The sequence below is a fragment of the Lawsonibacter hominis genome, from assembly GCF_014287895.1.
GTDB classification, from domain to species: domain Bacteria; phylum Bacillota; class Clostridia; order Oscillospirales; family Oscillospiraceae; genus Lawsonibacter_A; species Lawsonibacter_A hominis.
This window is the reverse complement of record NZ_JACOPP010000011.1, coordinates 1-55,462: the sequence shown is the minus strand read 5'-3', so window position 1 is coordinate 55,462 and position 55,462 is coordinate 1. Positions and strand designations below refer to the sequence as shown.

The 55,462-nt window shown below is 62.8% G+C and carries 58 protein-coding genes, 1 tRNA gene and 1 riboswitch (1 of these 60 cut by a window edge); of the genes, 35 read left to right on the top strand and 24 right to left on the bottom strand.

Annotated elements, in window-relative coordinates; genetic code table 11:
- From H8S57_RS09470 to H8S57_RS09360, 24 genes are all read left to right on the top strand, one after another.
- Positions 1-1,163: the 3' portion of a phage major capsid protein gene (locus tag H8S57_RS09470; protein WP_186907837.1), read on the top strand. 130 nt of this gene lie to the left of the window's left edge; the window shows 1,163 of its 1,293 coding nt (coding positions 131-1,293); its start codon lies beyond the left edge, outside the window; the stop codon is at positions 1,161-1,163.
- Between the two features lie 14 nt (positions 1,164-1,177).
- Positions 1,178-1,588: a hypothetical protein gene (locus H8S57_RS09465; protein ID WP_186907836.1), complete on the top strand. Its 411-nt coding sequence runs from the start codon at positions 1,178-1,180 to the stop codon at positions 1,586-1,588.
- A 1-nt stretch (position 1,589) separates the two neighbouring features.
- Positions 1,590-1,922, top strand: coding sequence for a phage gp6-like head-tail connector protein (locus tag H8S57_RS09460; protein WP_186907835.1), 333 nt, complete (start codon positions 1,590-1,592; stop codon positions 1,920-1,922).
- 3 nt (positions 1,923-1,925) lie between these two features.
- Complete coding sequence (locus H8S57_RS09455) at positions 1,926-2,489, top strand: hypothetical protein (RefSeq protein ID WP_186907834.1); 564 nt, start codon at positions 1,926-1,928, stop codon at positions 2,487-2,489.
- On the top strand, positions 2,489-3,010 hold the full coding sequence (locus tag H8S57_RS09450; protein ID WP_369807607.1) for a hypothetical protein: 522 nt from the start codon (positions 2,489-2,491) through the stop codon (positions 3,008-3,010). Before H8S57_RS09455 ends, H8S57_RS09450 begins: the two co-directional genes overlap by 1 nt.
- 9 nt (positions 3,011-3,019) lie before the next feature.
- Entirely contained in the window at positions 3,020-3,484 is a 465-nt protein-coding gene (locus H8S57_RS09445) for a phage tail terminator family protein (RefSeq protein ID WP_186907833.1), read from the top strand.
- The gene (locus H8S57_RS09440) at positions 3,471-4,538 is read left to right on the top strand and encodes a phage tail sheath subtilisin-like domain-containing protein (RefSeq protein WP_186907832.1); all 1,068 of its coding nucleotides are present in this window, start codon (positions 3,471-3,473) and stop codon (positions 4,536-4,538) included. Before H8S57_RS09445 ends, H8S57_RS09440 begins: the two co-directional genes overlap by 14 nt.
- Before the next feature lie 12 nt (positions 4,539-4,550).
- Positions 4,551-4,979: a phage tail tube protein gene (locus H8S57_RS09435; RefSeq protein ID WP_186907831.1), complete on the top strand. Its 429-nt coding sequence runs from the start codon at positions 4,551-4,553 to the stop codon at positions 4,977-4,979.
- 355 nt (positions 4,980-5,334) lie between these two features.
- Complete coding sequence (locus H8S57_RS09430; protein ID WP_186907830.1) at positions 5,335-5,715, top strand: phage tail assembly chaperone; 381 nt, start codon at positions 5,335-5,337, stop codon at positions 5,713-5,715.
- A 29-nt stretch (positions 5,716-5,744) separates the two neighbouring features.
- Complete coding sequence (locus H8S57_RS17690; protein WP_256413576.1) at positions 5,745-5,870, top strand: hypothetical protein; 126 nt, start codon at positions 5,745-5,747, stop codon at positions 5,868-5,870.
- A gap of 548 nt (positions 5,871-6,418) precedes the next feature.
- Positions 6,419-8,401, top strand: a complete 1,983-nt coding sequence (locus H8S57_RS09425) for a tape measure protein (RefSeq protein ID WP_186907829.1) — start codon at positions 6,419-6,421, stop codon at positions 8,399-8,401.
- A 31-nt stretch (positions 8,402-8,432) separates the two neighbouring features.
- Complete coding sequence (locus tag H8S57_RS17880; protein ID WP_305798144.1) at positions 8,433-9,227, top strand: LysM peptidoglycan-binding domain-containing protein; 795 nt, start codon at positions 8,433-8,435, stop codon at positions 9,225-9,227.
- Positions 9,217-10,215, top strand: coding sequence for an XkdQ/YqbQ family protein (locus tag H8S57_RS09415; protein ID WP_243204757.1), 999 nt, complete (start codon positions 9,217-9,219; stop codon positions 10,213-10,215). Before H8S57_RS17880 ends, H8S57_RS09415 begins: the two co-directional genes overlap by 11 nt.
- Positions 10,216-10,227: 12 nt before the next feature.
- A complete protein-coding gene (locus H8S57_RS09410) occupies positions 10,228-10,617 on the top strand; it encodes a DUF2577 family protein (protein WP_186907828.1) in 390 nt (129 codons plus the stop codon).
- A complete protein-coding gene (locus H8S57_RS09405; RefSeq protein WP_186907827.1) occupies positions 10,614-11,042 on the top strand; it encodes a DUF2634 domain-containing protein in 429 nt (142 codons plus the stop codon). Before H8S57_RS09410 ends, H8S57_RS09405 begins: the two co-directional genes overlap by 4 nt.
- Entirely contained in the window at positions 11,035-12,078 is a 1,044-nt protein-coding gene (locus H8S57_RS09400; RefSeq protein WP_186907826.1) for a baseplate J/gp47 family protein, read from the top strand. Before H8S57_RS09405 ends, H8S57_RS09400 begins: the two co-directional genes overlap by 8 nt.
- Before the next feature lie 5 nt (positions 12,079-12,083).
- A complete protein-coding gene (locus tag H8S57_RS09395) occupies positions 12,084-12,611 on the top strand; it encodes a putative phage tail protein (RefSeq protein ID WP_186907887.1) in 528 nt (175 codons plus the stop codon).
- The gene (locus H8S57_RS09390) at positions 12,608-13,066 is read left to right on the top strand and encodes a hypothetical protein (RefSeq protein WP_186907825.1); all 459 of its coding nucleotides are present in this window, start codon (positions 12,608-12,610) and stop codon (positions 13,064-13,066) included. The genes H8S57_RS09395 and H8S57_RS09390 overlap by 4 nt, the downstream gene beginning before the upstream one ends.
- Complete coding sequence (locus tag H8S57_RS09385) at positions 13,063-14,064, top strand: hypothetical protein (RefSeq protein WP_186907824.1); 1,002 nt, start codon at positions 13,063-13,065, stop codon at positions 14,062-14,064. Before H8S57_RS09390 ends, H8S57_RS09385 begins: the two co-directional genes overlap by 4 nt.
- 12 nt (positions 14,065-14,076) lie before the next feature.
- On the top strand, positions 14,077-14,457 hold the full coding sequence (locus tag H8S57_RS09380; RefSeq protein WP_243204756.1) for a hypothetical protein: 381 nt from the start codon (positions 14,077-14,079) through the stop codon (positions 14,455-14,457).
- Positions 14,458-14,462: 5 nt separating this feature from the next.
- Entirely contained in the window at positions 14,463-14,660 is a 198-nt protein-coding gene (locus H8S57_RS09375) for a hypothetical protein (RefSeq protein WP_186907823.1), read from the top strand.
- Positions 14,661-14,675: 15 nt separating this feature from the next.
- Complete coding sequence (locus tag H8S57_RS09370) at positions 14,676-15,059, top strand: hypothetical protein (RefSeq protein WP_186907822.1); 384 nt, start codon at positions 14,676-14,678, stop codon at positions 15,057-15,059.
- A complete protein-coding gene (locus H8S57_RS09365) occupies positions 15,052-15,708 on the top strand; it encodes a M15 family metallopeptidase (RefSeq protein WP_186907821.1) in 657 nt (218 codons plus the stop codon). Before H8S57_RS09370 ends, H8S57_RS09365 begins: the two co-directional genes overlap by 8 nt.
- Before the next feature lie 99 nt (positions 15,709-15,807).
- Positions 15,808-16,260 carry a phage holin family protein gene (locus H8S57_RS09360; RefSeq protein ID WP_186907820.1) on the top strand — a complete coding sequence of 151 codons (453 nt, stop codon included), beginning with the start codon at positions 15,808-15,810 and terminating at the stop codon, positions 16,258-16,260.
- 59 nt (positions 16,261-16,319) lie between these two features.
- Here H8S57_RS09360 and H8S57_RS09355 read toward each other — a convergent pair whose 3' ends face one another.
- From H8S57_RS09355 to H8S57_RS09335, 5 genes are all read right to left on the bottom strand, one after another.
- Positions 16,320-16,526, bottom strand: coding sequence for a helix-turn-helix domain-containing protein (locus H8S57_RS09355; protein ID WP_186907819.1), 207 nt, complete (start codon positions 16,524-16,526; stop codon positions 16,320-16,322).
- Positions 16,516-16,884: a DUF2442 domain-containing protein gene (locus tag H8S57_RS09350; protein WP_186907818.1), complete on the bottom strand. Its 369-nt coding sequence runs from the start codon at positions 16,882-16,884 to the stop codon at positions 16,516-16,518. The genes H8S57_RS09355 and H8S57_RS09350 overlap by 11 nt, the downstream gene beginning before the upstream one ends.
- Before the next feature lie 38 nt (positions 16,885-16,922).
- Positions 16,923-17,183 carry a DUF4160 domain-containing protein gene (locus H8S57_RS09345; RefSeq protein WP_186907817.1) on the bottom strand — a complete coding sequence of 87 codons (261 nt, stop codon included), beginning with the start codon at positions 17,181-17,183 and terminating at the stop codon, positions 16,923-16,925.
- A 438-nt stretch (positions 17,184-17,621) separates the two neighbouring features.
- On the bottom strand, positions 17,622-18,296 hold the full coding sequence (locus H8S57_RS09340) for a TIGR01906 family membrane protein (protein ID WP_186907816.1): 675 nt from the start codon (positions 18,294-18,296) through the stop codon (positions 17,622-17,624).
- Positions 18,297-18,300: 4 nt separating this feature from the next.
- Complete coding sequence (locus H8S57_RS09335; RefSeq protein ID WP_186907815.1) at positions 18,301-18,957, bottom strand: lysoplasmalogenase family protein; 657 nt, start codon at positions 18,955-18,957, stop codon at positions 18,301-18,303.
- A 237-nt stretch (positions 18,958-19,194) separates the two neighbouring features.
- Here H8S57_RS09335 and tnpA point away from each other — a divergent pair, with 237 nt between their 5' ends.
- The gene (gene tnpA / locus H8S57_RS09330) at positions 19,195-19,650 is read left to right on the top strand and encodes an IS200/IS605 family transposase (RefSeq protein WP_186907814.1); all 456 of its coding nucleotides are present in this window, start codon (positions 19,195-19,197) and stop codon (positions 19,648-19,650) included.
- A gap of 363 nt (positions 19,651-20,013) precedes the next feature.
- Here the strand turns inward: tnpA and H8S57_RS09325 are convergent, their stop codons facing one another.
- Positions 20,014-20,691, bottom strand: a complete 678-nt coding sequence (locus tag H8S57_RS09325) for a TVP38/TMEM64 family protein (protein ID WP_186907813.1) — start codon at positions 20,689-20,691, stop codon at positions 20,014-20,016.
- A gap of 419 nt (positions 20,692-21,110) precedes the next feature.
- Here H8S57_RS09325 and H8S57_RS09320 point away from each other — a divergent pair.
- Together H8S57_RS09320 and H8S57_RS09315 are read left to right on the top strand one after the other, a co-directional pair.
- Positions 21,111-21,184 (top strand) — tRNA-Gly (locus tag H8S57_RS09320).
- A 445-nt stretch (positions 21,185-21,629) separates the two neighbouring features.
- Complete coding sequence (locus H8S57_RS09315) at positions 21,630-22,265, top strand: TetR/AcrR family transcriptional regulator (protein ID WP_186907812.1); 636 nt, start codon at positions 21,630-21,632, stop codon at positions 22,263-22,265.
- Between the two features lie 63 nt (positions 22,266-22,328).
- On the opposite strand, the gene H8S57_RS09310 is transcribed toward H8S57_RS09315, so the two are convergent.
- The 12 genes from H8S57_RS09310 to ylxM form a co-directional block, all read right to left on the bottom strand.
- Positions 22,329-24,098: a phosphoenolpyruvate carboxykinase (GTP) gene (locus H8S57_RS09310; RefSeq protein ID WP_186907811.1), complete on the bottom strand. Its 1,770-nt coding sequence runs from the start codon at positions 24,096-24,098 to the stop codon at positions 22,329-22,331.
- A 174-nt stretch (positions 24,099-24,272) separates the two neighbouring features.
- Positions 24,273-25,130 carry a 16S rRNA (adenine(1518)-N(6)/adenine(1519)-N(6))-dimethyltransferase RsmA gene (rsmA, locus tag H8S57_RS09305; protein WP_186907810.1) on the bottom strand — a complete coding sequence of 286 codons (858 nt, stop codon included), beginning with the start codon at positions 25,128-25,130 and terminating at the stop codon, positions 24,273-24,275.
- 251 nt (positions 25,131-25,381) lie between these two features.
- Positions 25,382-25,819: a DUF3788 domain-containing protein gene (locus tag H8S57_RS09300; RefSeq protein WP_186907809.1), complete on the bottom strand. Its 438-nt coding sequence runs from the start codon at positions 25,817-25,819 to the stop codon at positions 25,382-25,384.
- 17 nt (positions 25,820-25,836) lie between these two features.
- Positions 25,837-27,063: a zinc ribbon domain-containing protein gene (locus H8S57_RS09295; RefSeq protein ID WP_186907808.1), complete on the bottom strand. Its 1,227-nt coding sequence runs from the start codon at positions 27,061-27,063 to the stop codon at positions 25,837-25,839.
- On the bottom strand, positions 27,041-27,565 hold the full coding sequence (locus H8S57_RS09290) for a GNAT family N-acetyltransferase (RefSeq protein ID WP_186907807.1): 525 nt from the start codon (positions 27,563-27,565) through the stop codon (positions 27,041-27,043). The genes H8S57_RS09295 and H8S57_RS09290 overlap by 23 nt, the downstream gene beginning before the upstream one ends.
- A gap of 234 nt (positions 27,566-27,799) precedes the next feature.
- A complete protein-coding gene (locus tag H8S57_RS09285) occupies positions 27,800-28,636 on the bottom strand; it encodes a DegV family protein (protein WP_186907806.1) in 837 nt (278 codons plus the stop codon).
- A gap of 126 nt (positions 28,637-28,762) precedes the next feature.
- Entirely contained in the window at positions 28,763-29,515 is a 753-nt protein-coding gene (gene trmD, locus H8S57_RS09280; RefSeq protein WP_186907805.1) for a tRNA (guanosine(37)-N1)-methyltransferase TrmD, read from the bottom strand.
- On the bottom strand, positions 29,508-30,008 hold the full coding sequence (rimM, locus tag H8S57_RS09275) for a ribosome maturation factor RimM (protein WP_186907804.1): 501 nt from the start codon (positions 30,006-30,008) through the stop codon (positions 29,508-29,510). Before rimM ends, trmD begins: the two co-directional genes overlap by 8 nt.
- Positions 30,009-30,193: 185 nt before the next feature.
- The gene (locus H8S57_RS09270; RefSeq protein ID WP_186907803.1) at positions 30,194-30,424 is read right to left on the bottom strand and encodes a KH domain-containing protein; all 231 of its coding nucleotides are present in this window, start codon (positions 30,422-30,424) and stop codon (positions 30,194-30,196) included.
- Positions 30,425-30,441: 17 nt separating this feature from the next.
- Entirely contained in the window at positions 30,442-30,681 is a 240-nt protein-coding gene (gene rpsP / locus H8S57_RS09265) for a 30S ribosomal protein S16 (RefSeq protein WP_186907802.1), read from the bottom strand.
- A gap of 66 nt (positions 30,682-30,747) precedes the next feature.
- Entirely contained in the window at positions 30,748-32,100 is a 1,353-nt protein-coding gene (ffh, locus tag H8S57_RS09260; protein ID WP_186907801.1) for a signal recognition particle protein, read from the bottom strand.
- A gap of 3 nt (positions 32,101-32,103) precedes the next feature.
- Entirely contained in the window at positions 32,104-32,472 is a 369-nt protein-coding gene (gene ylxM / locus H8S57_RS09255) for a YlxM family DNA-binding protein (protein ID WP_186907800.1), read from the bottom strand.
- Between the two features lie 189 nt (positions 32,473-32,661).
- Between ylxM and H8S57_RS17875 the strand changes: the two genes are divergently transcribed.
- Entirely contained in the window at positions 32,662-39,735 is a 7,074-nt protein-coding gene (locus tag H8S57_RS17875; protein WP_186907799.1) for a GH36-type glycosyl hydrolase domain-containing protein, read from the top strand.
- 34 nt (positions 39,736-39,769) lie between these two features.
- On the opposite strand, the gene H8S57_RS09245 is transcribed toward H8S57_RS17875, so the two are convergent.
- Complete coding sequence (locus H8S57_RS09245; protein WP_186907798.1) at positions 39,770-40,546, bottom strand: formate/nitrite transporter family protein; 777 nt, start codon at positions 40,544-40,546, stop codon at positions 39,770-39,772.
- A 161-nt stretch (positions 40,547-40,707) separates the two neighbouring features.
- Here H8S57_RS09245 and yfmF point away from each other — a divergent pair, with 161 nt between their 5' ends.
- Genes yfmF through lgt form a run of 3 tightly spaced genes read left to right on the top strand, consistent with a single transcriptional unit; the run spans position 40,708 to position 44,319 of the window.
- Complete coding sequence (gene yfmF, locus H8S57_RS09240) at positions 40,708-41,985, top strand: EF-P 5-aminopentanol modification-associated protein YfmF (RefSeq protein ID WP_186907797.1); 1,278 nt, start codon at positions 40,708-40,710, stop codon at positions 41,983-41,985.
- A gap of 4 nt (positions 41,986-41,989) precedes the next feature.
- Positions 41,990-43,267 (top strand): EF-P 5-aminopentanol modification-associated protein YfmH, encoded by a 1,278-nt coding sequence (yfmH, locus tag H8S57_RS09235; protein ID WP_186907796.1) that lies wholly within the window; start codon positions 41,990-41,992, stop codon positions 43,265-43,267.
- A complete protein-coding gene (lgt, locus tag H8S57_RS09230; protein WP_186907795.1) occupies positions 43,264-44,319 on the top strand; it encodes a prolipoprotein diacylglyceryl transferase in 1,056 nt (351 codons plus the stop codon). Before yfmH ends, lgt begins: the two co-directional genes overlap by 4 nt.
- Positions 44,320-44,629: 310 nt before the next feature.
- Here lgt and dinB read toward each other — a convergent pair whose 3' ends face one another.
- The 5 genes from dinB to H8S57_RS09205 form a co-directional block, all read right to left on the bottom strand.
- On the bottom strand, positions 44,630-45,868 hold the full coding sequence (gene dinB, locus H8S57_RS09225) for a DNA polymerase IV (protein WP_186907794.1): 1,239 nt from the start codon (positions 45,866-45,868) through the stop codon (positions 44,630-44,632).
- Positions 45,869-45,895: 27 nt separating this feature from the next.
- Complete coding sequence (locus tag H8S57_RS09220) at positions 45,896-47,086, bottom strand: DUF2812 domain-containing protein (protein ID WP_186907793.1); 1,191 nt, start codon at positions 47,084-47,086, stop codon at positions 45,896-45,898.
- Positions 47,083-47,397 carry a PadR family transcriptional regulator gene (locus H8S57_RS09215; RefSeq protein ID WP_186907792.1) on the bottom strand — a complete coding sequence of 105 codons (315 nt, stop codon included), beginning with the start codon at positions 47,395-47,397 and terminating at the stop codon, positions 47,083-47,085. Before H8S57_RS09215 ends, H8S57_RS09220 begins: the two co-directional genes overlap by 4 nt.
- Before the next feature lie 228 nt (positions 47,398-47,625).
- Positions 47,626-48,249 carry an ECF transporter S component gene (locus H8S57_RS09210; RefSeq protein ID WP_186907791.1) on the bottom strand — a complete coding sequence of 208 codons (624 nt, stop codon included), beginning with the start codon at positions 48,247-48,249 and terminating at the stop codon, positions 47,626-47,628.
- 19 nt (positions 48,250-48,268) lie between these two features.
- Positions 48,269-48,895 (bottom strand): ECF transporter S component, encoded by a 627-nt coding sequence (locus H8S57_RS09205; RefSeq protein ID WP_186907790.1) that lies wholly within the window; start codon positions 48,893-48,895, stop codon positions 48,269-48,271.
- An 87-nt stretch (positions 48,896-48,982) separates the two neighbouring features.
- Positions 48,983-49,117, bottom strand: a riboswitch (FMN riboswitch).
- A gap of 145 nt (positions 49,118-49,262) precedes the next feature.
- Between H8S57_RS09205 and H8S57_RS09200 the strand changes: the two genes are divergently transcribed.
- From H8S57_RS09200 to H8S57_RS09185, 4 genes are all read left to right on the top strand, one after another.
- On the top strand, positions 49,263-49,766 hold the full coding sequence (locus H8S57_RS09200) for an SLOG family protein (protein ID WP_186907789.1): 504 nt from the start codon (positions 49,263-49,265) through the stop codon (positions 49,764-49,766).
- A 122-nt stretch (positions 49,767-49,888) separates the two neighbouring features.
- On the top strand, positions 49,889-50,263 hold the full coding sequence (locus tag H8S57_RS09195; RefSeq protein ID WP_186907788.1) for a BlaI/MecI/CopY family transcriptional regulator: 375 nt from the start codon (positions 49,889-49,891) through the stop codon (positions 50,261-50,263).
- Positions 50,264-50,265: 2 nt separating this feature from the next.
- Positions 50,266-53,463: a M56 family metallopeptidase gene (locus H8S57_RS09190; protein ID WP_186907787.1), complete on the top strand. Its 3,198-nt coding sequence runs from the start codon at positions 50,266-50,268 to the stop codon at positions 53,461-53,463.
- Positions 53,464-53,659: 196 nt separating this feature from the next.
- The gene (locus tag H8S57_RS09185; protein ID WP_186907786.1) at positions 53,660-55,039 is read left to right on the top strand and encodes a radical SAM protein; all 1,380 of its coding nucleotides are present in this window, start codon (positions 53,660-53,662) and stop codon (positions 55,037-55,039) included.
- The last annotated feature ends 423 nt before the right edge of the window (positions 55,040-55,462 follow it).

Sequence of the window (55,462 nt, the reverse complement as noted above, 5' to 3'; positions counted from 1 at the left end):
ACGGTCAGATCTCCACCCTGGAGAAACTGGCCAAGGCCAGCCGTGAGGCGGCCGAGCCCGTCTATGACGGTGAGCTGCACACGGATCCCAAGGCCCACAAGGCGGGCAATGGTGGGGCGGACAAGCCCTTTGCCTCCATCGGCGAGCAGCTGGCGGCCATCTACAACTTCCGCAAGAACCACGTCGAGGACAAGCGTCTCCAGCAGGTCAACAACGCGGTGCTGGGCGCCAACGAGGGCGTCGGCGCCGACGGCGGATTCGCTATCCAGACCGACTTCGCCTCCGCGATCATGGAGAGCGCCGTGCAGATGAGTCCTCTGCTGAACCGGCTGGACCGCTACACCTGCTCCAGCGCGGCCAACTCCATGCGCTGGATCAGCGCCGACGAGACCGACGTGAGCAAGTCCGTATTCGGCGGTGTGCAGATGTACTGGGCCGCCGAGGGCGCCGCTGTGGCCGCCAGCAAGCCCCAGTTCAAGGAGATGAAACTGGACCTGGAGAAGATGATGGGCTTCCTTTATTGCACCGACGAGATGCTTCAGGATGCCGCGTTCATGTCCGGCTTTGCCTCCACCGGCTTCACCCTGGCCGCCGACCGCCTGCTGACTGAGGCCGTGATCGCTGGAGACGGCGTGGGTAAGCCCCTGGGCCTGCTCCACTCCAAAGCGCTGATTGAGGTGGCTAAGGAGACCGGCCAGGAGGCGGGAACCTTCGTGGGCGCCAACGCCATCAAGATACAGGCCCGGGCCATGCCCCGCAACCGCAACCGCCTGGTGTGGCTGATGCACCCCGACCTGGAGGAGCAGCTCCCCTACCTGTCCATCCAGAGCGGCGAGGCGGCCAAGTTCCTGTGGAACCCCGAGGGCGGCCTGGGCAACTTCGACACCCAGCGGGTGCTCAACAAGCCGGTGCTGTTTGAGGATAGCTGTTCCGCCCTGGGCACCAAGGGCGACATCATGCTGGTGGACCCCTTCATGTACATTCTGCTGGCCAAGGGCGCCGCCAAGCAGGACTGGTCCATTCACGTGGAGTTCCTCACCGATCAGAACTGCTTCCGCATGGTGTACCGCTGTAACGGCATGCCCAAGGTGAGCAAGCCGCTGACCATCAAGAACAGCAGCAAGGCCCGCAGCCCATTCGTGGCGCTGGCGGACCGCAAGTAAGGAAGGAGCAGAGTATGAAGCGTATTTCGGAAGCACTGGCGTTTCAGAACGTCCTGGCCCCCCAGAGCGTGGCGGCCTCCACCGACAAGACGACCGCCTATGTGGATGTGTCCGGGGTGGAGGAGATTGTGTTCCTGGTGTCTGCCGCTGCCCTGGGCAAGGGTAAGGGACTGACGGTCTCCCTGCTGGCCTCCGGCGACAGCGGCGGGGCTGGAGCGGAGGAGATCGGCAAGGCTACCTTCACCGACGGCGTGGGCACCGCCCCCCAGCTTGCGGTGGTGACGTACAAGGTGAGCGCCCTCAATGGGCGGTATGTAGCTGTTAAGTTCCGTCATGACGCGGCGGACGGGGTGGTCTGCGGCGTGGCGGCGGTCGCCTCCGGGCTCTATCTGCCTGCGGCCAACGGCTGGAGCCTAGTGGTTTAATATGGCCCTGACGGATGAGCGGCTGGACAGGCTGCTGCGGTATTGCGAGGTGGATCCGGCCGATGAGCACCGGGTGACGAAGATCCGGGACCTCTATCCGGGCGCGGTGGCGTACCTGGAGGGGGCCGGGATCTCCGAGCCCGAGGAGGGCAGTCTGCGCCGGGAGTCCTACGACCTGTGTGTCAACGCCCTGGTGCTGGATTCGCTGGATCTGCCGGAGCTGTCCGTCGGCGGGACGCTCCTGACCGAGAACCCCATGTTCCGGCGACGGCTGAATCAGCTGAAATTCTCTGAGCCGGCGTCCCGATCGGACGCCGGCTCCGCGGGAGGGTAGGAGATGGCGATGCACCAGCGCGCGGCGGAGCTGCGGGAGCGGGTCGAGGTGCTCCGGATTGTCCAAACGGACCACGTATGGAGCTGGGAGGTGCAGCGTACCACCAGCGCGGGCGTGGAACTGGGGGAGAGGACCAACCTGTTTTCGCAGGTGGGCATTGGGGCCAGAGACGCCAGCCTGGTGCTGCGCAGGCAGCCCATCACGCTCCACAATGCCCTGCGGTGGCGGGGGCGGCACCTGTTCCTGACCAGTCTGACCGACGGAAAACGGGGCTGGATGAGCGGGAAGGCTGCGTTGGTCGAACTGGTTGAGTGCCAGGGAAACGTCCACCGGGGCACGGATGGACCGGTCTTTCCGGGCGTGCTGACGGAAAAGTATCTGCGGCATGAGCGAGACGAACCCATGTCCGTCAATACGCTTTGCTACGTGCTGGTGACGCCGAAAGCCATCGAACTGACGCCGGGCGGGTTGGTGGATGTGGCGGCAGAGCCCTATGAAGTGCTGACCGCCCATACGCTGGACCCGTTCAAAAACGAATATGAGATCGTGCGGAAGAGGGACCTGTAGTGAAGACGTGGGTGGATACCAAAGAGCTGGATCAGTTCCGGCGGCACTGGGATGCTCTGTTCGACGTGTTTCCTGCGGCCCGTCAGGCCGCAGTTGCCGAGATGGGCGCGGCGGTCCGGCGGGATCTGGACGCCAATATCCTCTCCCAGGGCGTGGACGACCTATTCTGCCATGTACGGAACAGCCAGCGCCTGGCGCTGGGCAGCAAAGGCGGATATGCGGCGATCCGGGCGGAGGCCATGCCGTTTCATGACCGGTTCGGGAAACGCAAGACCTGGAAGGGGAAAACCGTTTCCGGGCGCATGGTGACCCGATGGCTGGAACGGGGCCATGGCGCACGCAGGCCTTCGGGGAAGGACAAGCGGTATCGGGCCCGGATCGTAGGGGCCGGGGTCAGCGGGCGCGGGGCCTATGTAAAGGGCCATCTATTCTACAGCTGGACCAAGCTGAAGGCATGGGAACACGCACGGCGGGCAGCGGACAAGGTGCTGAGCCGCCTCGCGGATGAAATCGACTACTAGGAGGCGCGTATGCTTAACCCCAACACGATATTGGCCGCACTGGAGGAGCGGCTGGGCGAGCGTTTCCCGGGACGCAGGGTGTACCGGGATCTGGTTCCGGAGGGCTTTGAACGGCCGTCCTTCCTGGTCAGCCTGGGGAGTGTGGAGATGGCGGACGCAAGCTGCGATACGCTGGACGTGAAAACGCAGCTGGTGGTGACCGCGTTTGAGACGGTGGACCGCTACCATAACACCCATGTCGCGGCATTGGCCGGTACGATGATGCTGGTACAGGAGCTGTTTGCGGCCGCTTATCTGCGCGTCGGGGACCGCGCGCTGCACGTGGCGGGCAACAAAGGCGAGTACCACTACGACTACGCCGAGATAACGGTCACGCTGAGCTACCAGGATGACCGGCCCGGCGGCGAAACGTGGCCGCCGATGGGCGCGGTCAGCCTAAATTTGACAGGAGGTATTGCAGATGGGACTGCCTAATATCAATATTTCGTTCCAGAACACGGCCATTACAGCGATCCAGCGCAGCGAGAAGGGCATAGTGGCGCTGATTATCAAGGACAGCAAAGGAAACGGGGCGCATATCCTGACCAACGCGACACAGATCCCGACAACGCTTGGAGCAGCCAATCAGGCCTATCTTCAGCGCGCGTTCCTGGGCTATGTCAATCCGCCCAGAAAGGTCATCGTCTATGTACTGCCCGCTGCGGCGGAGGCGCTGACCGATGCGCTGGATTATCTGGCCACCCAGGTATTCGATTATCTGGCGGGGCCGCCCGATATCACCGAGGAGCAGTGTACCGCAGTCGTGGCATGGATCAAAAGCCGCAGGCTCAACGACCACGCCGTCTGTAAGGCGGTTCTGCCCAATACGGCCGCAGACAGCGAGGCTGTCATCAACTTCACAACCGGCGGGATCGTGGCAGGCGCCACGACCTTTACCGCCGGTCAGTATTGTTCCCGGATCGCCGGGCTGATCGCGGGAACTCCGATCACCATCAGCTGTACTTACGCCACACTGCCGGAGGTGTCCGACGTGACCAGGCTGACGGAAGCGGAGATGGACGAGGCCATCGACGGCGGCGAATTTATCCTGTTCCACGATGGCGCGAAGATCAAAGTCGGCCGGGGCGTGAACAGCCTCCAGACCACCACCCAGGACAAGGGAGCGGCCTACCGGAAGATCAAACTGGTAGAAGCCATGGATATGATGCAGGCGGATATCCGCATGACGGCCCAGGACAGCTATATCGGCAAGTACGCCAACAGCTACGACAATAAGTGCCTGCTCATCACGGCCATCAGCGGGTATTTCCGGACCCTGGAGCTCGGAGGCATCCTGCAGGCGGACGCCTCCCGCACGGGCATCGACCTGGAGGCCCAGGAGGCGTATCTCCAGAGCGTGGGGACAGACACATCGGCCATGACGGAGCAGGAGATCAAGCAGGCCAATACGGCGGAAAGGGTCTTTCTGGCCGCCGCGGTCAAGATACTGGACGCCATCGAGGACATCGACCTGAAGGTCGTCATTTAAGGAGGGCACGGCATGGATTCTGCAAAGCGGGTTATTTCCGGCACCTGGGGCGAGGTGTGGCTGGACAGCGACAAGGTGAGCGAGTGTTACGGCCTTCAGGCCAAGGTCGGTTTCAACAAAGAGGATATCGCACTGTGCGGGCAGATGGCCAGCGACAAAAAGGTGACCGGCATCGACTGCACGGGCTCCCTGCGGATGCACAAGGTCAACTCCCGCATGGCGCAGGTGATCGGGCAGTATATCCGCAACGGGCGGGATATCCGCTTTACGGTCATCTCCAAGCTCAACGATCCGGACGCCTATGGAGCTGAGCGGGTAGTGCTGAAGAACGTTTCGTTTAACGACCTCACGCTGGCGGACTGGGAGGCCAAAAGCCCGGGCAAGGTCGAGTCTCCCTTCACCTTTACCGATTACGAGTTCCTGGATATGATCGGAACCTGAATTTCCATCCACGCTCCCCGCGATGGGAGCGACGGAAGGCATGGTTTGACAAAACGCGGCGCATCGGGTATGATGACACTGGCGCTGCACAAACGGACAGGCGGTTGGCCACGACCTCCGGAAGGGGGTGAGGCCATGCGGATCACATTACATATCGGGGCCTTCACGGTTACGATTATTGTGAAAAGCAGAAACCGCCACTCTGCCAAGTGACGGTTTCTCAGGGCTTTCCTGTTAAGCTGAACTTGGGCTGACCGCTTGTCGCAGCGCCCCTGTATGGTTATTATATCAGACGCCCCCGCTTTGTCAAGCACGACAGAGCGGGGGCGTCCTGCGTCCCGGAAAGGAGAAGCTTATGAGCGAACTTCTGGAGCTGCTGCTGCGGCCGGAGGTACCGAACGTCCAGAAGCAGCTGCCCACGCGAAAGTATCGGATCAAGCGCCTGAGCGAGGCCTGCGGGGAGGATGTGATCTTTACCCTGCGGGGCCTGCCGTATGGGCGGGTCAGCGAACTGAAGGAGACCAACAGCACCGACCTGAACGTGCATATCCTTCTGGCCGGAGTGGTGGAACCGGACTTTAAGGACCGGCGGCTGGCGGAGCGGTTCGGCGGAGCCACCCCGGCGGAGACCGTGAAGGCCATGCTGCTGGCCGGAGAGATCGAGGACATCAGCCGGGCGGTAGAACGGCTGTGCGGCTATCGCCGGGATACCATCGAAGAAATAAAAAACGAATAGAGGACGGCAGCGACCCGGAGCTGGGACTGGTGTATTACCTGTTTCACACCAAGGGCTGGAAGCCGGACGAGTTCTATCTGAAGCCGCCCGGCTTCCGGGATCTGGTGGCGGCGCTGGCGTCCTATGAAATCGATCACAGGCCGGGACGGCGTTAAAAAAGCCGCCCCGGCCGGGGCGGCGGCAGCCTGTCGAAAAAGGGCAAGGGCCTTTTTCGACAGGGGGATGCATGACGGACAGGGCTCGATTCTTGCAGAAAAGTCGCCCTGTCCGTCATGAGAGGTGTCATTTCCGACGCACATGTCGCCGGAAATGACGGAGATTCCTTTTCTTCCGTCGTCTGCGGACGACGGAACTCGGCGAGGCTCTTCTCCAGAGGGGTTTTCGACCGCTTGAAGCCGCCCCGGACGGGGCGGCGGATCATTGCGGCGGCTCGCCTTTATGCGGATCGCCGGAGACCCAAATGCAAAGCGGCAGCAGGGCAAGGGTCACAAGGAGGAACAGGACGCTCAGGCCGGGATAGCCGGAACAGGCCAGGAGCGGGCCGATTGAAACCGTGAACAGACCGGACATCCCGAGGCAGAGCCATAGAAAACCGCGAAACCCATATGCCCCGCTGCGGAACCTCACCCAAAACATAAGCACGCCCCCCTTTTTTATTTCCAGTATATCGCAGATCCGGCGGATGTCAAGCGGAGGTGATCCTATGGCGGAGGAAGTCGGCATCGTCATGACGCTGTACGACAAAATGTCACCGACCATGAAGGCCATGGGCAATAATACAAAAGCCTTTGACAAAGCCATGCAGGCGCTGGAACAGACCTGCGCGGCCTACGAAAAGGAACAGAAGGCCCTGACGGCGGACGCATCCAGGTGGAAATCCGCACTGGAGGCCAGCAATAAGAAGGTCTCGGAGGCCAGGACCGCGTACAAAAAATTCGGTGATGAGCTCCACAAGGGCATCCTGGACGAGGCCATCAAGGAGCAGGAGGAGTATAAAGCCAGACTAAAGGATACGGAAAGCGCCATGAACAGCAGCCGCAAATCCCTGATGAGCTACCGGGACGAGCTGCGGAAGACCGGAAATTCCGGCGGAAGCGAGGGGAGCGGCGCATCCGGATTGCTGAAGGGCCTTCTGTCGGCCGGGCTCAGCCGGCAGGTAGGAGATGCGATCGCTCAGGCGGGCGGCAGCTTTCTCAGCAGCGCGATCGGGGAGCCGGAAGCACGCTTCGCGTCCTCCGTTTTGTCAGGAGCCGTATCCGGGGGCATGATGGGAGCGGCGCTCGGCCTGCCCGGAATCGCAATCGGCGCACTGGTCGGCGGGCTTTCGGGGGCCATATCGGGCGGGAGTGAGATCTTCGCGGCCAGGGACGACGCCTTTAAAAGCTATGTGCAGGATGCGGCTGAGGCGCAGATCTCCGCGCGGGATGAGGCGATCACGTCCGGCTCCGGCATTGCCGGCAGCCGGGAGCAGAAACAGCTGGCCTTTGCCACCCTGCTGGGAGGCGATGCGTCGGCCGGGGCCTTTCTGGACGAGGTGAAAGCCATGGCGGCCGCCACCAACTACACCTATGACGAGATCACCAGCTACGCAAAAAGCATGGTAAAACCCTTCGGGGCGGACCGGACGCTGGATATGCTCAAGACCCTTTCGGATACCTCCGCAGCGCTGTCTCTGGATTCCAGCGACAATGGGGTGCTGATCGCCGGGCTGTCCCGCATGCAGCTCACGGACAAAACCACGCAGGAGTACCTCAATTATTTTTCAGAGCGTGGGATCGACGTATACGAGGCCCTTTCGCAGTGGGGCGACGCGGCCACGGTCGCGGGAAAGGTGTCGTCCGGAGCGATCCGCGGGTCCGATGCGGTGGAAGCGCTGCTGACCTACATGCAGGAGCAGTACGGAGGCCTGTCCGAGCGCATGGCCAGCACCTATGAAGGGATGATGGGCAACCTGGAGGACGCCGAGGCCAACGCCGAAGAAGCCTACGGCATCGGCTATAACGAGACGCGCAAGAAGGGCATCCAGGCCCAGACGGAGTGGCTGGCGGCCGGAGCCCAGGACGAGGCGAACCGGGCCATCGGAGCATGGCAGGCACAGCTGGAAAACGAAAAGGAGCGCTATATCCGCGAAGCGGTGAACGCCGCCATGGAGGGCGAGGACTACCAGCGGGCCAAGGCGGAGGACGATGCGGCCGAGATGGGCCGTATCCTGATGCAGGCCAAGGTCAGGGGGATGGACGAGTACAACGCCAGCGAGGGAGCCCAGGAGGCCCTGGCAGCGGAGATGACGCTTGTGGAAGGAATCCGCAGCGATGCGGGCATGAACTCTGATTACTGGGACGCAGGCTATGAGCGCGGCCAATGGTACACCAGAGGCCTTGCGGCGGCACTTGCGGGGAACGCATCCGTCACGCGGGGCGAACGGCGGACCGGCGGCGGCGCCAGCAACTATCACCGGTATGCCTACGGGCTGGACCGGGTGCCCTACGACGATTTCCCCGCGCTGCTGCACGAGGGCGAACGGGTGCAGACCGCCGCCCAGGCGCGGGCGGCGGATGCGGGCGCGGGCAGCGTGAACCTGAACCTGAACGGACCTGTTACGGTACGGGAGGAAGCCGACCTGGACAAGCTGGCCCGAAAATTCGCCAACGAGGTGCGCCGGGCGGCGCTGCTGGCAGAGCCATAGCGGATCGCGCGACAGGAAGGGAGAGACGCCCATGCTGCGGAAATTCATTTTCAAGGATACGGAAACAGGGGAGGAGCTGGTGCTCCCGGTCACGCCCTCCAGCTATGACGTGGAGCACGGGCGGAAGGCCAACCCGCTGACCATGCACGAGGCGGGCGATGTGAATCTGCCGGGAAGCGCCGTGCTCCTGGATGTAGAACTGGAGTGCCTGCTGCCCGCCCATGCCTACCCATTTAATCAGCCGGGCGCCGGCACGAACCCGTTTGTCTATCTGGAGCGGCTGGAAAAGTGGAGCGACGCGGGGACCGTACTGCGCTTCATCGTCTCGGACACGCCGGTCAACGCCGCTGTGATCCTGGACCCCATCCGGTACCGGGAGCAGGACGGTACCAACGATATCTACTGCACGATCCCCCTGCGCGGGTACCGGACGCTGTCGGCGGAGACCGTGGAGCAGAAAGCCACCGGGAACCAGGCCAGAGCTGTGGAGACCCAGCCGGAAAAACAGACGGCCTACACGGTGCAGGCCGGGGATACGCTGTCAGGTATTGCCCGGAGATTCTACGGCGACGCATCCCTGTACGGAAAACTGGCCGCCGCCAATGGTATCTGCAACCCGAACCGGATCTACCCGGGCCAGGTGCTGAAGCTGCCGGACGCGGACAAGCTGCCCGCCGCCCGGGCTGCGGAGCAGAAGCCGCTGTCCCAGAAGGCGGCGGAGGCGACTGCGGTGACGTTTGACCAGACGGTGGGACAATTTAAGTTCCAGGCCGGGCCCGCGGTCAAAAACCTTGCGCAGGAGGCGCTGAACCGTCTTGAAGGATGATACGCTGAAGCTGCTGCTCACGACCGGCGCGGGGACGCAGGACGCAACGGCGCTGATGCAGTCATGCACCTGGGCGGGCAACGGGAAGCAGGTGGGGAGGACGCTGGATGTGTCCCTGACGGCCTCCCCGGTGGACAAGCGCCTGCCGGTGATCCCCTGTTCATTGGGGGACGGGGCGCAGCTGTTCCGAAACGGGGAGCTTTTATTCGACGGCTTCGTGTTTTCACGTGATAAGGACACCGGCGGCGGCGGGATCGGCCTGGGCTGTTTTGACCGGGGAATCTATCTCAAGCGCAACGAGGCCGCCTACCTGTTCACCAATCAGACGCCGGAATCCATTACCAGGCGGGTCTGCGGGGACTTCGGGATCTCCGTGGGCGCGCTGGCATCCACGGGAGTGCCGGTCTCCCGCAATTTCCCCGGGGTGAGCCTGTACAAGATCATCCAAACCGGCTATACCCTGGCGGCGGAGCAGACCGGGGGGCGGTATCAGATCCGCTTCCGGGGCGCCGCGCTGGAAGTCGTCGAAAAAAAACAGGGAGAGCGCACCCTGGTGCTCCGTCCGGGCAGCAACCTGATCAGCGCATCGGTCTCGGAGAGCGTGGAAAATATGGTCAATCAGGTGGCCATCTACGACAAAAACGGCGCCAGGGTATCCGAACAGAAGGACGGGGAGGCCGTGGGCCTCTACGGGCTGATGCAGGCATACCTTCAGCAGGCTGAGGGACAGGATACGGCCAAACAGGCCCGGCGGCTGCTGGAGGACGGCGCGGTCAGCCAGACGGTCACGGTGTCCTGCCTGGGCAATCCGGCCCTGATCGCCGGAGAGTGCGTGGTGGTTCGGGAGCCCTATACCGGCGTTTACGGCCTGTTTTGGATCGATGCGGACACACATACATGGAAAAACGGGCTCTATCAGTGTAAGCTGACGCTGAACTTCCGCAACCTGATGGACGAGCAGGAGGCGGGAAAGCTGTTGGACGCCTGAGCAGGAGGGAACATGGAAGCAAACCCGTATGTGATGCTGGTAGACGCGCTGGCGGGCGGAGCGCCGGCCGACGCGCTGGTCCTGGGAAAGGTGCTCTCGCCGGAGCCGCTGCGGGTCCTGGCCGAGGGTAATACGCTTGGGCCGGAACGGCTGCTGCTGAACGCCGCGCTGAAAAAGGATTATGAGATACCGGCTGAAATCAGGGACCCCAAGGGGGACCTGAGCATCCAGACAGCCTGCTCCTACTCCAGCCACAGCGCCATGACCGTGACCGGCGGAGCAGTGGACGAATGCAGGCTGATCCGGCGCAAGCCGGACTACAAGGCAGGCGATCTGCTGTTGCTGCTGCCCATCGAAGGGCGGCAGCGGTACATTGCGATTTGCAGGGTGGTGACGCCATGAGCACACAGCTGTTCCCAATGATCCAGCCGCAGGCCTGGGAGGGCGGCCGGGAGCTGCCCCTGTGCGTGGAGATCGGCTGGGACTATGCGGCTAACCAGCCGCGTTTTCTGCGCGGGGAGCCGGTAGAGGTGCAGGGCCTGGACGCGGTACTGGTATGGGCCTGGAAAGCCCTTCACACGGAGCGGTTCCGCTATGAGATCTATACCTGGGCTTACGGCAGCGAACTGGAGAGCCTGATCGGGCAGCCCTACACAGGGGAGCTGAAGCGCGCGGAGGCCATCCGCTATGTGCGGGAGGCCCTGCTGATCAATCCCTATATCCGCAGCGTGGACGATATCTCCGTAACGTTTTTGGACGGCCTGCTGGAGATATCCTGCGCTCTGACGAGCATTTATGGAAAGGGGGCGCTTGAGGCCCATGTTTGAGGACATTACCCCGGAAAGCATCAAAAGCGGGATCTTGAGCCGGGTGGGCAGCACCATGGAGCAGCGCGAGGGCGGCTTTTTGTCCGACATGGTAAGCCCCGTTGCGCTGGAGCTGTGGAAGTGCTATCAGGCCATGAACGCGCTGATCCCAATCGCCTATGTGGATGAGAGCAGCGGGGGATATATCGACCTTCGGTGCGCCGAGTACGGCATTGTCCGCAAGGCGGGGACGCGGGCCAGGGCCGCCCTGACGCTGACCGGCCGGGCGGGGACGGTGATCCCGGCAGGGACGGCCTTCCTGACGGGGGACGGCCTGGCGTTTGGCCTGATGGAGCCGGTGACGCTGACCGGCGGCGCAGATCCGGGCAGCGTGGAGGCCGACGCCGTAGGGCGGGCCTACAACATCCGGGCAGGGGAGCTTACACAGATGGTGAACACCATCTCCGGCCTGGAAAGCTGGAGCAACGCCGACGCCGAGGGCGGCACCGACGAGGAGACCGACGCAGCACTGTGCGCGCGTCTGTACGAGCATCTGCAAAAGCCCGCCACCAGCGGCAACACATATCACTATGAGCGGTGGGCCAAGGAGGTCAACGGTGTGGGAGACGCCAAGGTCACGCCGCTCTGGAACGGGCCGGGTACCGTGAAGGTGCTGATCGTAGGTCCGGACAAGGAGCCGGTCTCCAGCGAGATCGTGACGGCCTGCGCCGCCTACATCGACGCGCAGCGGCCCATCGGGGCGACGGTGACCGTGTCCAGCGCCGCGGGCCTGAGCATCGAGGTATCCGCCTCCGTGACACTGGACGGCACTACGACGGCGCCGGCCGTGGAGAGCGCCTTTGCCGAACGGTTGGGGGAGTATATCCGGGAGCTGGCCTTCCGCGGCTACACACTGCTCTACAACCGGGTCGCCTTTTTCCTGCTGGACATTGACGGCGTGGTGGATTATACCAGCCTGAGCGTCAACGGCGGGACGGGCAACGTGTCCATCGGCGCCGAGCAGGTCCCGGTCCTGGGCGAGGTGAGTGTGACGTGAAACTGATGGATTACCTGCCCCGGTATTACGACCGGAGCGCCGAGGTCATTGCCCTTCAGGGGGCGCTGGACCCGGAGGCCGCGGCGGTCCGGGCGGCCTGGGACGGCCTGCTGGCACAACTCAACGTGGCGACGGCCACCTGGGGGCTGGAGGCCTGGGAGCGGGCCCTGGGCCTGGAGACCGACGTGAGCAGGCCGCATGAGTGGCGGCGTACCCGTATCCTGTCCAAGCTGCGTGGGCAGGGGACCACCACGGTGGCCATGATCCAGCGCGTTGCGGAGAGCTTTTCGAACGGGGCTGTGGACGTGATCGAGCACGCGGAGGAGTACCGCTTTGACGTGAAATTTACCGGGACCATCGGGATACCGCCCAACATGGACGATCTGTCTGCCGCCATCGAGGAGATCAAGCCTGCCCACCTGGATTACGACTACATCATCCTGTACCGTACCCACGCCATGCTGACGCCCTACACGCACGGAGGGCTGGCCGCATTTACCCACGACACCTTGCGGGGAGGGAGTATGACATGACCCAAACGGACTACTACAACCTGAAAAAGCCGGCTGCGTCTGACTATTATAACGTGAGCGACTTTAACGACAATGCAGACCGCATCGACGCGGCTCTGCACGGCCTGGAGGAGGGGAAGGCGGGGCTGGGCGAGGACGGCCTGATCCTGCCGGGGCAGCTGCCGGAGATGAGCACGCTGCTGCGTGCCTGGCCTGTGCTGACCACGGCAGGATGGGCCGGAAGTACCGGAGCCTGGAGCCAGACCGTGGCGGTGGCCGGCATCAAGGCCACGGACGTGACTCACGTGTATCCGGCCTGCAGCACGACGGACGCAGAGCTGGCCGGGCGCCAGCGGGCGGCCTACAACACGCTGGAGCCGTATGTGGACAGCGCCGAGGGTACGTTGACGGCTTACTGCAAGCAGAGCGCAGCGCCCACGGTGGACGTCCCCATCCTGGTGGAGGTGATGAGATGAGAGGTCTGCTGCATGGAGAGGGCGCTGCTGCAGAGCATGCGGCAAGGACGGATAATCCCCACGCTGTAACGGCGGCACAGGCGGGCGCGGATACCGCCGGGGCCGCGGCGGCGGTGCAGAATCTGCTGGCCGGGCACACCGCCGATCTGGATAATCCCCATCAGGTGCAGGCCAGCCAGATCCCATGCCTGCCGTGGGAAAATGTAGCGGAAGCGATTTCGGACATCAACAACCAGCTCAACAAGACGGCTGAGACGCAGTACAAGTGGGCGAAGTCTCAATATCAACTCAGTCAGGCGGGAACCAGCACCAGATTTGTCACGGTTAATGCCGGTAAGCTCCCTTACTCACACACCATATACTACGCAAACGAAGTTACTGTAACCGCTGACCACAAAGTCATGCTTGTAAATCCGACTGCGCTTACATACACAGGCCAGCAAATAGAGGAATCCAGAGCAACATACATTTCTTTGTTGGCCGGAAAGTATGTTTCGCACGACAGTTCCGCCACTGCATCCGTATTCTACATAGACCCAAATCCATCGATTGTATGCACCTACAACTCGACCGATAAGACCTACACCCAATATTTTACTCCGGCTTATACAGTCAGCGTTGTCCGGCAGTCATCGGGATATGTGTACAGTGAGAGCCGGAACGCTTATCCCGATGCAGGCGAGCAGGACGGATACTATTACGAGTATGCGGGCGAAGAAAACACAGCTATTATCCCGAAAATTGTTACTGGAACGTACACCGGAACGGGAGCAGCACAGACTATTTTGCTCGGGAAACGTCCCAAAGCCGTGCTCCTTGGAGGGGACGGTTACAATAGTGCCGGGGTCTATTACAAGGCTACCATGGTTATTTCCAACTACAGTCCATTATCAACTATTGCGATTGTAGACACTGGTTTTACGGTGAGTGGAAATACTTCTGCCGCAACGGCATTTTCAAAATCAGGGGTCACCTACTGGTATGCTGCACTTTTGTAAGGAGGGAATCACATGCTGACAATCATTGAGATCAATGCCCGCGCGGACGGGGGGCATGCCCTCCAGTCTCAGAGCGGGCGCAGGGAGTGCTGGCTGGACGGGTACATCGCCGTACCGGCCCATTTGGAGGCCGCCGTGTGGGCCTGCTGCGGGTATTGCGACCTGGATATCCAGGACGGGACTCTGGTGGGCATCACGGCCAAGGAGGTGCCTGTGGTACCGGAGCCTGACCCGGAGCCGACCGCCGATGAGCGCGTTTCCGCGCTGGAAGAGGCTCTGGCACAGACCGATGAGACCGCCATCACCCTCTATGAGGCACAGGCGGAACAGGAGACCATTAACGCATCACAGGATGAGGCGTTGCTGGAAATATATGAAATGTTGGGAGGCTGATCATCATGGCAGTCAAAGCAATCGCACACAGTTACTGGAGATCCATCAAGCGGGGATCCAGGACCTTTGAAAGCGTCCTGGATCCAGTGAAAGAGGACGTGCGCACCCTGGCCCGGTCCGACGTGGCCGAGGGCATCATCACCCCGGAAGAGTACCAGCAGTACATTGGCGAGGCCTATGAGGCCGACGCCGCAACGATTTAAGAGGAGGACTTTGACATGAAAAATACCATCAACTTCAACCCCTTGACTCCCGCCGTTTTCGCCGTTGGCGAAAAGAACGATCGTGACATCGGCGTCGCCGCCGACATGCTCATGCAGAACATCCGCGAGGGCCGTGAGGCCAATACCATGGGTGACCTGCCCATCGCCCATCAGGTGGACTGGCCCCGCATCGGCAAGGCGTATGCCGCTATGGATGAGGCCGGGCGCAAGGCGGTCAACGACGGCCTCAACGCGTGGCTGCGCACCATGCGGGGCAACTACAAGGCCCTGACCGGCCTGTGGCGTGCCAAGGACTACGACGCCATGGTCAAGCTGATGGAGGGCGCGAGCGACCCCGGCCCCATCAGCGGGGACAAGCCCGGCAAGAGCGATGCTTAACAGCCGGGACATCAACGACCTGCGCTCGGACGTAGCGGCCAATTGCCGGGTCTGGATGCAGCTGTGCCGGGATGCGGGCCTTTCGGTCTGCATCACCGGCACGGTCCGGGACCGGGCGTACCAGGAGTACTGCTACCGGAACGGGACCAGCAAGGGGCGCGTGCCTACCTTCCACGCCCAGGGCGTGGGGCTGGCCTTTGATTTCTGTAAGAACGTCAAGGGGCAGGAATACTCCGACCCGGCGTTTTTCCAGCGGGCCGGGGAGCTTGGGGAGCGGGTCGGCTTCGAATGGGGTGGGCGATGGAAGTCCTTTCCCGACCGCCCGCATCTGCAGTGGAGCGGCGGCGGGAAATACACCGGCAGCATGATCCTGGCCGGGCGGTACCCGCCCGCTATGCCGCTGTACCGGGAGGAAATCAATATGACCATAAATGAAGTACAGGCCCTGGTCGAACAGTCCGTGGAAAAGGCCCTGGCAGACCGGGACGAGGCCGTGGCGCGTTCTATTCAGACTGTGAGTACATGGGCATCCAACGCATGGGAAAAGGCCGCACAGGCCGGTGTATTCGACGGCACGCGCCCCGGCGGTGCGCTGACAAGGGAGCAGGCCGCCGTGGTGCTGGATCGGCTGGGGCTGCTGCAAAGGTGACAAAAAAGTACGCGCCTATTTTTCTAGAAACATATGTTTTTGTCAACTGAAAGGACAGTATTCATGAAAAACAACATCGACGCGTGAGGAGGGCACATGATGGAGAACGTTGTGCACATCAAAAACGCCGTGCTGGCTGCCTTAGCTGCGCTCGGGACGTTTGTTGCAAATGCTTTGGGAGGGTGGGATGCCGCCTTGCAGGTGCTCATTGGGCTGATGGCGGCGGACTACGTGACCGGCCTGATCGTGGCCGGGGTGTTCAAGCGCTCCGGCAAAAGCGAGACCGGGGCATTGGAGAGCCGGGCTGGTTTTAAGGGACTCGTCCGTAAGTGCACGATCCTGATGCTGGTGTGGGTGGCCGCCATGCTTGATCGCCTGACAGGGGCCGCCTACATCCGCACTGCCGTTTGCCTGTTCTTCATCGGCAACGAGGGGCTGTCCATACTGGAGAATACCGCACTGATGGGTGTGAAGTACCCGGCCTTCATCCGGAACGCTCTGGAAGCCATGCGGGACAAGGGCGACGGCGGCAAAGCAGATACCAATGCGTAAGACAAGCCCGGACGGCATGGAGTGTGATCCAGCCTTCCGGGCTTTTTTGTTTGCGGGGATCAGGTGTGGACGACTTGCAGAGTACAACCGAGGGCGGCCAGTATTTTGTATAAGGTGTCAATCTGAGGGCGGGCACGCTTACTCTCAATGCGGGCCACAACAGACTGTGTGAGGCCGCAGGCCTTTGCAAGTTGGGCCTGGGTCATGCCCACCCGGTGGCGCTCCTCGATGATCTGGTCAATGAGGGCGACGCATTCATCCGGCATCCCGCACACCTCCAGAGGGGATACTGTCCACATAGCAACTGTCAGGAGAGAGGTCAACTTTGTTGCTCCAGATGACCTCGCTGTTGATGGTTGGATCAATATCCCAGGCTACACAATGGTCGCTGTCTAGGTAGACCCGGCGGAAATTCTCAAGCTGCAGGAAGGGGGCAAACACCGTGCCCTCCTCCAAGAAGGGGTTGCAGTCCAAAATTCGCGTTTCGCCGTTGTCGAAATCAAGCGTCAACGTAAAATCATCGTTGGGGGCGACGGCAACGATGCGCTTGCGGCCGGAGGCAAAATACTCCGCCATCGGCCGGTCAAAGCCTTTGGAGAGGTAGTAGGCCACGTCTTTCGCCATGTGGGAACACTCCTTTCTAGTACGTCCCATCGAGCCGCCTATTTCAGCGGCTCGATGGGGAACAACTCTTGCTTATTCTCTGCTAATCTCCAGTTTTCCATTAATTCCTCCTGATGGAAGGCTGCCCAACCTAAGAGCATCTTGAGCTGCTTGTTCGGCATGGAGCCTTCCAGGGCTTCGAGGTCGTGGATGGAAACGATGACTTCCTGACCTGCATAAGTGGCGTGGAAGTGAGGGGGTAGGTGATCTCGCCAGTTAATGTAGATTTTGATGCCCCGGAACATACAGATGGTCGGCATGGCGGTCAACTCCTTTCCTATGGCTCAATTATAGCAAATTTGCTATCCTATGTCAATAGCGAATTTGCTATAATCGGAAGTTGAAAGAAAAAATATGGGGTGATTTTGATGGAGTATGTGCAGGACAACGATTGAGATGTCCACGTTGTCTGAGTACTTGAAACATGAGGATGTTTAAGTTATAAAATGCTAAGTCTTCCTCTTTGCAGGAATCATAGATTTTTTTTGTGTGTATGCACACGGCCTCACGGATACAGGCGGTATCCTGCACAGGGCCGGGCATGACCTTATCAGGCATTGCAATACCTCCCAAAAGAGTATTAAAAGGACAGTTCCTTCCGTTCCATTCTATGAGTGAGCGCCGGAATGGTGCAGGCGGGGCGTGGGTGAGAAAGGAGCCCAGGCCATTTTATGGCCTGGGCTCCGGAAGGGTGTTGGTCAGCGGGCGGAAAAGGGACGCGGCGCCTTGCGCCGTCCCGGCCGGTCGGACAGGATCAGCGCCAGGCAGCAGAGCAGCAGCACCGCGGCGATGAGGATGGCGCAGTTGCGGAAGAAAGCCTCCGGCATGACCAGAATGATCTGGTCGGTGCGCCAGTCAAAGAGCCAGTTGTCCTTTCCGGGGAAAAAGATGGCGTGGAACAGGGTAAAGGCCCGGTCGAAATCCAGCGCGGCCAGACCGGCCACGGCCGTCACCAGCGCCGCAGCCAGCGCCCCGGCCCAGAAGCCTGGCCCACGGCCCCGGAAACGGTGGAAGGCGAGCCTGCCGGTACGGCACAGCAGAACCAGGATCAAGGCGGTCCCGGCGCTGATCCCAAGCACCCAGAAATCGGCCGTGAAGAGCACGCGCACATCCTCAAAATGGCTCTTGCCGGATTCCGACCAGAGCAGCTGCCCGGTGCCGAAGGGCCTGCCCAGCACGCAGAAATCCAGTACCTCGTCATAGGCCTCACGGATGGTCTCCTGGGACCACCCGGTCTGCTCCGGCAGGTCCAGCGCGCCGATCTGCACATAGTAGAAGGGACGAAACAAGATGGGGACGGCAATGGAAAAGCTGACGGCCAGCAAAGCCAGCGCCACGGAACAGGAAAGCGAGGCCAGTTTGGAGGAATGCATCCAATCACTTCTTTCCGGCAGAGAGGGTAATCAGTACCTGGGAGGGCAGGTAGAACAGCCACATCCCGACCCGGGCGAAGGCGAACAGCCCGCCGTGCCCGGACACGGGAAGAAAGGCGGAGAGGTTTTGCAGCCCCACGCAGAGATCACAGCAGACGAAGAGGACGAGTCCAGCGGAAAACGCCGCATACCGCCGCCCCAGAAACAGACTCTCAAGCGCATTGGCGGCCAGCTGTGTGAAATAAAAGACGCTCAATGCGGTCAAAGGCTCCAGGGCACTGAAGCGCCCCGCCACCAGCAGCACTGCCCCGCTCAGGGCCAGCCGCAGCAACAGACGGGGCCAGACCCGCCCGCCCCGCAGGCGGCGGAGCCGGACAAAATAGAGGGCCTGCACCACGCAGAAGGCGCCTACGCCGGCCAGATACCAGCGTCCCAGCACCAGCAGGAACAGATCGGCCAACAGGGTGACGCCAAGCGCGGCGCGTACCAGGCGGCGGTCGGGATCCTGACCGCCGCCGCAGGACAGGAGGAAGCACAGAAGAATCGAGCCATACTTGAGGGCGGTGCTCCAGCCGCTTCCGACCTGCAGCAGGTCGAGGGTGAGAAAGGCGGAGTAGAGGCTGGCCTGTGCACAGAGGAATACGAGATATCTGCGTCCCATCGGTCTGCCTCCTCAAAATCTACTGGACAGCATTATACCCTCCCGCAGCTGGTATTGCAAGAAGCGGCAGCCCGCAAAGCGGGCCGCCGCTCCAGCTCGCTTAAGCGAGTTCCGCGCCAAGCGGAACCAATAGCCACCCGCTTTGCGGGTGAGGTTGAGAATTTAAATAGAGCCGCACCGACGGTAAACTGATGGATGTTCAGGCCATCAAAAAACCAAGAAAGACGGTGAAGCTCTATGGCGGACAGTTTAGCACATAGTAAATGGGTGTGCAAGTATCACATCGTGTTCACGCCGAAGTATAGAAGGAAGATAGATTATTGGGGGATGCGGGAGGATATCCGAGATATCATCCGGGATTTATGCAAGTGGAAAGGGGTAGCGATCCTGGAGGGAAAAGTAATGCCGGGTCACATCCATCTATTGTTGTCGATACCGCCCAAGTATTCGGTGTCAAGCTTCATGGGATATCTGAAGGGAAAAAGTGCGATGATGATATTCGAGCGTCACGCAAATCTCAAGTACAAGTACGGCAACCGACACTTCTGGGCCACCGGGTATTACGTCAGCACGGTAGGCTTACAGGAGAAGGCCCTGAGGAAGTATATTCAAGAGCAAGAGAAACAGGATCAGATAGAGGACAAAGTTAGCACGAAAGAGTACGAAAACCCTTTTAAGGGTAACGCGAGGTAATCAGTCCACAATGGCTTGAACGTAGTGAAAGCCAGCGTCTTTTAGGCGCTGGCCTCACTATGCCCCTACGGGGCTATTTCAAGCCACCCCTTTCAGGGGTGGTCTTGACTTGTCGAAAATGTATCGCCTTCCGCTTCGCAGCCTTCCGCCGCCCGCAGACGACGGAATCAAATCAGAATCCGCCCGTTCCGGGGACACAGGGTGAATGGTCCCCCAGGGGGCAAGGGAGGGGCCTGTGGGGGATGCGCCGCGGAAATGACCCTTCTCACGAAATTCTTGCCGACAATTCTACGAGAAATCGAGGCAACAATTTCGTATGGTCTTTTCGAAAAAGTGGCTTTGCCACTTTTTCAACAGCCTCGCTTACTTTTTGAAGCGCTCGAAGAGGGCCTGCTCCCACTGGTCGCCGTATTTCAGGCAGATCAGGAACAGGGCGATCCCGGCCAGCGCCAGCATCGCCATGCCCCAGGGAGGGATGGCGATGACCGAGCCTCCGAGCGCGCAGGCCACCAGCAGTCCCCAGGGCCGGGTCAGCAGAACGATGGTCAGGAAGCGGAGGAAGGGGATGTCGGTAAGCCCCGCCAGAATGCAGATCAAATCGTCGGGAAAGAAGGGGAACAGAAAGACCAGGGCCAGGAAAACGTCCCGCTTCCGGCGGATGACCTCCAGATACTTGTCCGCCACCGTTCGGCTGACCAGACGTTCGGCGAAGTTCTGCCCCAGAGCCCGGGCCAGCCAGAACACCAATACGGATCCAATGGTGATCGCGGCTACCGTCAGCAGGAACGCAGGCCACATCCCGAAGAGCACCGCTCCGGCCAGAGCGGTGATATTGCTTGGGATCGGGGCAAGGATGACCGAGAGAAGCTGCACGACAAAAAAGAGCAGATGAGAATAGGGGGCAAAGCGGTCGATATAATCCCGCATATCGTCCAAAGAGCCAATGGAGGAAAAAAAGCCCGTTCGCCACAGCAGCAGCGCTCCCCCGCCCAGAAGAGCGATCGCCAGCAGCAAAGTCAGCAGCCATTTGTTTCGTTTCATCCATCCATCGCCTCGTCGCTTTTTATCATTTCCTTTAGGCTACCACGATTTCCTGCAGACTTCCATAGAAAAATCATTAAGAATTCCGAAGAAAAACAAAAAATCCACACCCTAAGGTGTGGCTCTTCTGAATGCCGCCGCTTACCGCTCGCTGGGGATCACACGCTCGTCGCGGCCGAAGATCAAATCATCCACATCGACAATCCGGGTCGAAATCACCATTGCACATCCCTCCTTTCTGATTGGATGATTCTATTATAGCGCCGGATGGAGCAAAAAGCAAGTTGTCAATTGTAAGAATTATATAAAAATTGCGGAAAGAATCTGTATAATTCCACAATGATTTGGGGGGCGAAAACGCCGAAAAACCCGCTTGCCAAATGACACAGTTTATGCTATAATCTTTCAGTCGGCAAAGCGCAGGTATAGTTCAGTGGCAGAACGTCAGCTTCCCAAGCTGAATATGAGGGTTCGATTCCCTTTACCTGCTCCAACCGGAATCCCTAGAGCCTCAATGGTTCTAGGGATTTTCTTTTGCACGAACACCTCCAAATGTTAGGAGAAAATAAGGCGAAAAAAGACCGAAAACAGGATGCCATGCAAGTCAGATGCAAGTCAATCCTATGCCTGCTTGTCCGAGCTTGCCCCAATGGAGAGGTATGCGTCAAGCTTCTCCACACTCTTCCTTTTGTGCACTGAATCCAGGTGGGTATAAATTTTTAACGTGGTACTCACATCGGCGTGGCCCATTTGGGCGCAAAGCGGCCGGAAGCGCCGCACGGGAACGCATTGCGCTCCCGCGGCAAAGTGGGGACCGACGGCCCGGAACATTCTTCCCGATCCCGGGCCGCGGTGGGAAAATGCTTGCAAAAAAGCAAAAATCATGGTATCATTTGTTAAACCAAGAGGTATGATAAATACGAAAGGTGGAGCAAGAGATGAGCAAGAAGCAGGCGCTGACGGAGTTTCATCGTGGTTCCATATTGGCTGCCGCCGAGCGGCTGTTTGCAGAGAAGGGCATTGAGAAGACGACCATGGACGATATCGCGCGGGTAGCGGAATACAGCAAGGCCACATTGTATGTCTACTTCCAGAGTAAGGAGGAGATCGTCAACGCCATCCTCCTCAGCGGTATGGTGCTCTTGAAGAAAAAGATCCATGAGGCCCTGGAGGGCAATCACGAGTGGCTGCAGGCCTATGATGCGGTCTGCCGGACCATCGTGCGCTTCTATGACGATAATCCTACGGCCTATGATGCGGCTACCGGTGCGATCCCCCTGGCCCAGGCGGGGGAGACCGTCCAGAAAAGCGTATCCGACATCCTGCGGGTGAGCAGTGAGATTGACGCCGAACTGGCGGATTTCCTGGTGCGTGGGGCAGAAGCGGGGCTCGTGCATACCCAGGTCCCGCCCATTGAGATGGTGCTGCTCTTCTGGGCCGCCCTGGCGGGCATGGTACGGACCGCCGACAGCCGGGAGGCATACATTCGGGAACGGACCGGACTGAGCCGGGAGGATTTCCTGCACCACGGCGCGCGCATGCTGCTCCACTCCATCACCAGAGCGGACCAATAAGGCGTTCCTGCAAAACGGGCTCCCCGGCAAAAGCCGGGGAGCCCGTTTTGCGTCGTTTCGGGTTTAATGCAGGCGCGCCTCCAGAGCAGAGAGCTCCTGAGAAAGCGTTTCCGGCAGTTTCGCCCCGAATTTGTCGTAGAATGCACGGATGGCATTCACCTCGTCCAGCCACATCGCCGTGTCCAGCTTGAGCAGGCCCTCCAGTGTGGCGCGGTCCACACCGGAACCCTCCAGGTCGATATCCTCGGCCTTGGGCTCATAGCCGATGGGGGTCTCCACCGCGTCGGCTTCATGGAAGCAGCGCTTCATGATCCACTCCAGCACCCGCAGATTGTCGCCGAAACCGGGCCAGAGGAAGCGCCCCTCGTCGTCGGTGCGGAACCAGTTCACATTGAAAATCTTGGGGGCCTTGTCGCCCAGGACCTTGCCCATGTCCAGCCAGTGCTGCCAGTAGTCGGCCATGTGGTAGCCGCAGAAGGGAAGCATGGCCATGGGGTCCCGGCGCACCACGCCCACCGCGCCGGTAGCGGCTGCTGTGGTCTCAGAGGCCATGATGGAGCCCACGAACACACCGTGCTCCCAATCGCGGGACTGATAGACCAGCGGCGCGGTCCGGGCGCGGCGGCCGCCGAACACGATGGCGGAGATGGGGACGCCCCGGGGGCTTTCAAACTCCGGAGAGATGCAGGGACAGTTTTTAGCGGGGGCGGTGAAGCGGGAGTTGGGGTGGGCGCCCTTCTCGGCGGAGACCGTTCCATTCCAGGGGTTGCCCTTCCAGTCCACGGCGTGCTCCGGCGGGTTTTTATCCAGGCCCTCCCACCAGACGGTATCGTCGTCCAGGTTGTGGACCACATTGGTGAAGATGGTGCCCCGTCTGGTGGTGGCCAGGGCGTTGGGGTTGGATTTGGCATTGGTGCCCGGGGCCACGCCGAAGAAGCCGTACTCCGGGTTCATGGCCCAGAGCCTGCCGTCCTCGCCTACACGCAGCCAGGCGATATCGTCGCCCACGCACCAGACCTTCCAGCCCTTCTCCTGATAGTGTGCCGGTGGGATGAGCATGGCCAGATTCGTCTTGCCGCAGGCGGAGGGGAAGGCGGCGGCCAGATAACGCACCTCGCCGGCAGGGTTCTGGATGCCCAAAATGAGCATATGCTCGGCCATCCAGCCCTCGTCGCGGCCCAGACAGGAGGCGATGCGCAGGGCGAAACACTTTTTGCCCAGCAGCACATTGCCGCCGTAGCCGGAGTTGACGCTCATGATGGTGTTGTCCTGGGGGAAATGGACGATGTAGCGCCGCTCCGGGTCGAGCTCCGCCTTGGCGTGAAGGCCCTTCACATAGTCGGGGGAATCGCCCAGAGCGTCCAGCACGGACTGCCCTACCCGTGTCATGATGGCCATATTGAGCACCACGTAGATGGAGTCGGTCAGCTCGATGCCGTATTTGGCGAAGGGAGAGCCCACCACGCCCATGGAGTAGGGGATCACATACATGGTGCGGCCCTTCATCGCGCCGGTATAAAGCGGTTTCAGCCTGGCGTACATCTCCGCCGGGGCCATCCAGTTGTTGGTGGGGCCGGCGTCCTCCTGCTTCTCGCAGCAGATGAAGGTACGGTCCTCCACACGGGCCACATCGTTGACCGCCGTACGGTGCAGATAGCAGCCGGGCAGCTTTTCCTGGTTGAGCTTCTCCAGCTCGCCGGTGGCGCAGGCCTGGCTGCGCAGTGCCTCCAGCTGCGCCTCGCTCCCGTCGATCCAGACGATGGCGTCAGGCTGCGTCATCGCCGCCATCTCGTCGATCCAATCCAATACAGCGCGGTTTTCCGTCAATGCCATGGGGTGGGTCCTCCTTTGTGTTTCAGTTTCCGGGATACTGGTAGCTCTATTGTAGAAGAATCTTATAAAATTTGCAAGTCCTTTCGCCTCGTTTTGCAAAAAAGCGGTGATTTGTGCGAAAAAAACCAAAACGCAACACGCCCGGCAGGTTCGCTGCCGGGCGTGCCGCTCCGTTCAAGTTGTCTGGATGGCCGCCGCTACGGCGGCAAATTCCGCAATCCCCAGCCGCTCGCCCCGCACGTCTGGGGGCAGTCCGGCGGCCTCGATGGCCTGCCGCAGCGCCTGTTTCCCGACCTGAGCGCCGAAAGCGGAAGACAGGCCATTGAGCAGTGTCTTACGCCGCTGGGCGAAGGAGGCGCGCACCACACGGAAAAAGAGGGCTTCATCCACCAGCGTCTGGGGGGGCTCCCGCCGGGGGATCAGGCGCAGGACGGCGGAGGTCACCTTGGGGGCGGGAAGAAAACACTCCGGCCCCACATCGAAAAGCAGTTCCGGCTGTGTGTGATACTGGCAGAATACGGAGAAGGCCCCGTAATCCGCGGTGCCCGGCGCGGCGCAGATGCGCAGGGCAACCTCCCGCTGGATCATTACGGTGATGGAGGCAAACAGCCCGGATTCGATGAGACGGGTCAGCACGGGCGTTGTGATATTGTAGGGCAGGTTGGCGCAGGCGATGGGGGTGAGGCCGGAGAGACGCTCGTTTACCAGCGCGGCCAGATCCAGCTTCATAATGTCTCCGGGAATCACCGTCACATTGCGGCAGGGCGCCAGGGTCTCCGACAGGATGGGCAGCAGCGCCCGGTCCAGCTCCACCGCCGCCACCTGCCCGGCCCGACGGGCCAGCTGGACGGTCAGAGGACCGATCCCGGGCCCGATCTCCAGCACGCCGCAGCCGCTGTCCGCGCCGGAGGCCTCCGCAATGTCCCGGGGCACCCAGCCCTCGATCAGAAAATTCTGCCCCATGCTTTTGGAAAAGCGAAACCCGTGCCGGGCCAGCAGGGCCTTGATATCGTTACCGTTGCAAAGATCCACAGACCGTTCCTCCGCACAGAAAATGGACGGCGCACGTCCGGGTTCCAGTATACCCGAAGAGCGGTACGCCGTCAAGGCAAAGACTTGCGATCGGCGTGCGGGGGTGATGGGGTAAGACGACGGAAGCAGGAAGGGGAGCAGCGCTATGGAAGCAAAGGTCAGACCCTATCCGCCTTCAGACGCCGCGCAGGCGGCCGCCATTTGGAATTAGGTTGTGGAAGACGGCGCAGCCTTTCCCCAGACCAAGCGCCTCACCGCGTCCGGTTCGGTTTGCGCTTGAGCGCCAACAGGGCTTTCACATCCTCCAGCACTTCTGAGGACCCCACCTCCAGGGAAAGCCAGCGCACGCCGTTGGACATGGGTCTTGTCTCCTTCCACAGCCGCTGTGTGCCAGGGGAGAGCGTTGGCAAGCGCTGCTCGACGGCGCTTGCCAGCCTGCAGCCTGCCACGATCAGGCAGACGAAGGCGCCCGCGCCGGGGTAGAGGGTACATAGGGCCGCGCCGCCGGCTCTGTACTTGACGTTCCAGCCGCGGCCCATGCTGCATGTGCTGTATGTGCAGACCGGGTCAGTGTGATAAGCCTGGCTGAGATAGTGGACCAGCTCCGTCCAGAGCGGGGTCTCCACATAGGCGGCCAGCTCTGCCTCCGTGGGCGGTTCCGGCCCGGGGTAGATGGTGTTCCAGTCCATTGGAATTCTCCTTCGGCCTATTTCTTCCAGCGCAGCAGGGAGGGGAAGAACTGGCGCATCTGTGTTTTGGCCTGTTCCGGGGTCAGGACGGGATTGGCCTGGACCATCATGGGAGTGCAGAACTCGATCATCTCCTCCATGGTCATCGCGCAGGTGAACGCGCCGTTCTGGTAGCAGTACTTGCAGTAATGGGGGCTGGGAGCGCCGTCGGCCTCGGTGCCGAGGAGTGCATCGCTCAGGGGCATGCCGCAGGATTGACAAAATTGCTGGTTCATAAATGATTCCTCCTGTCGATTAGATGCCGCCAGTATATCACAGCAATCCTGACACCCTGTGTCAGCTTTTTCACTGTTTTGCCAGATTTCCTTGGCCAGCTGTCCCAGGCGGCGGCACAGGCGCTCCGGTTCCAGCACCTTCAGGTCCGCGCCGAAGGAGAGCAGATAGCCGTACAGCCAGGCGTCCTCCGGAAGCGCTGCCGATACGGAGAGGGCGCCGTCCGGTTCCCGAACCACGCAGTTGGCGTCGAATTCATCATAGACTCTCCAGGCCATGGCAGGGGAGAAGCGCAGACGCACCGGGAGAACGCTTCCGCTGTAGGGGCCTTCCGGTTCGATGGACGGGGGCGGGGGAAGGGGAGCGAAGGTCTCCTCCAGCAGCTCCAGAGCAAGTATGCGCGTGAGCTTGAAGGTGCGCCAATCCTTCCGATCCAGGCAGAGGCCCTGGAGATACCAGGCGCGTCCCTTGAAGACCAGACGGGCGGGACAGACCCGCCGCCAGTTCGTCTGACCATCGGAGCCGGCATAGGGGAAGCGGAGCACCCGGTGGGACAGGATGGCCGATTTAACGGCGTCAAACTTGGCGTTGTCCGCACCGGCGGAGCCCCAGCGGGACATATCCACCTGAAGCCAGTCGGGTTCGCTGCGGCGGAAGAGGCCGGAAAGTTTGGCCAGTACCTCTTCCGCGCCCAGCCGCGCATCGCCCGGGAGGCTCTGCAGGGCGGTGAGCAGCTGGCGCTGCTCACCCTCGGAAAAAGCGGCCCGGTCCAGTACGCAGTGTTCCATCAGGGCCACTCCGCCGCCCTTGCCGGGAATGGCATATACCGGCACCCCCGCCGCCGACAGGGCGTCTATATCCCGGTAAACGGTACGTACGGATACCTCAAACCGCTCCGCCAGCTCCGCCGCCGTCATCCGCCGCCGCTGGAGCAGCAGGTAGACGATCTCAAACAGACGGCTTGACGGCATAGCCAACCGCAGGCCGCAGACGGGCCATTTTGTATTCGTCGGCATATTGTCCGCAGCGCACGGTGGTCATGCGCAGCAGGCCCTCCTTCTCAAAGCCGAACTTCTCATAGAGGCGGATGGCCCGCTCGTTGTCGGCAAAGACCTCCAGCTCCACACGCACCAGCATGAGCCAGTTGTCGGCCAAGTCCAGTATAGCCTTCATCAGGGCGGTGCCTACCCCCTGGTTTTGGTAGTCCGTATGCACGAACAGCCCGATGCTGCCCACGTGGCGCATCCGGGGATTGGAACAGACCTGGAGTCCGGCGGCTGCGATGATCGTGCCGTCCTCTGCGGCGGCCACAAAGTTGTGGTCGTTGGGGCCAAGCGAGGCGAGAAAGGCCGCGCTGTCCGCGGTGCGGCAGGAGGGGAGGCCCAGGGTGTTTTCAAACACGCCGGGCATCCGCCGCAGGGCGGCGATCCCCGGCGCATCCCCCGGTTCGACGGGGCGGATGGTATAGTCCATAAAGGCTGCCTCCCAGAACTGATTTTTGCCACTATATAGTCGACGCACTTGAAAAAACGCAAATAGCGTTTTTTCACCCGGTGGATCGTTTTGCTCCTTTTGAAGTGCTCTGACTATAGCACAGAAAAAGGAAAAAAGCAACCGCCCGGAGGACGCTTCCTCCGGGCGGGGTGGAATGGATTTCGTACCTGTATTCGGACGGCTCAGGGCGGTCCAGGCGCAGGTGCGCGCCCGTCAATAGGCCGCCACCACGCCGCCGTCGTTGGCATAGACCGTGGCGATACCGCCGGTATCGCTGATGACGACCTGTTCAAACCTGCACTGCTTGAGGGCCAGCTCCTTCAAATAGAAGGCGCGCTCCAGACAGTTGCAGTGGGTGATCGCCAGCCGGCGGCCCGCATGCTTGGGATCGGCCGCCATCAGGGAGACCATCTTGGACAGGGCCTGCTTGACGGACAGCGCCTGTCCCCGCTTGCAGATCTCGCCTTCCGGGGTCGCGCCCATCAGCAGCTTGATCTTCAGGGTGCTGGTGACCAGCGCCTGGGTCTTGGTCAGGCGGCCGTTCTTTTTCAGGTTGTCCAGGGTCTCCAGCACGAAATAGGTCTCCATCTCGTTGATATACCGGGATACATGGCTTACCACGGTTGTGAAATCCATACCCGAGCAGGCAAGTTCCTGAATCTTCAAGGCGACCAGCACCTCTCCCGCAGAAGCGGAGCAGGAATTGAAGATGTGCACACGGGCGTTGGGGTGCTCCTCCAGCCACAGCAGCCGCGCCTGGGCCGCGGCGTTGTGGGAGCCGGAGAGCAGAGCGGACAAAGTGACGACATACAAATCGTCCGCGCCGCAGTCAAAAGCGTCCAGGTACTGGGCGGGGGAGGGACAGGCGGTCTTGGGGGCGCTCTGGCACTCTTTCATCCGCCACAGCAGGTCGGCCTGGTCGAAGGAGGCGTCGTCCACCACCGTGTGGCTGCCGACCTGGATGCGCAGGGGCACGCTGAGAAAGCATTCCTCCCGGAGCTGGGCGGGCGTCAGGTCGCAGCAGCTGTCAACAATGATCTTAAAACTCATAGAAAAGATTCCTTTATATGGTGTTGGATATTAGATTGAACGTTACTGCCATTGTAGCACCTGCCGCTGCAAAAGTAAAGGGGAAACCTGTAAACAATTCGGAAACCGGCGCGCATGGGCTCCGCCTCAGAGCGAGGGGCCGGTTTCCTCCTCCAGCTCCCGCAGGAGCGCTTGATCCTCCCGGGAGGATAGATCCAGCTGGGCGTACAGGTCCGGGCGGCGCAGGCGGGTGCGGAGAAGGGCCTGCTTGCGCCGCCAGCGGGCGACCTTCTTGTGGTCGCCGGAGCGGAGGACGGCGGGCACCCTGCGGCCGTGCCATTCCTCGGGACGGGAGTATTGCGGATATTCCAGAAGGCCGTTCCAGTGGCTCTCGTTTTCAAAGCACTCCGGATCGGACAGCACTCCGGGCACCAGCCGGGCCACCGCGTCGGCCACCACCATGGCGGGCAGCTCGCCGCCGGTGAGCACAAAATCTCCGATGGAAATCTCCTCGTCCACGCACTCCTCGATAAAGCGCTCGTCGATGCCCTCATAGTGACCGCAGACCAGGATCAGGTGGCTGTAGCCATCCCGCAGGCGCCGGGCGTCGGCTTCGCAGAAGGTTTTCCCGGCGGGGGAGAGGTAGATGGTGCGGCCCGGGCCGTAGGCGTCCACGATGTGCCTCCAGCACTGATAGAGGGGATCGGCCTGCATCACCGCGCCCCGTCCGCCGCCGTAGGGGTAATCGTCTACCTGCTTTTGTTTGTTTAAGGTATAGTCCCGGATCTGATGGGCTTCGATGCGGAGAAGGTCCCGCTCCTGGGCGCGGCCCAGGACGGACTCGTTCATCATGTCGCCCACGGTCAGATCGAACAGGGTCATAATATCGATCTCATACATCTGTCTGCATCCCCTCGATCAGCCGCACCTTGAGATAGCCCTCCTCCACGTTGGTCTCCACCAGGAACTCGTCCACCGCGGGGATCATATAGTCGTGTTCCCCCCGGACGACATAGACCTCGTGCGCCGGGGGAGTGAGCACATCAATCACAGCGCCCAGCTCCGCGCCGCTGTCCGCATCCAGCACCCGGAGCCCGATCAGGTCGGCGATAAAATGCCGCCCTTCGGGCAGGACTACGCCGGTGCGGTCGATGCACACAGTGCGGCCCTTGAGGGCCATGGCGGCGTTTACGTCGTCCACCCCCTCCAGCAGGGCCAGTACGTTGCCCTTGTGGATACGGGCGGAGCGGACCTTGACGGGCCGTTCCCCCAGGTAAAGGGTGTCGAACCGGCAGAGAAATTCCGGCGAGTCGCACCAGGGAACGATCTTCACTTCCCCCTGGATGCCGTGGGTATTGACGATTTGGCCGGCCTCCAAAAATCGGTTTTTCATTGGTATTCACCTGCTTTGAAACAGATCGTCCCCTTCTCACGCGGAAAGCGGAGGGGACGGCTCGGGAGCGAAGCGGCACAGGTTGGGCAGAACCGATCCGCCCTCTGAGTCAGAACGGAAACAGCCGGCCGACCATTTGGTCGGCCGGCTGTTTCCGCGCTATGAGGAACGTGGTTCCCCCGGAGTCAATCGATGATCTCCACAGAGACCCTGGTGCCCTGGCGCTGAGCCACCGAGCGGATCAGCGTGCGGATCTCCTTGGCGATGCGGCCCTGACGGCCGATCACCTTCCCCATGTCCTCGGGGTCTACCCGCAGCTCCAGGACCGTCTCGCCATCGCCCGCATGTTCGGTGACATGCACCGCATCCGGGTGATCCACCAGATTCCGGGCGATGTAAGTGAGCAGTTCTTTCATGGTGCCTCCGCCCTTCCTTAGATGGCGCCGGCTTTTTTCAGCAGGGCCTTCACGGTCTCGGTGGGCTGGGCGCCGGTCTTGATCCAAGCCTGGGCGCGCTCGGCGTCCACGTTGATCACGGCGGGCGTCTTCAGGGGATCATACGTGCCGATCTCCTCGATGAAACGACCGTCGCGGGGATAACGGGAATCGGCCACCACGATGCGGTAGAAGGGAGCCTTCTTAGCGCCCATCCGGCGCAGTCTGATTTTGACCATTGTATCTTCACCTCCATATGATTTTGAAACTTTATCTGGAAACGCGCCGGCGGCGCGCTTACCAACTTAAAACGGCATGCCGGGCATCTTGCCGAATTTGCCCATCCGGCCCATGCGCTTCATCTGCTTGCCGGAGAACTGGCGGCTCATCTGCTGCATCAGATCGAACTGCTTCAGCAGCCGGTTGATGTCCACCACCTGGGTACCGGAGCCGGCGGCGATGCGCTTTTTCCGGCTGTTGTTGAGCAGGGAGGGATCCTCCCGCTCGGCAGGCGTCATGGAGAGGATGATCGCCTCGGTACGGGACAGGGCGCCCTCGTCTACCGTAGCCCCCTCCAGGGCTTTTGCGTTCATGCCGGGGAGCATCCCGGCGATGTCGGTCAGCGAGCCCATGCCCTTGAGCTGCACCAGCTGGTCGTAAAAGTCGGCCAGTGTGAATTTGTTTTTCCGCAGCTTCTGCTCCAGTTCGGCGGCCTTTTTGGCGTCGAAATTCTGCTGGGCCTTTTCGATCAGAGAGAGCATGTCCCCCATCCCCAGGATGCGGGAGGCCATACGGTCCGGATGAAAGACCTCCACCTGGTCGAGCTTTTCGCCCACGCCCACAAATTTGATGGGCTTGCCGGTAACGGCCCGGATGGAGAGGGCCGCGCCGCCCCGGGCGTCGCCGTCCAGCTTGGTGAGCATCACTCCGGTGAGGTCCAGTGCCTCGTCGAACGTCTTGGCGGCGTTTACCGCGTCCTGACCGATCATGGCGTCTACGATCAAAAGGATCTCGGTGGGTTCGACGGCGGCCTTCATGGCGCGCAGCTGATCCATCAGCTCCTCATCCACGTGCAGCCGGCCGGCGGTATCGATGAAAACGATGTCGTTGCCGTGCTTTTTGGCGTGCTCGATGCCCGCTTGGGCGATCGCGATGGGATCGGTCTGGCCCATCTGGAACACCGGTACGTCCACCTGAGCGCCCACCACCTCCAGCTGTGTGATGGCGGCGGGACGGAAGGTATCGCAGGCGACCAGGAGCGGGCGTTTGCCCTGCTGCTTTTTCAGGAAACCCGCCAGCTTGGCGCCGTTGGTGGTCTTGCCCGCGCCGTTGAGGCCGACCAGCATCACCACCGTGGGCGGCCTGGAGGAAATGGTCAGCTTGGTGCTCTCGCCGCCCATGAGGGCGGTGAGCTCCTCGTTGACGATCTTGACGATCATCTGCGCGGGGGTCAGGCTCTCCAGCACGTCGGCGCCCACGGCGCGCTCGGTGACGGCGGCGACGAACTGCTTGACCACCTTGAAGTTCACGTCGGCCTCCAGCAGGGCCATGCGGATTTCCTTCATGGCCTCCTTCACGTCGGCCTCGCTCAGGCGGCCCTTGCCGCGGAGCTTTTTGAAGGCGGCGGAGAGCTTTTCGGTCAGTCCTTCAAATGCCATTGCCTACTCCTGTTTCAAATCGGACAGCACGGACCGGATCTGGGCGCACAGCCCCTCCAGCGCGTCGTCCTGGTAGCGGTCTTCGTTGAGCTGGCAGATGCCGTCCAGCGCATCAGCGATCTGGGCGAACTGCTCCTGCATTTTGTGAAAGCGGCGGATGATGCCGGTCTTGTCCTCCAGCTCGGTCAGGACGGCTTCCGCCCGGACGATCACGTCCCGCACGCCCTGACGGGTGATGCCGTAGTTTTCCGCGATCTCGGCCAGAGACAGGTCCTCGTTGTAGTAGAGGTCGTAAAACTCCTTCTGCCGGTCGGTGAGCATGTCGCCGTAGAAGTCGTAAAGCAAAGCCATGCGATAGGCCTGGTTCTTCAACGCTGCCGCCTCCTCTCGGATAAATGTAAAGCTTGTAAAGTTGCAAAGCTTTACAACAAAATAATGATACTACATTTCCTGCCTTTTGTCAAGGGAAAATCGCGCTTTGGAAGCAGGCGGAAGCGCACATAGTTTTCCAGCTGCCGGGGAATCCTCTCTGGCAGATGTGCACAGACGGGGAGGAAGCTTATGGAACTGGAACGGCTGGGACGGGAAACGGCGGCGGCGCGAAAGCCGGCGGAGCGCAGCGGCGGGCGGACGCTGGCCCGGCAGATGCGCCGGGCGCTGAAGGAGATCGAGGCCGCCCGGCGCCGTTTGGTGGAGGAGGAGCGGGGGCAGGAGGCGCGCCCTGCGGCGGAATGGCTGCTGGATAACGCCTACCTGGCCCAGCGGGAGGGGAAGGACGCATGCCGGGCCCTTTCCCGGTGTCCCCGGCGCCTGCGCCGGGACGGGGCGGAGCTCTTCATCGGCGTGCTGGCCCGCACGCTGGCGGAGACCGGGACGGTGGGGACCGCCGAACTGGACGCCTTTCTGGGCGGCGTGCAGCGGGGCGCTCCGCTGTCTGAATTGGAGCTGGCCCATTTCATTCCGGCGCTCAAAGGGGCGCTGATCCTCCGCCTGGCACGGCTGTGCCGGAGTCTGCCGGGGCGGGACGAGGCCCTGGCGGGAGAGCTGGAGCGCCTGTTCACCACGCTGCGCACGCTGGGCGGCGCCGATCTGGCCCCGGTGCTGGAACGGCACAGCCAGGCCGAACAGGCCCTGCGGCAGGACCCTGCGGGCGCCTATGCCGCCATGGACGACGCCACCCGCGCCCGCTACCGGGACCGTTTGTGCGCCCTGGCCCGAAAAACGGGCCGCTCCGAGGCGGAGACCGCCCGCCGGCTGCTGGAGCTGTGCCGGGCGGGGGCGGGACTGGAGCGCCACGTGGGGTATTGGCTGTTCCGCCGTCCCTTGGGGGAGGAGCGTCCGGCGGCGCAGGGGGGCTGGTATGTGGCTGCGGTGGTACTGTGCAGCCTGTGCCTGTCGCTGCTGCTGGGCTTTCTGCTGCACAGCGGCTGGGTGGCGCTGCTGCTCCTGCTGCCCGTGTCCGATCTGGTGAAAAATGTGCTGGACTTTTTGGCGGTGCGCCTGGTGCGGCCCCGTCCGGTGTTCCGCATGGCCCTGGAGCAGGGCGTGCCGCGGGAGGGGCGTACCCTCTGCGTGATCGCGGGGCTTCTGAGCGGGGAGAACTCCGGGCCGGAGTACGCCGCCCTGCTGGAGCGCTACCGGCTGGCCAACCGGGACGGAGGGGCGCAGCTGCGGTTCGGTCTGCTGGCCGACCTGCCCGACCGGGACGCCCCCATGGGAAGCCGGGCCGGACAATGGGTGGACGCGGCCCGCCGGGCCATCGATGCGCTCAACGAGACCTATGGCGGAGGGTTTTACCTCTTTTTCCGGGAACCCGTGTTCCAGAAGACCGACGAGCGCTACCAGGGCTGGGAACGCAAGCGGGGGGCCCTGCTGGAGCTGTGCCGCCTGCTGAAGGGGCGCAGGACCGGGCTGCAGGTGCTCTCCGGAGAACGCGGCGCGCTGAACGGCACCCGCTTCGTGCTTACCCTGGATTCGGATACCGCCCTCAACGTGGGCTCGGCCCGGGAGCTGACCGGAGCCATGCTCCACCCGCTGAACCGGGCGGTAGTGGACCGCCGCCGCCGTGTGGTGGTCTCCGGTTACGGGGTGCTCCAGCCCAGGGTGGGGGTGGAGCTGGGGGCGGCCAACAAGAGCCAGTTTGCCCGCATTTTTGCCGGACAGGGAGGGGTGGACCCCTATGGCTCCACCGCCAGCGACGTGTACCACGACCTGTTCGACCAGGGCACCTATACCGGAAAAGGCATATTCGATGTGGATGCCTTTTTTACCTGCCTGGAAGGCCGTTTCCCGGAAAACCGGGTCCTCTCCCACGATCTGCTGGAGGGCTCCTATCTCCGCGCGGGACTGATCGGGGATGTGGAACTCACCGACAGCTATCCCTATAAGGTGACCTCTTATTATGCCCGCCTCCACCGTTGGGTGCGGGGAGACTGGCAGCTGCTGCCCTGGCTGGGCCGCCGGGTGCGCAATCAGGCGGGAGGACTGGAACCCAACCCCATCACCCTCATGGCCCGGTGGAAGATTTTTGACAATCTGCGCCGTTCCCTTTCCCCGGTGAGCACCCTGCTTTCCCTGCTGCTGGGCATGTGCGTGGGCCGCCTGGACTTTAACCTGGCGGCGGGGGTAGCCGCGGCCGCGGCCGCGTCCAATCTTCTCCTGTCGGGAGCGGAGCTCTTCTGGCGGGGGGGCCGGGGCCTGCGGGAGCGCTACCATGCCTCGATCGTGGCGGGCTTTGGCGGCGTGATCCTCCAGACGCTGCTGCAGCTTTTGTTTCTTCCCCTCCACGCCTGGACCTGCGCCAGCGCCATCGCAACCGCCCTATGGCGGCAGCTGGTCACGCACCGGGGGCTGCTGGCCTGGGTAACGGCGGCGGACGCGGAACGGCGCGCGGGGGACGGCCTGTGGGCCAATTACCGCAAGGGGTGGAGCGCCGTGGCGGCGGGCGGTCTGGCCATCCTGTTCGCCCGCATCCCGGCGGGCGCGGCGGCGGGGCTTTTGTGGGCGCTCGCTCCCTGCGCCGCCTGGGCCATGAGCAGCCCCATACCGGCCCAACGGGCCGCGCCCCAGGCCGACCGGCCCTTCCTGCTCCACCAGGGGGCGCTGATCTGGCAGTATTTTGCAGACTGGCTTCGCCCCGAGGATCACTGGCTGCCGCCCGACAACGTGCAGGAGGGACCCGACCTGGGGCCCGCCCGGCGTACCTCGCCCACCAACGCCGGCATGGCCCTGCTGTGCTGCCTGGCGGCGGCGGACCTGGATCTGTGCTCCCGGAAGAAGGCGCTCTCCCTCATCGGGCATCTGCTGGATACGCTGGAGACGCTGCCCAAGTGGAACGGACATCTCTACAACTGGTATGACACGGCTTCCGCCGCGCCCCTCACGCCCCGCTATGTATCCACCGTGGACGCGGGCAACCTGTGCGCCTGCCTGATCGCCCTGCGGGAAGGACTGTACGAATGGGGGGAGGATGCGTTGGCCCGGCGGGCGGAGGCGCTGTCCGACGGCATGGACTTCTCCCGGCTTTACGACGGACAGCGGCGGCTGTTCTATATCGGCTACGACTGCGAAAAGCAGGCCTACACCCAGGGCTGGTATGACCTGATGGCCAGCGAGGCCAGGCAGACCAGCTACCTGGCGGTGGCCCGGGGAGAGGTGAGTCCGCGCCACTGGCGGCGGCTGAGCCGGATGCTGACGGGGGATGACGATTATAAGGGCATGGTCTCCTGGACGGGCACCATGTTCGAGTATTTTATGCCCAACCTGCTCCTGCCGGTGGAACCCAACAGCCTGGTCTACGAGTCGCTGGCCTTTTGCCTCTATGAGCAGCGCAAGCGGGGGCGGCGCACGGGGACGCCGTGGGGGATCTCCGAATCCTGCTTTTATGCCTTCGACCCCGGCTTGAGCTACCAATACAAGGCCCACGGGGTCCAGCGGCTGGGCCTGAAGCGGGGACTGGATGAGGAGCTGGTGGTGGCTCCGTACGCCTCCTTCCTGGCGCTGCTGCTCTCGCCGCGCCGGGCGGCGGACAACCTGCGCCGCCTGCGCGCGCTGGGGGCGGAGGGGAAATACGGCATGTACGAGGCGCTGGACTTCACCCCTGCCCGGCGTACCGGCAAGGCCCCCTTCGAGCCGGTGCAGACCTTTATGGCCCACCATCTGGGCATGAGCCTGGTGGCCATCGACAATGCCCTGAACGAAAATGTGATGCAAAAGCGCTTTTTGCGGGACCGGGCCATGGGGGCTTACCGGGAACTGCTGCAGGAAAAGGTGCCCGTGGGAGCCGCCGTGCTCCGCCAGAGGGAGTTCCGGGCGCCGGAGCAGCCGGGGCGTCCGCCGCAGGCCGGACTGGTGCGGGAGTACCCGGCGGCGGCGCAGGCGCGTCCGGCCTGTCATCTGGTGTCCAACGGGGCCTATGTGGTCCTGTGCGATAGTCTGGGGCGCAGCTGGACCCGGATGGGGGAGACCGCCCTGCTCCGGGACGGGGGCGTGTCCGTTTGGTTCAGCGCTCCGGGCGGGCTGACCGCCCTGACGCCGGAGCGCTGCCGGTTCGACGGCGGGGCCGGCTGGACCGGAGCGGCGGGAGGCATCTCCTTCACCCACAGCCTGCAGGTACCGGAGCGGGAGAACGGAGAGCGGCGGGAGCTGGTGCTCCGCTGGAAGGGAAAAGGCCGCCTGAGCGGAGAGGTGGTGTGCTATCTGGAGCCGGTACTGGCAAAGCAGGCGGATTATGCGGCCCACCCGGCGTTCTCCAAGCTCTTTTTGGAGAGCGCCCATACCGGAGACGGAGTCGTCTTTACCCGCCGTCCACGGCGCAGCGGGGAGGGGAGAGCGGCGCTGGCGGTCCTGTGGGACGCCCCGGACGCCTTTTTCGACACCAGCCGGGAGCAGGCCCTGGGCCGGGGCGGGCTGCGGGCGCTGGAGCAGGCCTTGCAGGGACCGGCCCACAGCTCCGCCGGAGCGGTGCTGGATCCCTGCCTGCTGCTGCGCGTCCCTGTGACGCTGGAGCCGGGCGGGACCTTTCGCCTGCGGCTGACCCTGGCGGCCGGGCAGAGCGGAGAGGAGGCGGTAGAGGCCGCACGCCGTCTGCAGAGCCCGCGGGCGCGCTTGGGGAACGTACAGCTGGAACGGCTCATGACTGCCTGCAAGCTGACAGGTGAAACTACGTTACAGGCGTTTGAGCTGTTGGCCGCCCTGGTCTATCCTGGGGCCCGGAGCCCGGCAGAACAGAGCCTTTTGTGGCCCTACGGCATTTCGGGCGATCTTCCCATCGCGGCCCTGACTCTGGCCGGCGCGGAGGAGGCGGAGACGGCCCTGCCCTGGCTGGGGGTGCACAAGCTCCTCTCCCGCAGCGGTTACGCCTTTGATCTGGCGATCCTGCTGGACGAGGGGGGAGATTACCGGCGTCCCGCCCATAGCAGGCTGGCGGAAGGGCTGCGGGCCATCGGATGGGACCATATGGCGGGCGCCAAGGGAGGCGTCCATCTGCTGGCCGCCGCGCCGCCGGTGCTGGAGGCGGCCGCGGTGCGCTTGGGCGCGGCATGGCCGCCCTATGTGCCGCCCGATGCGGAACCGGAACGATCCTTTGCCCTTGAAAAGGGTCTGCCCCTGTGGGAGGCCGGAGCGGACGGCAGCTTTCAGTTCCACTGTGGAAACCGGCTGCCGCCGGTGGGGTGGAGCCAGATGCTCACCAACGGCGATTTCGGCTGGATGGTGGACGAGACCGGCTGCGGACACCTATGGCGGGGCAACGCCCGGGAGTGCCCGCTCACGCCCTGGAACAACGATCCGCTCGCCGTGGGAGGGACGGAACGGTTCGTCCTGCGGGCGGAGGGGGAGGAGCGCTCCCTGTTTGCCGACGGGGACGGGCTGCCCTGTACCGTGACCTACGCTCCCGGCTTCGCCCGCTGGGAGAAGACCTGGGGCGAGCGCCGGGTGAGGACGACCGCCTTCGTCCCGGCGGACCGGCCGGTCCGGGTGCTGCTGCTGGAGCTGGAGGGGGCGCCCTGCCAGCTGGGGCGCCGGTTAAACGGCAAAGAAGAGACACGTTACACGCTGGAGGGCGTGCTGGCGCTCTCCACCGGCGCGGATCTGGAGGAGCGGGAGGAGGACCCCGGTCAGGCCCAGAAGTGGCTGGGACGCACGGTGATGCACTGGAACCGCACGGTCTCCGCGCTGAAAGTGCGCACGCCCGACCCGGCGCTGGACCGTTACCTGAACGGCTGGTGCCTGTACCAGGTGATCGCCTGCCGCCTGCTGGGCCGGACCTCCCGCTATCAGAACGGCGGGGCCTACGGGTTCCGGGACCAGCTCCAGGACGTATGCGCCACACTGCTCACCGGCGGCGCGTATGCCAGGGAGCAGCTGCTGCGCGCCTGCGCCCATCAGTACCGGGAGGGAGATGTGATGCACTGGTGGCACGAGACCGGTGGCGCGGGGGACAAAGGCGTGCGCACCCGTATCAGCGACGACCTCTTGTGGCTGCCGTATGTGCTGTGCGAGTACCTGGAGCAGCGGGGGGACTGGGGCATTTTGGAGGAACCGGTCCCCTACCTGGAGTCCCCGCCCCTGCGTCCGGAGGAGCGGGAGCGCTATGAGCAGCCGGAGCGTTCCCGGGAAACGGGCGGCGTCTACGACCACGCCTGCCGGGCCGTGGAGCAGGTGCTCCGCCGGGGCGCGGGGGAGCACGGCCTGCCCCGCATGGGCACGGGCGACTGGAACGACGGCATGGACCGGGTGGGGGAGCAGGGACGGGGCGAGAGCGTTTGGCTGGCCTGGTTTGCCGCCCACGTGCTCTCACGCTTCGCTCCCGTCTGCGGCCGGATGGGAGACGCGCAGCGGGAGGAGCGCTGCCGGGACTGGGCCGGGCGCTTTGCCGCCGCGGCCGACCGGGCCTGGGACGGGGCGTGGTTCCTGCGGGGGTATTACGACGACGGAAGACCCCTGGGAAGCCGCGGGGACGAGGTGTGCCAGCTGGACTCCATTGCCCAGAGCTGGGCCGCGCTGGCGCCCACGGCGGATCGGGAAAAGACCGCTGCGGCGCTCACATCCGCGCTGGAGCGGCTGTTTGACCGCGGGGCGGGCGTGGTGAAGCTGTTTGATCCGCCGTTCGACGGCGGGGGGGCGGACCCGGGGTATATCCGGGGGTATGTCCCCGGTGTGCGGGAGAACGGCGGGCAATATACCCATGCGGCGGTGTGGCTGGCGCTGGCCTGTCTCCGGACCGGGCGGGCGGGGGAGGGACGGGACATCCTGGCCGCGCTGCTGCCGGAGCACCACGACGGCAGCGTCTACCGCTGCGAGCCCTATGTGCTCTGCGCCGACGTCTACGCCGCCCCCGGCCATCTGGGCCGGGGCGGCTGGAGCTGGTACACCGGCGCGGCGGGGTGGTTCTATCGGACGGCCATGGAAGAGATGCTGGGCTTCCGTCTGCGGGCGGGCCGGCTTTTCCTGGAACCGCAGCTCCCGCCGGACTGGCCGGGCTTTACGGCCACTTGGCGGACGCAGCGGGCCGTTCTCCAGATCACCGTGCGCCGGGGAAGCGAAAAAAAGACCCTCCTGGACGGAAAAAGCGTCCCGGAGGGGCTCGATCTGGAAAAATTGGAGGGGGAGCGGCGCCTGGAGGTCACGCTCTGACCGCGGCCGCGCCGCGTCCCCGCAGGCCGCGCGGTCAGGGCGCGCGCTGCTGCGGCGCGTCCGCCGCGTACCACAGAGGCAGGCCCAGCAGCACCGCGCCCCCCAGAAGATTGCCCAGCGTTACCCACAAAAGGTTCCAAAGCAGGGCGAAGGAAGCGCCGCCAGGCACCAGAAGGGCGTACAGGACAAAATAGGCCATGTTGGCGATGGAGTGCTCCAGTCCGGCGAGCACGAAGGTCGTGATGGCAAGGGTGATGGCGATCACCTTGCCGCACTCGCTCTGAAGCCGGAAGCCGGCAAATACCCCCACGCACACCAGAAAATTGCACAGCACGCCCCGGAGCAGCAGCATATACCAGGGAGCGGCGAGCTTGGCGGGGACGCAGAGGGACAGGTAGGCCGAAAGCAGATCGCTGCTGGCCCCGGAGCCTGCCAGCAGCAGACAGAGCGCCAGGATGCCGATCAAGTTGCCCACATAGGCCATGATCCAGACCCGCAGAGCGGTACCGGGGGTGGCCGAGCCCTCGTAAAGGGAGACCCCCATGACCAGATTGCAGCCGGTAAAAAGCTCGCCGCCCAGCAGCACGATCAGGATCAAAGCGGCGGAAAAGGTCAGGGCGGCCAGCAGCTTGGCCAGGGGCAGGCTGGCGTCGTAGAACCAGGCGGCGCACAGGCTGGACAGCAGGGCCCCTACAAAGATGAAGGCCCCCGCCACAGCGGCGCGGGTCAGATAGCGCAGGGGCTGCTCCCGGGACAGGCGGACCTTGTCGGCCCCGGCCAGGGCCATGGCTTCCACAGCGGAACGTGTCATGCGATCGGCCTCCTTATCATTCGTGTCTCTATTGTAGCGGAAAGCGGCGGGAACGGCAACTGCGCGCACAGCCAATCTTTTTTCCGCGAAGGGGTGTCAAATCGGTCAAAACGATGTATAATACCCATACTGCAATTTTCCACGGAAAGGAATGACAGAGCGTGATCGAAGTCACCCGAAGCGAACTTCTGCCCGGCGTCCATTTGACGGCGGTGCATACAAAAAAGTTTAAGTCCAGCGTGCTGGGACTGCAGTTTTTGCTGCCGCTGCAGGAGGAGACCGCCTCTCTCAACGCCCTGGTCCCCATGGTGCTGCGGCGGGGCACCCGGGAGCATCCGGATCTGGAGGCTCTCTCCGCCGCCCTGGACGAGCTGTACGGCGGTTCGCTGGAACCCATGGTGCGCAAGAAGGGAGAGACCCAGTGCGTGGGCTTTCTGGGGAGTTTCCTGGACGACGCCTACACGCTGGACGGCGCGCCCCTTCTGGAACGGGCCGCGGCCCTGCTGGGCGAGGTGGTGTTTCACCCCTATACCAGCGCCGGGGCCTTCTGCCCCGACTATACCAGCCAAGAGAAGACCAACCTGATCGACCGTATCCGGGCCCAGATCAACGACAAGCGGCAGTATGCCCAGCTGCGGGTGGTCGAGGAGATGTGCGCCGGGGAGCGCTTCGGGGTAGACAAACTGGGCAGCGAGGCCGCCGCCGCCGCCATTGACTGCGCGGCGCTGTGGACGCGCTATCAGGAGATGCTGCGCCTTGCTCCGGTGGAGCTGTATTATTGCGGCTCGGCCGCGCCGGAGCGGGTGCGCCAGGCCCTGTCCGCGATCCTGGCGGAGCTGCCCCAGGGCGCGGCGCGCACTGCCCCCGGCCGCCCGGCGCGGCGGCAGGCCCCGGACGTGCCCCGCCTGGTGGAGGAGGCTATGGACGTGACCCAGGGCAAGCTGTCCCTGGGCCTGCGTACCGGCATCGACGCCTGGGACGCCGATTATCCCGCCCTCACCCTGGTCAACGCCATCTATGGCGGCACCACGACCTCCAAGCTCTTTCTGAACGTGCGGGAGCGTCTCTCGCTGTGCTACTACGCCAGCTCCGGCCTGATGAAGTACAAGGACGTGATGCTGGTCTCCTCCGGCGTGGAGTTCGACCGGGTGGAGCAGGCCAAGACGGAGATCCTGGCCCAGCTGGACCAGTGCAGGACGGGAGCGTTTGGGGAGGAAGAGCTGGAGTGGGCCCGCCGTTCGGTGGTGAGCAGTCTGACCACCACGCTGGATGCGCAGGGGCGGCTGGAGGATTACTGGCTGGGCCAGTCCGCGGCGGGTCTGACCGAAGCCCCGGAGGAGCTGGCCCGGCGCGTGGAGCAGGTCACCCGGGAGCAGGTGGTCTCCGCCGCCCAAAAGCTGAAGCTGGATACCGTCTATTTCCTGAAAGGCAAGGAGTGAGCCCATGGTAAGCAAGGAATACCCCCGCATCGGGGAAACGATGCTGCATGCCCGGCTGGAGAACGGACTGCACATCTATGTGGACCAAAAGCCGGAGTTCCAGAAAAGCTACGCCTTTTTTGCCGCCAATTACGGCGGCATGGACATGAAGTTCCGCCTGGACGGCGTATGGCAGGACACGCCCGCCGGAGTAGCCCACTTTTTGGAGCACAAGATGTTCGATACCGAGGACGGCAACGCCCTTCAGGATCTGGCCGCCAATGGGGCGTCCCCCAACGCCTTTACCAGCAGCGCCATGACCGGCTACTACTTCGAGAGCACGGAGAAGTTCTATGAAAATCTGAAGATCCTGCTCTCCTTTGTCTCCATCCCCTGGTTTACCCGGGAGAGCGTGGACAAGGAGCAGGGGATCATCGGCCAGGAGATCCGTATGGTGGAGGACGACCCGGACAATCAGGTCTTCTACGCCCTGATGGAGTGCCTGTTTGACCATCACCCCATCCGGGTGCCCATCGCCGGGACCCGGGAGTCCATCTCCCATATCACGGCGGATACCCTCTACGCCTGCCACAAGGCCTTTTATACGCCCTCCAATATGGTGCTCACCGTGGCCGGGAACGTGGACGCCAAGCGGGTGATCGAGACTGCCCGGGAGATCCTGCCCCGGGAGAGCGGCGGACGGATCGAGCGGGACTACGGCACAGAGGAGCGCGGCAAAGCCGCCGCCCCCGGCAAACAGCTGCGCATGGCGGTCTCCACGCCGATTTTCCAGCTGGGCTGCAAGGCCGATACCGCCCCTGCGGGCGAGGAGCGCCTGCGCCGTCAGCTGGTGAGCGAGCTGGCCTGCGAGGCGCTGCTGGGCACCTCCAGTCCCCTGTATGCCGACCTGTACCGGAAGGGGCTCATCAACAAGAACTTCGGCTACGGGTTCGAGCAGTATCCGGGCTGCGCGCTTCTGGCCGCAGGGGGGGAGAGCCGGGAGCCGGAGGCGGTGCGCGGCGCGGTGCTGGCCGAGGCGCAGCGCCTAGCGGAGCGCGGCCTGGAGGAAGCCTTCTTCCAGCGGCTGAAACGCTCCGGCTACGGCGCGCGGGTACGGGCGCTCAATTCCTTTGAAACGATCTGCATCGAGCAGGCCCAGGCGCATTTTGCGGGGTTTGAGTATCTGCGTTTTCCCGAGCTCTACGCGGACATCGGGCGGGAGCACGTGGAAGAATGCCTGCGCCGCCTGGCGGATCCGGAGCGCTGGGCGCTGGCCGTGGTCCGGCCGGGAGGGCAGGCATGATGGGAACCGTCTCCTTCCCGGGACTGGGACTGGAATTCCAGCTCAACCGTGTGGCCTTCCACGTGGGCAGCTGGCCGGTGTACTGGTACGGGATCATCATTGCCGCAGGCTTCCTGCTGGCCGTGTTCTATTGCAGCCGGAAGGCCGGCCAGTTCGGCATCCGGCAGGACGATATCATCGACATGCTCTTTTTTGCCGTGCCCCTGGCCATCATCGGGGCGCGGCTGTACTACATCATCTTCTACCTGGATCTTTTCCGGCGGGAGGACGGCTCCCTGGACTTCGGGGCGATGGTGCGCATCTGGGATGGCGGCCTTGCCATCTACGGCGGCGTGATCGCCGCGGTACTCACCCTTCTGGTCTTCTGTAAGGTGCGAAAGATCAAGTTTTTAGCCTTTGCGGATCTGGGCGTGTTCGGCCTGCTCATCGGCCAGCTGGTGGGCCGCTGGGGCAATTTCGTGAACATTGAGGCTTACGGCGGGCCTACCGATTTGCCGTGGCGTATGGGGATCTATGAGTACGTGGGCGGCGCTTTGCAGTATGCCGAGGTCCACCCAACCTTTCTCTACGAGTCCCTGTGGAACCTGCTGGGACTGATCCTGCTGGCGGTGATCGCCCAAAAATGGCGCAAGTTCGACGGTCAGATGTTTTTGAGCTATTTTGCCTGGTACGGTGTGGGCCGCGGATGCATCGAAGGCCTGCGTACCGACAGCCTGTACTTTTTCAACACGACCGTTCGGGTGTCCCAGGTATTCGGGTTCGCCACCGCCGCCGTGGCCATCGTGCTGCTGGCCGTCAACCTGCTCAGGCGGCCTCACGATCCGGAGGCGCTGTGGGTCAACCAGGTGCGGAAAAACGCCCGGCGGGTGGCCCTGGTCTATCCTGAGGGCCCCGACGCGCGCAAGTGGCTGGAGCGGCAGAAAAAGCGCCTGGAGCGGGAGGGCGCCTATGTGGAGACCTACGCGCTGCCCGCCGGAGCGGCGGAGGAGACCGGCGAGCTGCTGGCTGCCCTGGAAGCGCGGGAGGACCTGGATCAGATTCTGAAAAAGTGAGCCAAGGGGGCTGGGAGACGGGCGAACTTTTTACCTCGATTTCGTGCGAAAGGATCGGCAAACATTTCGTGGGAAGACTCCCTTCCGGAGGCGGCGCCTGTTTCGCGTAGGCCGGGGCGGCCCTTGCGCGGCGATGGCGATCGTTGCGCGGCCGTTCGCGGCTGTGCCGCTTTACGGACGCGGCACACCCCTTGCGGGAGAGCGCTGCGGGACGCTCCTGCGGGAGGTTTGGGGGACAAGCTGCGGGGGCCCGGCGTTCCATTTGGAACGCCGGGCCCCCGCACAATCCCCCCAAGAGTCCCCCTGCCGGTCAGTCCACCGGCGGAAGGCGCCGGTCCTCCTGCTGTGCCGGTTCCGTTGGCTTTACGTTGGAGGCCAGGGAAATGGCGCTCCGGCCGAACTTTCCGCGGATACCGTCCATGGCCCGCTCCAGACGCTCCAGCTTGTCCCGGCGGGGCGCGGCCCCGGCGGCGAACAGATTGAGCTGCTCGGCGGCCAGCCCCTCCTCCACCAGGTTCTGGGCCGTGACCGTCAGGGCGCGGACAGGCGCCCTGGGGCTCCAGGCCGCATGCATCAGTTCCATACACGCCTGTGCGATATCCCGGGATACGTAGGTCGGGGCCTCCAGCCGCTTCTGCCGGCAGATGTCCTTGAAATTGGGATCCCGGATGACGATCTGTACGGTGGTGCATTTCAGGCCGCAGCTCCGCAGCCGGGCGGCCACCTCATCGGAGAGCTCCGCCACACCGGAGTGCAGCTGCGCCCAGCCCACCAGATTACGGGAAAAGGTGAGCCCGTTGCCCACGGACTTGGGCCCCGGCAGGTCCCGCGCGGGGATCACCGGGGCGCGCTCGGCGCCGGTGGCGTAATCGTGAAGGGTATATCCCTGCTTGCCCAGAAGGTCCCCAAGGGCCTCCCGGTCGAACCGGGCCAGATCCCCGATGGTACGCACGCCGTACCCTTCCAGCGTCCGCCGGGCGGACTGACCCACAAAGAGCAGGTCGCTCACCGGCAGAGGCCACAGCAGGTCCCTGAAATTTTCCCGCGTGACGACGGTGGTGGCGTCCGGCTTTTTGTAATCGCTGCCCATTTTGGCAAAGACCTTGTTGAACGACACCCCCACCGATACGGTCAGCTCCAGCTCCTCCCGAACCGCACGCCGGATCTCGTCGGCCAGGGCCCGGCCGTCCCCGCCGAACAGATGCAGAGAGCCGGTCACGTCCAGCCAGCTCTCGTCGATGGAGAAGGGCTCCACCAGATCGGTATAGCGCTCATAGATGGCGTTGACCTGTTTGGAATAGTCCCGGTACTTCCAATGATGGGCGCGCAGCAGCGCCAGGTCCGGGCATTTCCTGCGGGCCTGCCAGATGGTCTCGGCGGTCTTCACGCCGAACGCCTTGGCGCGTTCGTTCTTGGCCAGAATGATCCCGTGGCGGGATTCCGGGTCCCCGCATACCGCGACCGGGGCCGCCCGCAGCTCCGGATGCTCCAGCAGCTCCACCGAGGCGTAAAAGCTGTTCAGATCGCAGTGTAAAATGGTACGTTCCACGCTATCACCCCCGATACCACTATCCTACTATGGATCGAGCGAAAAGTCAAACAATTGTTCTATTTCCTCAAGCTGAGCAAGCAGATCCCGCTCCCCGTCGTAGTCCAGATAGACCACCCTGCCATCCCGGGCCAGGAAGAGACGCTGGCCGGGGAAATCGTTGTCCACGGCCAGTACCGCCCGGTCAAAGCCGGGCAGTTCCAGCTGGGTGACGCGATATTCCTCCGGAAAATAGTTGTGCTGCGTATAGCGGCAGACCAGCTCGTCCAGCAGGGGAGCGGTCAGGCAGGGGAAGGAGAGGCGGTACCAGCGCAGATCCAGTCCACAGGCGTGCGACCCGTCGGGCTCCGACATGCGCTGGTATACCTCATATTGTTCCGGAGCCAGCAAAGACCAGGAGAAACGGATGTAGTTATTGTAGTCTGTCCCATCCTGGAGCGCGATAACGACCGGCTCCAGGGCGTCGTTTCCCTCCAGGGCCGGAAGCGAAAGCAGGGGAAAGGGCCGCTCCTGTCCGGCGATCCCGCCCTCCCAGCGCAGCGCGGCGTAGGCCCACAGGCTGGCAAAGGACAGCGCCAGCAGCACCAGAGAGCAGAGCAGCGTGACGGCCGTGATCCGCGCCCCCCGCCGCCAGCTTCCCTTACGGCGGAGGGCGGCGCCCTGCCGAAGCCGCCGCTTGAAGCGGAAGAATCCGGCAAAGGCCCGGACGGTGAGGCTCAGGGAGAGAAGCTCCATGACCACGGGCAGCAGATTCCCGGCCAGGGGGCTTTCGATCAAGCTGAGTACGGGCCAATCAAAAAAGCAGTACGGCAGGACTACCGCGGCCAGAAAAAGCAGGGTAACGGCCAGCAGCATGGCGCAGTACCGGAGCATGGAGCGGGCGGCCTGATCCAGGCCATAGCTGCGTACCACCGGGTCGGTGTGCAGCTCCGGCGCGTCCGGGTCGGCGGCGGCATAAAGGACGAACCACTTCCCCGCCCGGCCCAGACAGGCCCAGCCCTGCTGGCGCAGATAGATCTGGCTCTCCGCGGTATGGAAGCTTCCGGCCGGTTCCATCCGGTAGCGGACCGGGGCGGGCGCACCGCGGCGGAAGGTGATGCATACCGGCCCGGCATGGTCGTAGAACAGCCCCCGCAGGGCCATGTCCTCCAGCCAGTCTTCAAACCGATCCAGATCGGCATAGTCGATCAGCGGCAGTCTGCGTACTGTGTCCTTCATAGAGCGCCCTCCTCTTCTGCGTCTGCGATGCAGGCGCGCAGCCGCGCCAACTCCTCCTCATAGCGCCGCCGGCCTGCCTCCGTCAGCTGATAGGTGCGTTTGCGGCCCTCCACCGCGGTTTCCTGGAGAAAGCCCTCCTCCTCAAATTTTGCCAGAATGGTGTATAGGGTCCCCGGGCCCAGACGCACCCGGTCCCGGGTGCGCAGGCGCACCCATTCCGCGATCTCTGTGCCGCACCGCGCCTGGCGCAGAAAGGACATGAGCACGTAGAACATACTCTCCGTCAGGTTTTCCAGCGCTTTTTTCCCCATGAGGCCCCTCCAATATCGAAATACGATATCGCTTAACGATATTGTAATGGCGGGACGCGGTCTTGTCAAGGGGAACTTCCGGCCGGCTCTGCTCCGGCGCCGGAGCAGAGCCGGAAACCGACAAAGCGCCCCCGACCGGCGGCCGGGGGCGCTCAAGCGTGTCAATCAAGCGGAAGGGCAGCGTTCCAAAAAGCGGCGGGGGCCGCTGACGGCCGGAATGCCTCTGATTCAGGTTTCGCTGCTCAGATGCTTCTTGCCGGCCCAGATCTGGGCCTCGCCGTGGATGATGTAGCGGGAGACCACCTTGTACACCAGGAAGGTCACGATGGAGTTGGCGCCCGCCTTGATGAGGTTGAAGGGGGCGATGGCGGGGAAGAGCAGGGTGTCCACATAGGCGCGGTTGGCGGCTACGGCGGCGGAGTCCGCGAGGTCCGGGGTGATGAACAAGGGGGTGAGGAAGTGGTTGAACACCAGCATGGCGCCGGTCATGGCCAAGGTGCCGCACGCCAGGGCCAGCACCGCGCCCCGGCGCGTGTGACGGAATTTATAGATGCACCCGGCCGCCAGCACCAGCGTGGAGGTGGCAAAGATATGCATGGCGATCCCCATCACGCCGCTCTGAGCGCTGACGGTGAAGCCCTGGATCAGGCTGGCCACTACGGTAAGGGCGATACCGGCCAGAGGGCCGTAGGCAAAGGTACCGATGAGGATGGGGATATCGGCGGGATCATACTCCAGGAACGGGACCACGGCAAAAATGGGGAAGTGGATCAGCCAGACCAGAACGATGGACAGGGCCACCAGCATGGCCATGACGGCCAGCTTTTTGATGCGTGCAGAGCGCTCCTTCATAAATGCGGCCTCCTTCGGATCAGACTTTCCCGTGCAGCAGGGGAGAGAGGGGCTTATAGATCAGCAGGCAGAGGGCCACATCCAAAAGGCCCTTGAGCAGGGTGAAGGGGGCGTTGAAGGTGACCAGACACTCCAGCAGGCCGTTGGCGGAGGGCCGGATGGCCCGGTACAGCTCCAGAATGGCGTCGATGGGCATGAAGTTGGTGTAGATGGGGTAAGTGATGTAGTAATTCAGAGGAATGGACAAAAGCCCCATGACGACGGCCCCTACGATGGCCCCCAGCAGGGCGCCCTTTCGGGATTTCAGCTTTTGATAGACCAGGCCGGCCGGGAGGATAAAGCAGGCGCCCAGCAGGAAATTGCACAGTTCTCCGGCGCCGCCGGTGGTGGTGATGAGCAGATGAAGCAGGTTCTTGACCAGACAGACCACCACGCCGTAGACCGGCCCAAGAGCAAAGGCGGCCAGAAGGGCGGGCAGCTCGGACACATCCATCTTAACGAAGGACGGCATAAAGGGCACCGCGAAGTCCAGGAACATCAGTACGAAAGCGATGGCGGAGAGCATGGCGGTGACAGTGAGGGCGCGCACGCGGGTGCGCCGGCCGGTGCGGATGCTGCCGGCGGTCGTGGTGTTGGGATCGGACATAAAAAACACTCCTTTTTTCGATGGTAACTCCTGAAAGCTTCCTGACCTTCAGGTGTTAAAATCGAAACTAGGAGGTGCGTAATTTCAACACATCTTCTTTCATCCAGACTTCGCGCCTGCGTATGCGCGTCACTGTCGGTCCCGGAGTCACACCGGGTCTGCCGTTTCCGGCTCGCGGACTGTACCGCCGATCGGGATTTTCACCCTGCCCTGAAGACATTCGATTCAGTTGTTCCGCTTTTATTATAACGCCTTCTGGCCAAAATGCAACCCCCAAAAGAGAAAAAACAAATGTTCGATAAAATGTTGACTTCGCGGCCGGGATATAATAAAATGAAACCAACAAAAGCGGATGGAGGAGCAGGGAATGGACAGAGCGCGTACCTGCTGTTTTACCGGGCACCGCCCGGAAAAGCTGCCCTGGCGGAACAACGAGGCGGACCCGCGCTGTATCGCGCTGAAAGAGCGGCTGGACAAGGCGCTGGAGGCGGCCTATCACAAGGGGATGCGCCATTTTCTGTGCGGTATGGCCCAGGGGGCGGATTTTTATTTCTGCGAGGCCGCCCTGGCCCTGCGGGCGCGGCGCGGCGGCGTAAGCGTGGAGGCGGTGATCCCCTGCGAGGAGCAGGCCGCCCGCTGGGGGGAGCGGGACCGGCAGCGGTATTTCTCCCTGGTGGAGCGCTGCGACGGAGAAACCATGGTCCAGCGGCAGTATGACCGGGGCTGCATGCTCCGCCGCAACCGGTACATGGTGGATCACTCCGCGCTGCTCATCGCCGTCTACGACGGCATGCTGGGCGGCACCATGTATACCCTGTCTTATGCCATGAAGCAGGGGCTGGAGATCGTTACGCTGGAGATCGGGGGCTAGGGCGGGCGCGCGCGGTGCGCCCGCCCTGTTTTTGCAAAAGCGGAAACAGGACTTGACAAGGAACTTCTGCAATTGTAGAATAGAACTATAACTTCTGCAAATGCAAAAGGAGCGTGCCTGGGATGAAGGAGAACCGCCGTCTGCCGGAGTCGGAACTGGACATTATGCTGGTGGTGTGGAACGCCGGGGGAGGGGTGAGCGCCCCTGCCATTCTGGAGGGGCTGGAGCGCCCCCTCACCGCCAGCGCTCTGCACAGCTACCTCAAGCGGCTGGAGGAGAAGGGCTTTCTGGCCTGTGAAAAGACGGGAAAGGTCAATTCTTACCGCCCGCTGGTCTCCCGGAGGGAGTATGAGCGGCGGGAGGGCATGAGTGTGCTGTCCAAGCTGTACGCCGGCTCCCTCAAGCGCTTTGCCGCCGCGCTTTATGACGGCGGGGCCTTATCGCCCGGAGATGTGGAGGAGCTGAAGGACTATCTGGATCATTTGAAGGAGGAATGAGCATGGAGGCTCTGTTTCTGCGGGTGGCCGTCCTGTCCCTGACCGGTTCGGCCGTATTGCTGCCCCTGCTGCTGCTCTCTGGCCGTATCCATCACCGTTACGCGGCCAAAACCTGCTACTTCCTCTGGCTACTGCTGGCCCTGCGGCTGCTTTTGCCCTTCCAGTTCCCGCTGCCCCAGCCCGCCGTGACGGTGGAGACGCCCGTGTATCCGGTGAGCCTGCCCGCCTCCGCCGTGACGGCGGACACCCATATGACGGGACCCGGGGCGGGCGGGAGCGCCGGTAACCCGGCGGCTCCGGAGCCCGTCCCGCAGGAGAGGAGCACGGTCCGGCAGGTCTCCCTGACAGCGCTCGGCGCCTGGGTCTGGGCGGCGGGCACGGCGGGGTTCCTGCTCTGGCAGGCCGTCTCCTATGCGGTTGCCCGCCGCAGCCTGCTCCGCCGGTCGCTGGAGGCCGGCGGAGCGGCGGAGTCCCTGCTGGAGTCCCTGCGGGCGGAGCTGGGCGTAACGGGCCGGGCGGCTCTGCGCCGGGCGACCGGGCTGCCCACCCCCATGATGCTGGGCCTGGTGCGGCCGGTGATCCTGCTGCCCGGCCGGGAGATGGAGCCGGAGCAGCTGGACGTGGTACTGCGGCACGAGCTGGTGCATCTGCGCCGGCGGGACGTGGCGTATAAGGCCCTGCTGCTGCTGACCAACGCCGTGCACTGGTTCAATCCCCTGGTGTGGTGGATGGTGCGGGAGGCGTCCCGCAATTTGGAGCTGTGCTGCGACGATGAGGTGGTACGCGCCAAAGACGCCGGCTTCCGCCGCCGCTATGGCGAGATATTGCTCCATACCGCCGCCGGGTGCCGGGCTCCGGCCCTGTCCACCTATTTCGGCGGTGGCAAGAAACTGCTCAAGGGGCGGCTGGCCAACTTGTTCCAGAAAAAGAAAAACAGCGCGGCAGCGGTGTGCGTCGTCCTGGCGCTCGCCCTGCCGGCGGGCTCGCTGGTGGCCTGCGAGAGCGCGGCGCCGCTGAACGCGTTTGAAGCCGTGCAGGCATTGGAGGACAGCATCGCCTTTGAAAACGGAACGATGAGCTTTACCATTCCAAAGGGTTACGCCAAGGCGGAGCAGTGGAACATCCATATCGCGGGCCGGGCGGAGACGGAACAGCTGGGCGGCCTGAGCCTGCATTATTTCGAAGGCGAGCCATGGCAGGCGGGGAAGCGCTATACCCTGGACATCGCGCCCGAACAGTGGGCGGACATCACCGAGCTGACCCTGGAAGCCTATCTGCCCGACCCGGAAGCACGGAACGGCGTACGGGAGGGCCGTGTCGATCTCCTGAGTATTGTCCGGGGGGCCTCCAGCCTCTACGTGAACGACACCTACGGCTTTACGCTTCAGCTTCCCGAGGACTGGGCGGGGAACTATACCGTGACGGAGTCTGAAGGCATGCTTACGTTCTGCCAGCGGCATCATGGCTTCCATTCCGGCGAATTCTTTTCCCTGCTGATCGACGATGCGCAGGAATTCCGCGCCCGCTATCCGGGGATGAGTGATGAGGAGATCATGAACGGCTGGCCCGGGCAGATGCTCATTCTGGGGGAGGGCGGCGGAAGGATCTTTTTCCTTAGCTTTGCTTCCGATGGGAATGTGGACCTGAATCTTGAGTCCGTCAACTCCGAGTATGAAGCTATGGACGCACAGGCCCGCGCCCTGACGGCCGATGCGTTTACCTACACCGGCGCCGCCGTGCGGCGGGGCGCGGTCTACACCAACAGCACCTACGGCTTTACCGTCCGCTTTCCGGACGGCTGGGCGGGCAGGGTGGAGGTGGCGGAGGACGACGGGGCCGGCCTGATGACCATTTACCAGAGCTCCGCCCGCCGGGCAGACGACCCGACCGCGGGCGTGCTGGCAAATCTGTGCGTGGTCACCCGGGCGGGATTTGACGAACTGTACGGTGACAAGGATCTGGACGGGATGTATGAAACCGGCGGCCCCCGGATCACAGTGCTGGGGGAGGCGGGCGGCCGGCTGGTCTATCTCCATGTGGACCCGCTGCCGGAGGAGCGCTCCGGCCTGGACCCGGACTATGTGCGCCTGCACGATGAGGCGGAAGCCATCACCGCCGACGCGTTTGCCCTAGCTGGCGCACAGAACGCAGTCTATACCAACAGCGGCTGCGGCTTTTCGATCCGGCTGCCGGAATGCTGGGGAGTCTATGGCGCGGTGGGGGAGGACCCCGACACGGGGGCGGTCCTTTTTTACAGCGCGGCGCTGGGCATGGATCAGGGTACCGTCGCCGGACTTTTGGTGGAGGAGGCGCCGCTGGAGGAATACCCCGCCCGCGTACACTACCTTGGAGGCCGGGATGGCTGCCACGTCTACCTCTCCTTCTATCAGACCATGCCCCGTAATCTCATGGAGGGCAGCGCCGAGGACAAGGCGTGGTTTGAGTTGCTCTATGACGCGCTGGAGAATCTGCCGGGCAGCGCGCTGATCTTCTCCCGCGATGCGGAGCCGGCGGCCTCTTCCGGAATCAAGCTGCGCTACACAAGCGCGCTCTACGGCTTTACGCTGGATCAGCCGCCGGAGTGGGCGGACCGGGTAGAGGTGCAGGAGTTCCTGGGCCTGCCCGTCTTCCGGATGAAGGACGCGGGCAAATGGGGCGGCGTGCTGCTCACGCTCGCCTGGATGGAGAGCGCAGACTATGATGAGGATACTGCGCCCGTGCCCATGTACTTCCTGGCGGAACAGGACGGGATCACCCTGTATGCCTATCCCGCTACCGACGTGCAGTTTGACCCGGAGCGGGATCAGGAGCGCTACCGGGCGCTGGAAGAGGGTATTCCGGCGCTGCTGGACAGCTTTGCAAAGCAGGACGGCGTGACCTGGCCCCGCCTGGCGGGCTACGGAGTTCTTGCCGGCGCGGACGAGGGCGGGGTGACGCTGAATCTGGTGGAGCAGAAGAGCTGGTTTGAATTCACAGACCCGGAACAGGACGACACCCGGATGAGCGTCGCTCCGGACGCGGCGGTGGGCGTGATCGGGGCGGACGGGTCTGTCGGCGGCGCACAGATTTCCTATGCCGAATTTCTGTCCGGCCGGGCGGATTATCTGGGCGCGGTCTTTCAAATTTACACGGTGGACGGCGTCGTTGTGGGCCTGAACCAGCAGGGGGAGGCCGTGCTGCGGAGTGAAGATGGAATATGACTATGAATATTATGTGGTATAGTGGTCAAAATAGAAAAAGGGCTTGCCGGAACCGGAACTGCTTTTAAACAAACTGCCGTTTCTGTCTGGAGTTTGGACAGGATTCGCGTTTTGTCTATTTCCCTTTTCTGAAATCGGCGTTATAGTATCGACGAACGGATGGTATTGTTATGCCATGAAAGGGGAAGAAAACGTTATGAAGATTCCTGATAGTATCAAGCGTTACGGTCTGACCAAGGTGTTCGATTATCTGGACAAGGATCCCATGAACAACATGAACAAGGTGATGGATCTGGTCAATAAGTTTGCCGGAGACACCCTGGCGCCCCAGCGCGCGATGTTCGACAAGGTCATCAGCGATCCCGAGTCCTGCTGGTATCAGCTTATCGAGAAGGTCTGGACCCAGACCGATCCCGACGTGCTGAAGACGATCTTCACCAACTTCTTTATCAACGCCAACCTGGTGGGCTGGCCCAAGCAGGAGGAGCTGCGCAAGAAATACAACTGCAATATTCCCTGGGCCATCCTGCTGGACCCCACCTCTGCCTGCAACCTGCACTGCACCGGCTGCTGGGCGGCGGAGTACGGCAATAAGCTCAATTTGACCTTTGACGAGATCGACTCCATCATCACCCAGGGCAAGGAGCTTGGCATCTATCTGTACATTTACACCGGCGGCGAGCCCCTGGTGCGCAAGAAGGACATCATCGCGCTGTGTGAGAAGCACAGCGACGCCGCGTTCCTGTCCTTCACCAACGCCACCCTCATCGACGAGGAGTTCTGCCAGGATATGCTGCGGGTGAAGAACTTCGTCCCCGCCATCAGCCTGGAGGGCTTCGAAGAGGCCAACGACAGCCGCCGCGGCGAGGGCGTGTATCAGAAGGTCACGAACGCGATGGCCCTGCTGAAGAGCCATCGCCTGCCCTTCGGCATCTCCACCTGCTATACCAGCGTCAACTATAAGGACATCACCAGCGAGGAGTTCTACAACAAGATCATTGATCTGGGCGCGTACTTTATCTGGTTCTTCCACTACATGCCCGTGGGCAACGACGCCGCTCCCGAGCTGATGCCCAAGCCCGAGCAGCGGACCGAGGTCTACCGCCGGATCCGGGAGATGCGCTCCAGGAAGGGCATCTTTGCCATGGACTTCCAGAACGACGCGGAATACGTGGGCGGATGCATCGCCGGCGGCCGGCGCTATCTGCATATCAACGCCAACGGCGATGTGGACCCCTGTGTCTTCATCCACTATTCCGACTCCAACATTCGGGAGAAGTCCCTGCTGGAGTGCCTGCAGTCCCCGCTGTTTATGGCCTATCATGACGGCCAGCCCTTCAACGACAACATGCTGCGCCCCTGCCCCATGCTGGAGAACCCTGAGAAGATCCGCAAGATCGTCAACGAGACCGGCGCCCATTCCACCGACCCCCAGTCTCCCGAAACGGTGGAGCATCTGACCGACAAGACCATCCCCTATGCCGAGAATTGGACTCCCATGGCGGAGAAGCTTTGGGAGGAGTCTCACCCCTCCTGCTCTTCCTGCGGCTGCGGCTGCAGCGGCTGCGGCGAGTAATGGAACAGAACAAGCGGGAAGCCCCCGGACCAACGGTCCGGGGGCTTCCCGCATTCAGCTTATCGAAAAATTCCTCCGCAGGAGGACCACGCAGAATTCCGTCGTCATCTCCGCGCCAATAGCCGCCCTGCGGGCGGTTGCGCTCTGAAACGCGCCTACGGGCATAGGCAGACGACGGAACAAAATCAGAATCCATCCGTTCCGGGGACACTGAGTTCCCCCGGGGCGGCACAGCCGCCCCGGCCTACGCTAAAAATGGGGCTGTTGACAAAGTCCCTTATCGAAAAAGCAAATAGGTTTTTCTGGTAGTGTCAAGGATTTTGCGCAAATTGGTTTGCAGGCTCTGGAATGAATGAAGTCAGCCAGCAATGGAGGCGTCCTCAACGGCAGCCTCCAGGTGCTTCATATTCATGTACTTTTTGT

Excerpts from the sequence above, each read along its gene's own strand:
- H8S57_RS09325 (WP_186907813.1), bottom strand. The coding sequence starts at position 20,691 with ATGAAACGAAACAAATGGCTGCTGACTTTGCTGCTGGCGATCGCTCTT.
- H8S57_RS09195 (WP_186907788.1), top strand. The coding sequence starts at position 49,889 with ATGAAGGAGAACCGCCGTCTGCCGGAGTCGGAACTGGACATTATGCTG.
- H8S57_RS09370 (WP_186907822.1), top strand. The coding sequence starts at position 14,676 with ATGAAAAATACCATCAACTTCAACCCCTTGACTCCCGCCGTTTTCGCC.
- H8S57_RS09380 (WP_243204756.1), top strand. The coding sequence starts at position 14,077 with ATGCTGACAATCATTGAGATCAATGCCCGCGCGGACGGGGGGCATGCC.
- H8S57_RS17875 (WP_186907799.1), top strand. The coding sequence starts at position 32,662 with ATGGAACTGGAACGGCTGGGACGGGAAACGGCGGCGGCGCGAAAGCCG.
- H8S57_RS09455 (WP_186907834.1), top strand. The coding sequence starts at position 1,926 with ATGGCGATGCACCAGCGCGCGGCGGAGCTGCGGGAGCGGGTCGAGGTG.
- H8S57_RS09345 (WP_186907817.1), bottom strand. The coding sequence starts at position 17,183 with ATGCCGACCATCTGTATGTTCCGGGGCATCAAAATCTACATTAACTGG.
- H8S57_RS09350 (WP_186907818.1), bottom strand. The coding sequence starts at position 16,884 with ATGGCGAAAGACGTGGCCTACTACCTCTCCAAAGGCTTTGACCGGCCG.
- H8S57_RS09430 (WP_186907830.1), top strand. The coding sequence starts at position 5,335 with ATGAGCGAACTTCTGGAGCTGCTGCTGCGGCCGGAGGTACCGAACGTC.
- H8S57_RS09220 (WP_186907793.1), bottom strand. The coding sequence starts at position 47,086 with ATGAAGGACACAGTACGCAGACTGCCGCTGATCGACTATGCCGATCTG.
- H8S57_RS17880 (WP_305798144.1), top strand. The coding sequence starts at position 8,433 with ATGCTGCGGAAATTCATTTTCAAGGATACGGAAACAGGGGAGGAGCTG.
- H8S57_RS09410 (WP_186907828.1), top strand. The coding sequence starts at position 10,228 with ATGGAAGCAAACCCGTATGTGATGCTGGTAGACGCGCTGGCGGGCGGA.
- tnpA (WP_186907814.1), top strand. The coding sequence starts at position 19,195 with ATGGCGGACAGTTTAGCACATAGTAAATGGGTGTGCAAGTATCACATC.
- H8S57_RS09390 (WP_186907825.1), top strand. The coding sequence starts at position 12,608 with ATGACCCAAACGGACTACTACAACCTGAAAAAGCCGGCTGCGTCTGAC.
- H8S57_RS09290 (WP_186907807.1), bottom strand. The coding sequence starts at position 27,565 with ATGGACTATACCATCCGCCCCGTCGAACCGGGGGATGCGCCGGGGATC.
- H8S57_RS09355 (WP_186907819.1), bottom strand. The coding sequence starts at position 16,526 with ATGCCGGATGAATGCGTCGCCCTCATTGACCAGATCATCGAGGAGCGC.
- H8S57_RS09215 (WP_186907792.1), bottom strand. The coding sequence starts at position 47,397 with ATGGGGAAAAAAGCGCTGGAAAACCTGACGGAGAGTATGTTCTACGTG.
- H8S57_RS09190 (WP_186907787.1), top strand. The coding sequence starts at position 50,266 with ATGGAGGCTCTGTTTCTGCGGGTGGCCGTCCTGTCCCTGACCGGTTCG.
- H8S57_RS09375 (WP_186907823.1), top strand. The coding sequence starts at position 14,463 with ATGGCAGTCAAAGCAATCGCACACAGTTACTGGAGATCCATCAAGCGG.
- lgt (WP_186907795.1), top strand. The coding sequence starts at position 43,264 with ATGATGGGAACCGTCTCCTTCCCGGGACTGGGACTGGAATTCCAGCTC.
- H8S57_RS09460 (WP_186907835.1), top strand. The coding sequence starts at position 1,590 with ATGGCCCTGACGGATGAGCGGCTGGACAGGCTGCTGCGGTATTGCGAG.
- H8S57_RS09295 (WP_186907808.1), bottom strand. The coding sequence starts at position 27,063 with ATGCCGTCAAGCCGTCTGTTTGAGATCGTCTACCTGCTGCTCCAGCGG.
- H8S57_RS09335 (WP_186907815.1), bottom strand. The coding sequence starts at position 18,957 with ATGGGACGCAGATATCTCGTATTCCTCTGTGCACAGGCCAGCCTCTAC.
- H8S57_RS09205 (WP_186907790.1), bottom strand. The coding sequence starts at position 48,895 with ATGTCCGATCCCAACACCACGACCGCCGGCAGCATCCGCACCGGCCGG.
- yfmH (WP_186907796.1), top strand. The coding sequence starts at position 41,990 with ATGGTAAGCAAGGAATACCCCCGCATCGGGGAAACGATGCTGCATGCC.
- H8S57_RS09405 (WP_186907827.1), top strand. The coding sequence starts at position 10,614 with ATGAGCACACAGCTGTTCCCAATGATCCAGCCGCAGGCCTGGGAGGGC.
- H8S57_RS09395 (WP_186907887.1), top strand. The coding sequence starts at position 12,084 with ATGGATTACCTGCCCCGGTATTACGACCGGAGCGCCGAGGTCATTGCC.
- H8S57_RS09185 (WP_186907786.1), top strand. The coding sequence starts at position 53,660 with ATGAAGATTCCTGATAGTATCAAGCGTTACGGTCTGACCAAGGTGTTC.
- H8S57_RS09310 (WP_186907811.1), bottom strand. The coding sequence starts at position 24,098 with ATGGCATTGACGGAAAACCGCGCTGTATTGGATTGGATCGACGAGATG.
- H8S57_RS09425 (WP_186907829.1), top strand. The coding sequence starts at position 6,419 with ATGGCGGAGGAAGTCGGCATCGTCATGACGCTGTACGACAAAATGTCA.
- H8S57_RS09465 (WP_186907836.1), top strand. The coding sequence starts at position 1,178 with ATGAAGCGTATTTCGGAAGCACTGGCGTTTCAGAACGTCCTGGCCCCC.
- H8S57_RS09200 (WP_186907789.1), top strand. The coding sequence starts at position 49,263 with ATGGACAGAGCGCGTACCTGCTGTTTTACCGGGCACCGCCCGGAAAAG.
- H8S57_RS09285 (WP_186907806.1), bottom strand. The coding sequence starts at position 28,636 with ATGAGTTTTAAGATCATTGTTGACAGCTGCTGCGACCTGACGCCCGCC.
- rimM (WP_186907804.1), bottom strand. The coding sequence starts at position 30,008 with ATGAAAAACCGATTTTTGGAGGCCGGCCAAATCGTCAATACCCACGGC.
- H8S57_RS09385 (WP_186907824.1), top strand. The coding sequence starts at position 13,063 with ATGAGAGGTCTGCTGCATGGAGAGGGCGCTGCTGCAGAGCATGCGGCA.
- H8S57_RS09365 (WP_186907821.1), top strand. The coding sequence starts at position 15,052 with ATGCTTAACAGCCGGGACATCAACGACCTGCGCTCGGACGTAGCGGCC.
- H8S57_RS09270 (WP_186907803.1), bottom strand. The coding sequence starts at position 30,424 with ATGAAAGAACTGCTCACTTACATCGCCCGGAATCTGGTGGATCACCCG.
- H8S57_RS09435 (WP_186907831.1), top strand. The coding sequence starts at position 4,551 with ATGGATTCTGCAAAGCGGGTTATTTCCGGCACCTGGGGCGAGGTGTGG.
- H8S57_RS09440 (WP_186907832.1), top strand. The coding sequence starts at position 3,471 with ATGGGACTGCCTAATATCAATATTTCGTTCCAGAACACGGCCATTACA.
- H8S57_RS09400 (WP_186907826.1), top strand. The coding sequence starts at position 11,035 with ATGTTTGAGGACATTACCCCGGAAAGCATCAAAAGCGGGATCTTGAGC.
- H8S57_RS09315 (WP_186907812.1), top strand. The coding sequence starts at position 21,630 with ATGAGCAAGAAGCAGGCGCTGACGGAGTTTCATCGTGGTTCCATATTG.
- H8S57_RS09360 (WP_186907820.1), top strand. The coding sequence starts at position 15,808 with ATGGAGAACGTTGTGCACATCAAAAACGCCGTGCTGGCTGCCTTAGCT.
- trmD (WP_186907805.1), bottom strand. The coding sequence starts at position 29,515 with ATGTATGAGATCGATATTATGACCCTGTTCGATCTGACCGTGGGCGAC.
- H8S57_RS09445 (WP_186907833.1), top strand. The coding sequence starts at position 3,020 with ATGCTTAACCCCAACACGATATTGGCCGCACTGGAGGAGCGGCTGGGC.
- H8S57_RS09340 (WP_186907816.1), bottom strand. The coding sequence starts at position 18,296 with ATGCATTCCTCCAAACTGGCCTCGCTTTCCTGTTCCGTGGCGCTGGCT.
- H8S57_RS09300 (WP_186907809.1), bottom strand. The coding sequence starts at position 25,819 with ATGGACTGGAACACCATCTACCCCGGGCCGGAACCGCCCACGGAGGCA.
- H8S57_RS09210 (WP_186907791.1), bottom strand. The coding sequence starts at position 48,249 with ATGAAGGAGCGCTCTGCACGCATCAAAAAGCTGGCCGTCATGGCCATG.
- ffh (WP_186907801.1), bottom strand. The coding sequence starts at position 32,100 with ATGGCATTTGAAGGACTGACCGAAAAGCTCTCCGCCGCCTTCAAAAAG.
- H8S57_RS09245 (WP_186907798.1), bottom strand. The coding sequence starts at position 40,546 with ATGACACGTTCCGCTGTGGAAGCCATGGCCCTGGCCGGGGCCGACAAG.
- rpsP (WP_186907802.1), bottom strand. The coding sequence starts at position 30,681 with ATGGTCAAAATCAGACTGCGCCGGATGGGCGCTAAGAAGGCTCCCTTC.